Below are 57671 nucleotides of genomic sequence, written 5' to 3'. Positions count from 1 at the left end.
CCGGATTTCTGTTCACGCGTTACTCCTTGATCGTCACGTTCGATGACTCCGATGCGAGATTTGCACCGCAACAAACACTTTCAGATATCTAACGTGGGGAACTCACTTGAGGGTCGCCGCTACCGACACTGCCTGAGACGTTCAGCGTCTCCGCACGATACTTCTCGACATAATCGATGTACCACTGCAGAATCTCCGTGTCCAAGACGGTTGCAGGGTTGACTGCGCTGGCGACAGGAGCACCCTGAAACAGCCTCTTGATCGGCACTTCCAAGCGTTTTCCGGTCCGTGTCAGTGGAATTCCAGGCGCGCTGACGATCACGTCGGGAACATGGCGTGGCGACACCCCCTGGCGGATGGATTGTTTGATCGAATCAACCAGAGCCTCGGTGAGTTCGACATCCTCGATCAGACTAACGAAGAGCGGCATGAAGTAGCCGCCGTCAGGTAGCTCTGCGCCGATGACAAGAGATGCTGCGACTTCTGGCAAAGCCTCGATCGCGTCGTAGATGTCTGAGGACCCCATGCGAACCCCGCCCCGATTGATCGTGGAGTCGGAACGTCCGTGTATCTCACTCGCCCCAGATTCGTGGATGGTGATCCAGTCACCCTGGCGCCACACGCCCGGGTACATGTCGAAGTAGGAATCTCGATAGCGCCCTCCATCTGCGTCGTTCCAAAGCGACACCGGCATCGATGGCATTGGCTGTGTGATCACCATTTCTCCCACAGCCCCGACGACGGGCTGTCCCTCCGAATCCCAGGCCTGCACGTCGCACCCCAGGCATGCACCCTGCAACTCGCCGACACGGACTGGATCAAACGGGTTGGCCCCAACAAAAGCAGTCGCAACATCGGTCCCGCCGCTGTCAGATCCCAGGTGCACGTCGGCCGACACTGCTGAGTAAATCCAGCGATAAGTGGACTGCGGGAGAGGCGAACCGGTGCTCAGAATCGATCGCAAACCGACGAGATCATAATCTTGGCCCGGGGTTGCACCGGCTCGTTCGCACAACGTCAAGTACGCGGCGCCCGTCCCGAATCTGGTGACCTCGTGCTCGGAGATGAGCCTGAACATGGTATCTGGTCCGGCGGCGGTGGGACTCCCGTCGTACACCACGATCGACGCACCGCTGAACATGGAGTCGACTAACATATTCCACACCACCCACGCGGTATTCGCCGCGATCAACACATTATCGGACTCATCGAGATCGTAGTGAAGTGCGTTGGCCTTAAGTGACTCCAACAGAATTCCGCCGTGCGAATGGACTATCCCTTTGGGTTTGCCCGTTGTCCCGCTGCTGTAGAGAATCCATAGCGGATGATCGAAAGGCACCTGCTCGTAGTGCGGGGAGGCCTCGCCCTCTACCAGATGCGCGAACTCCGTGACGCCATCGAAGGTCGATGTCTCGTCGTTGAGATTGCGAACCAGAATTACCTTCTCCGCTGTGAGCGCGGTCGCCACCTCTGCGAAAACGTCGAGACGGCCAACCTTCTTACCGTTGTATATGTAACCGTCAACACCGATCAGCACTTTGGGTCGGGTCTGCTCCAGCCGATCGATGATCCCTTTTGAACCGAAATCCGGTGCACAGCACGTCCAGATGGCTCCGACGGAGGCTGTTGCGAGAAGCGCCACAACGGTCTGTGCAATATTCGGCAACACAGCGGCCACCCGGTCCCCGGGCCCGACACCCTCTGTGCGGAGCCAGTCGGCAAGGTTGGCAGTTTGTTGTTCGAGTTTCGACCACGTTGTCGCCACAGTGAGACCATCTTCCGAGACCGCTTTGATCGCAACATCATCGGGACGCGTAGCTGCCGCTCGCAACAGATTCTCGGCCCAGTTCAGGCGCGCACCCTCGAACCAGCGCGCACCAGGCATCGCCGATACGGCCACCACGTCGGTGGGCGCGACCGATGCCTTGACGTCGAAGAACTCCCAGATCGCCGACCAAAAGTCGCCGACGTCGCTCACCGACCACTTCCACAGGGATTGGTAGTCCGTGGTTTTCACACCTTTGGTGTCGTCGACCCACCGCTGGAATACTGCCATCCTGGACGCCGCACGACGCTTGGCAGTTGGCGCCCACAACACGTCGGTGGATACACTGGTCTCGCTCATACGTTGCTCGTGGTCCTATCGGGGTGGACATCGATTACAGGTTGACCGGAACACCGGTCAGGACATGGCCCAGCCACCGTCAACGGGCAACATCACGCCGGTGATGTACTTGGCCTCATCGGACACGAGCCAGACAACTGCATCGGCGACACGCTGGGGTGATGCCCATCCGTCTCCGTCAGGCATGGGGATGACATTTCGGGCGTGGCCGATGTACTCGGGCCGGAACTCGAGCGCTCGTTCCAGGGTGCCACCCTCGAACACCATCGGGGTGTGGATGGCGGCGGGGTTGACGGCGTTCACGCGAATGTTGTACTCGCCCAGCTCTACAGCCAGAGTCTTCATCAAACCCATGAGACCGTGTTTGGCGGCGGTGTAGGAGACTGCGGACGGCTGGGGTTGCACGGCGTTGGTCGAGCCGGTGACCACAACTGCGCCGCCCTTGCCGCCGGCGATGATCTTCGGTATGAACGCAGTCGTCGTCTTCCACGCTCCAGTCAGCAGCACACTGATGGACTCGTCCCAATCGTCTTCGGGCAGTTCCCACGAATTGGGCGAGACACTCCAGATGCCGTGATTGACCACAAGGATGTCGATTCCGCCGAGCTCGACCACGGCGCGATCGGCAAGTTCCTTGAGTGCCGGCAGATCCCGCGCATCAACCTTTGCAGTCAGGCACTTGCGTCCCTGCTTCTCCACAAGGAGGGCGGTCTCGGCCAGGTCTTCCTCAGTCGCACCGGGGTGCAAAGGGTGTCGCAGCGGGGCGCAGATGTCGAATGCAACGATGTCCGCGCCTTCTCTGGCCAGGGTCTCGGCGTGGGCTCGGCCCTGCCCGCGAGCTGCTCCAGAGATGACGGCGACTTTACCTTCGAGGCGTCCCACGGTGCTACTCCCGATTCTCTCGATCGACCCTCAGGACGACCGGGCTTTGACAGATTGTGACGGCCTTCAGTCTTCGCTCAACAAGTGATGTGGCCAACTGACGTATCCGCCAGTCGCGCACACCATCTGCATCCGGGGCATCTGGCTCGGTTGAAATCTCGAAGACACACTTCCAGCCCCCCATTCGTGACAGTCGTCACTCTCCTGTCGTATCTGTCAGTTGTGGCACATCACCGCTGGTCCCTACGTTCAACGCGACAACGTTTGTCACCACCGCCCGAGTGGCGGATTGAACCAGAGGAGTTCTCAATGCGCTGGAAGACATCAACGATGGGGGTGATGGCCCTGGCAACTGCAACGGCAGTTTTAGTAGGCGCCTGCTCCTCCGATGACGGCGGCAGCGGTGGAGGCGGCGGCGGGACCACCTCGCCCGAAACCATTGCGACCGCCAAAGAAAACGTCACGAAGTTCTCCGCTTTGGACCAAAAGTTCCCCATGCCGACCGAGCCTGTGACTCCGGGGACCGGAACGGTTGCGATTCTCGGCGGCGGTTTCACCGCTCCGATCCACGCCGAACAAGCCAAGAACGCGCAGGTCGCCGCAGGCGTCATGGGCTGGAACGTCCTGGGTCCTTTCGACGGCAAGTTCTCGCCGGCCGTCCAGGGCGGATACGTCGACCAGGCGGTGCAAGCGAAGGCGACCGGCGTCGTCATGATCGCGGTCGACGTCAGTGCCATCAAGGGTTCGATCGACCGTGCCCTTACCGCCGGAGTTAAAGTCGCCTGCGTCATGTGCGATTCCGGTCAGGAATACCGAGACAAGGGCGTCATTGATGTCGCGGTGAACTTCCAGACGCAGGGCGAATACATGGGTTGGTACCTGATCGCCAGTTCGGAAGGCAAGAGCAAGATCCTCAGCACGGTCGAACCGGCCGCACCGCAGACCGTGAAGCGCGCCGAAGGCCTCAAATCGGTGATCGACACGAACTGCCCAGGATGCTCTGTCGAGAGCCTCACGATCCCGTCGGCCGATTCGGTTCTGCCGGGGCCTCCCCAGTGGTCGTCGTTTTTGACCGCCAATGCGGGAAGCGTCACTGACGCCGTCGCGTACTACGACGGACTTGCCAAGCCGATGTTCGACACTCTGACCCAGACTGGTGTCGAAGGGATCACCGTCAACGGCTATGACGCCGACACGAGCACCGTCGAGATCTTGCGCAGCGGTAAAGGTGGCTTTGGCGCCACCGTCGGTGAGCCGTACGAGTTCGCGACCTGGGGCGCACTCGACCAGATCGCCCGGTCGAAAGCCGGATTGCCGCTATGGGAGTCGTCTGATCTGCCAAGCGTTTTGATCACCGCCGACAACGCAGAGCAGTACACCCCGTATCTCGCTCCCGCTGGTGACTGGCAAGCACAGTTCACCACTCTGTGGGGCAAGGGCTGAGGCAAGGATGACGACCATCGAGGAGATTGACGTGGATGCGGACAAGACTGCACCCAGTCTGAAGATCTCGAATGTGTGCAAGTCGTTCGGGTCTGCGAAAGTACTCGCCGATCTGAACCTGGAAGTCCGGAGCGGCGAGTTCGTCGGACTGATGGGCCCCAACGGCGCGGGCAAGTCAACACTGGTCAAGATCCTCGATGGCGTGTATTCGGCGACGAGTGGAACGATTGAACTCGGGGGCAAGCCGGTCGCGAACATTGGTGGGCAGGCGGAGGTGGGATTCATCCATCAAGATCTCGGACTGGTCGACGACCTGTCGGTGTCGGAGAATCTTCGGTTGGGCGAGCCCCCGATCCGCCTGCTCGGCCCTATCCTCGATCACCACGGTGAGAACAAGTCCGCTGCCAAGTCGCTGGCCGCCATCGGACTGACCGTTCCGGTCTCGACGAAGGTCGGCGAACTGTCACCCGGCGAGAAGACACTGGTCGCCATCGCGCGGCTTTTTTCCAAGGGAGCAAGACTGCTGTTCGTCGACGAGGCGACCTCAACCTTGGCACCACGCGATGCGGCCAAGGTGATCGAGACTCTGAAATCTATTGTCGCCCAGGGTGCAACGGTGGTCATGGTCAGTCACAAGCTGGGAGAGATCCTAGAAGCAACCGATCGGGTTGTACTGTTGCTCGACGGCCGGATCGCGGCCGACAAACCGACCAATGGCCTCGGGCGTGCCGGGCTGGTCAGACTGCTGGCACAGCACGAGCACGACGTCGTCGAGTCCGCCGACTCCACCGACCACCGCGACGACAACGGTCCCGGTGAGGTCGTACTCACCCTCCGTGACGCGGTGTGGCAGCACGTCGGTCCGGTGAATCTCGAACTTCGGGCCGGACACGTTCTGGGCATCACCGGCCTGCCCGGATCAGGCCTGCACGATGTCGCGTACCTTGCGCACGGTTCGCTGCGCCCGGACTCGGGGACCCGGATGGTCCGCGACCACGCTCGCTCTGCGCTAGTCCCTCCTCACCGGGAGACCCAGGGCGGTTTTGCGGCGATGTCATTGCGAGAGAACTCGACCATTTCGTCACTGCGGCGCTGGGTTCGGGCTCTGGGCATCTTGGATACCAAACGCGAAAAGACCGACAGCCAGGACATGATCGCCTCGCTCGAGGTGGTCCCCGGTCGCGCGGACGCCGAGTTCGGAGTGCTGTCCGGGGGCAACAAGCAGAAGGTGATCTTTGCTAGAGCCTTGTTCACCCAAGCGGACATTTACGTTCTCTGCGAGCCAACACGGGGCGTCGACATCGCGGCCCGGGCGGATATCTACCGGCTCGTCCATCAACTTCGGTCGGAGGGCGCCGCTGTTCTAGTGGTCACCTCCGATGCCGAAGATCTTTTCGCCCTCTGTGATCACGTCAGCGTGATCACAGACGGCGCTATTTCAGAACCGCGGCGCCTGAACGGTCAGTCCGCCGATCTCATGGAGGAAATCCTATGACCGTCTCACCCCCGGAGACCCCAACAACCGACAAGAAGGCTACCGCGAAGACAGCAACAGAGACCGCGGGAACACACGCACTGCCATCTGCGTTTCGCCGGCTCGTCAACATACCGGTGGTTCAGGCGTCGTTCACGTTCGTGGCGTTCCTGGTGATCTTTGCCATCTTCGGATTGTGGCTGGGCAGCAAGTTTCTCGACGTCAACGCCCGCATTCTCAACATCCACCAAAGCGTTCCACTGCTGCTCCTCGGCCTGGCCGCGATGACCACGCTCGTATGTGGCATGTTCGACCTCTCCGTCGCGTCGATGGCTTCGTTGTGCGCCTTCCTCGCTGTGGGTTTGCGAGCCGATCAGGGGCTTCCGTTCCTACTGGTGATCGCAATCTGCCTGGGCGTCGGAGCACTCGGGGGACTCATCAACGGTTTGCTGGTCGAGAAACTAAAGGTCAACGCCTTCATAGCCACGCTCGGCACCGGCGGCGTGCTGCTTGGCTTGTCGAGCGTGTATTCCGATGGCGCAGCGATCATTCCGACTGCGGACTCCACTCCCATCCCGGAGTGGTTCACCACGCTGGGGGCCTTCACCTCCAAGCTCCCCTTCTGGGTGCCCACCGTCGTCTTCGCACTTCTGATGGTATTGGTGTTCAACAAGCTGCGGCTCGCCCGTCCCCAATCACTGTCCGCCACATCGTGGACGGCAGCGAGCGCAGTAGCCGTGGTCGCGGTCGCCGCGATTCTCTTCGCGTTGGGTCTGAGTTCGGTGCTCGACGGGATCACATGGCTTGTCGGGTTGCTTCTGGTCGTCGGCGTTCTGCTGTGGACCCTGGTCGACTATACGGTCTACGGTCGCAACCTCAAGGCAAGCGGTTCCAATGCCATCGCGGCACGACTGGCCGGTATCCGCACGTCGGGCGTCGTCATCCGCGCGTTCGTACTCGGTGGCGTGCTGGCCGCCGGGGCGGGTGTCGTGCTGAGTGCCACCCAGGGTTCTGCGTCGCCTGATATCGCCGGCGCATACCTGCTTCCGGCGTTTGCCGCCGCTTTCTTGTCCACCGTCGTGTTCTCGACGGGTCGCTTCACCGTATGGGGAACGCTCGCGGGCGGAATCTTCGTGGTGTGGGTCAGCCAAGCTCTGATCGCCGGCGGCCTCCCGCCAACCTGGACCAACATCGTCAATGGTGGCGTGCTGCTGATCGCCGTCGCACTCTCGACGGCGATGCGCAGGTCCAACCGCTAGCAGTCGAACGCCTCGAGCCGCCCCGGAAACCCCGGGGCGGCTCGACGCACTGAGCCGCCCAGATACAGAGGCCGGCCCCCCTACTCGAATAGGTCCTTACTGCCACGATATTTGCCAACAGTTGCCCGGACGCAGCGACTGCGTCTGCGGTGCTCAGACTTCCTGTGCTGCCGGTCAAACTTCGACAGCGAGCCCGCGCTCCAGGTTTCCGGGACACAATCTGGGCCGCTGCTACAGCCAAGCTCTTGCGGACCGCTCAATGATCGGTCATCGTCGCAATCTCAGATTGACCGAGGACCTCGTGTGACCGGGGCCTTCGGCATAGAGCGAACCGGCAAACAAACGCGGCGCCCATCCCGAGTCACAGGATGGGCGCCGAAACACGCTGAGAGAAAGTCTCAAACACAGACACTGTTGCGAGTGTCCTCCGCCAGCCACCTTGCGCGCAGGGCCGACACGATGGTGAAAGAATCACGCGTCAGATCAACCACACCGCTCGCACGCAGACTCGGCAGCACCGAATCGGCAACAACAGCAAGGACCGGATCGAGCGGCGGGACCAATAGGGTCACACCATCGCAGATACCGAGAGTGTGCATGTCGGTGATGAGGCCGACTAGCCCCGCCGACGTTCCGACGTAGCCGATCGAAGGCCGTGATGCAGCCGTCAGGCCGACGACGGCATTGTCGCGAACACACCTGCGGGCAGTGCCGGCATCGTCGGCGACGACAACGTGGAGATCAACAAGAACGGCGGGTTTGTGGGCTATCGCGCCCCGGCTTCCCAGCTTCTGTGCGTCGCCGAGAGTCGCTGCGGCCGCGCGCGTGACATCACCAAACCGGTCGATAGACCGCGCTGCTGTCCGCGACAACAGCTGCCACGTATCGTGCGACCACGTCCCCGACGAGTCGGGGACCTCTAGACCGATTAGATATGGTTGGCGATTCTCATGTATTGAGCTCATTGCCATCTCCCAGTTGTGGCGTGGATTCTGAACCGGATTGGCGCCGGTACTGTTCGACACGAAATTTCGCACGTGCCGCCATGGCCTCGTCGACCATGTGCCCGTCGAAGACGATGGCGCCCGATCCCGCCGCCGCGGCCGAGCGGACTGTTTCGATGAGCCGGAGATCGTTCTCGTATTCTTCGGGCGTTGTGCTGAAGACCCGGTTGATGATCGGAACATGAGTAGGGTGGATTGCCTGCATCGCCTCGTAGCCCAGCGACCGATTCTGTTGGGCGAAGGCCTCGAGACCATCCAGGTCCGTGGTATCAGACCAGAGACCTGACATCGGATTGGGGACCTTGGCCGCGCGCAGGTCGACGAGAATGCGGCTTCGAATGTGCAATGTCTCTTCTCCTGTGGCCGACCACCGGTACCCGATCGATCGCTCTACGTCGCCACCTTTGACCCCAAGCCCACCCATGTAAGCGGTGCGGTCACTGGCGATCGCGATCTCGAACGCCGAACGCATTCCGGCGGCAGTTTCAAGAATCGGAACAATCTTGACGGTCCCCTGTCTGACGCCCTCAGACTCCTCGAGCCACGTGAGCATTTGATCGACTATGACGACGTCTTTGGACGACTCGACCTTCGGTATCAGAACTCCAGCAAGACCGGGGATGGCCACGGCAGCGAGATCCTGCATCGCCGCCAGCGTGTGAACTTCGTTGATACGAACGAAGATCAATGGATCGCTCGCGCTGACAGAGCCGATCAGCTCGCGCACCTCTGCCCGCGCACTTGCGCGCTCCGCGGCGGGAACCGCGTCCTCCAAATCGAACACCACGCCGTCCGCGCCACATTTGACGGCCTTGCCGAACAGCTTGGTCCTGTTGGCAGGAATGAACAGCATCGACCGCAGTGGCGCGGCGCTCATCGCCATTGTCTGGCCTCGGCGACGGTGTCGTCGGCCAAGTCATCCAACGAGTCTTTAGCTGCACCGAACAGAAATCCTTCGAAGTCATTGCGCGCGATACGCTCACAGATCTCTCGGAAAGTTCCCACACCGCCGGTGTACGGCAACACGACCAGCGGCTTGCCCGGAATGTTTGCTCCGCGGTACCACGAGGTGGTCGAGGTGGAGATGAGACTCTCCGAAGCTTTTTCCGCGACGTGTCTGACCCAACTGTCCTCAGCGGCATCGGCAGCCTCAATGATGTCGTGGCCTTTGCGATTGGCAAACTCGATGCAGTCGGTGATGAAGTCGACGTGTTGTTCGATCGAGGTGACGACATTGCCAAGGACCGATGGGCTGCCGGGCCCTGTCACGGTGAACAGGTTCGGGAAGCCGGAAACCGCGACTCCGAGGTAGCTACGGGGACCATGCTTCCAGCGATCGGTCAGTTTCTCACCGTCGCGTCCCTTGATGTCGATCTCCATGAGCGCGCCGGTGACGGCGTCGAAACCTAGAGCGAGGACCACTGCGTCGAAATCGTACTCGGCTCCGGTAGTGCGCAGACCGGTGGGAGAGAACTCCACGATCGGGTCGGCCATGACGTCAACGAGGGTGACGTTCGGCCGGTTGTAGGTGTCGAAGTAGTTCGTGTCCACACAGATGCGCTTGGTGCCGAGCGGATACGTTTTCGGGCTCAGTCGATCAGCGGTGTCCGGGTCTTTCACTATCTCGGCGATCTTGCTCCTGATGAAGTCCGCCGCGGAAGCATTGGCCTCGGGGCTGGTCCCGATGTCGCTGAATGCTCGCAGCAGCCGGGGCCCGCCACCCGCAGCCCAAGCCGCCTCATAGATTTCCTGCCGCTGCTCGGGGGTGTGGTCAACCGCCCTCCCGGGGCTCGGTACCTCAGGAAATCCAGCCAGTGACATCCGAGCCGACTGACGCCGCTCGGCGTAGGTCGCCCGAACTTGATCAAGCTCGCCCGCGGCCAGTGGCCGGTTCCTGGCCGGCACGCTGAAGTTGGGCGTCCGTTGGAACACGGTGAGCTGCGCAGCCTGCTTGGCGATGAGAGGAATTGCCTGCACGCCAGTCGAGCCGGTTCCGATGACGGCAACTCGCCGGCCTGAGAAGTCGACGCCACCATCAGGCCACCGCGACGTCTGGTAGACATCGCCACTGAAGTCGGCCAGGCCGGGGAAGTCTGGCTCCTTGATCGACGACAGGACCCCGGAGGCCATCACGCAGTAGGTGGCCGAGACCGTCCTGCCGTCGGACGTCGTCACGCTCCACATCGCTCCTGCCTCGTCGAAATGGGCCGACAGAACGCGGGTGTTCAAAACGATGTCGCCGCGGAGGTCGAAGCGATCGGCGACGTGGTTCAGATACGCCAAAATTTCGGATTGCTTGGCGTATTTTTCTGTCCAATTCCAATCAATCTGCAGATCTTCGGAAAAGGAATAAGAATAGTCGACACTTTCAATGTCGCAACGAGCGCCAGGATACCGGTTCCAAAACCACGTGCCACCGACGCCGGATCCGGCCTCGAAGACGCGAACCGACATGCCCGCATCCCGTATGCGCTTTAGCGCGTATAGTCCGCCGAATCCTGCGCCGACAACGACCACGTCGACGATCTCAGTCGGTCGACGCTTCGCGTCGGCCGTTGAAGGTGAATGAGTCATAACACGAAAATAGGTCCCTACGTATTCCGGCATAACTGTCCAAAGCACTAGTGTCGAGAGCGAAAGTCTCACCGCTGGCAACGTCGGTATCAAGTGCTGTTCCGACATGAGCGTCGCAAGAAACGACCGAGGTTTTATAGTAACAACTTTTAGCCGTGAGCGAATCGCTCACGGCTAAAAGTTTGTGGCACAGCGTCTCGGTCCTACCGGTGACCGCTGCTTACAGAGGTTTGCGGGCTATCGATTTAGAAGATCATCCCGGTGCCGCGCTCGGCGGCACCCAGATCGAAGTAGTCCCGCCATTCGCTAATCGCCCCCGAGTCGTTGAACGTCATGACGCCGGCGACTGGCAGGTCAAACGGAGGACGTCCAGCGACCGTCAAGATGTCGATCCGCTCACTGAGAACTGTGGAACCAACTGTGGCGAGCAGCGGCGTCACGATCTCCAGGTGAACCGCGGAGAAGTACCCTTCGAGGAACGTCTGTATCTCCCCGGTTCCTTTCAGTGGCTCCAGCGGCACATTGTGATAAACGGCGTCCGGCGCGAAGTAGGCGAGCAGCTCCTCCACATCAGATCTGGACCATGCGTCGAAGAACTCAAGAGAGAGCTTTTCGAGATCATTCTGGGGAACTGCATTCTGGCGCACGACTGACATTAGAACCTCCTGTTGGCTGATCCTCTTAGACCTTGATATCTCGAACAGCTTTGTGCGCCTCGTACTCGGCGGCGGCATTTGCTTGGGCCTCGGCGAGACGGGAAGCGTTCTCACCGAACGCTTCTTTACGCGCAACAGCCTGGAGTCTGAGATCTTTCTGCCCGTTGAAGTGCGGCATCACGTGGCGGGCAAACAATTCGAAGGACTTCTTGACCTTCTCCGGCTCCGCCGCTTCGAGATTGCCGATGATGACGGTGCCGACACCGCCGGATTGGCGCTGAAGAGTTTCCAAACGCTCGATCGCCATTTCAGGCGTCCCGATCACCATCAAGTTGTTCAGCTCATCGACCAATCCGTCGTGGTCGGACGGCACATCGCCGCGGATGAGGGGTGTAGTGCTCTGCAGGGATTCAAAGACACCTCGCAGGTTCCACTTGACGTCTTCCCGCGCCTGTTCTTCGGTCTCGGCGATGTAGATGTGGTGCAGCAAACTCCACCGGTCACGGCTCGCGACCTGACCGTACTCTTGGGCGGTCTCCTCCCACACGTTCCAAGTGTTCGACAACACGCCTTCGCCCATCGCTGCGAACTGGAAGAGTCCGTGCCCGTGCCTACCAGCAAGCCTGGGGCCGCTGGGTGAGATCATTCCTGCGACTCGGATGTCAAGATCACGGCTGTACGGACGCAGTTGCAGTGCCGCCTCGTTCATGACGAACCAGTCGGTCTTGCGTGTCACCGGATCGCCGTATTCGAGCAAGCGGGCGATGGCCTCGACGCCTTCCTCGGACATCCGTCGCAGTTCCCGGGTGTCGAGACCGAGCATGGAGGCATCCTGGGCGACCGAACCGGTCCCCATCCCCCAGATGACCCGTCCTCGAGTGATGTGGTCGAGCTGGATGATCCTGTCGGCCAGCATGAAGGGGTGGTGATACGGGATCGAGGTAACTCCGAGGCCGATCTTGATGTGTTTGGTGCGTTCGGCGACGGCCACGGCCATCAGTTCTGGAGAGGCGATGGTCTCCCAGCCTGTGGAGTGATGCTCACCGAACCACATCTCATCGAAGCCGAGGCGGTCGAGGTGGACAGCGAGATCGATGTCCTCTTCGAACTGGAGCGTTGGGTTGTGCAGCGGTGAGTGGTACGGAAAAATCTCAACGCCGAATCGAAGTGGACGCATTTGGGGAGCAACCTTTCATGTCTGTTCTGGCTCGCCGTGGCGACAGGTGTTTGCCGTCGGGCCCGCCGAATTACTTCGTTCTATGACACTACGAACTTGTGATCGCCACCACTGACATATGAGTTAGTGCGCTGCGGCGCATGGCTGACGGGACGGGTGACAGGATCAGTTCATCGTCAACACCACTTTTCCTACCCCAGTGCCGGCTTCGAGATGCTGGTGCGCGTCGGCGGCATCGGCGAGGTCGAACTCGGTGTCGATCACAGGCGGTGGAAGAGTGCCGCCGTCGATAAGACGCAGCAGGCCGGCCAAGTCTGCGGGGCTGCCCATCGTCGTACCGCGGATGTCGAACTGACCGAAGAAGAAGTGCCTGATATCGAGTGTCGCCGTAGACGCCACGTTGGCGCCCAAGACGACCACACGTCCCCCCGGGCGAAGAGTCTGCACTGACCTGTCCCAGAGACCGACTGCATCGAGGACCAGATCGAAGCCTCTCCCGCTAGGTGAGAGAGCTTTGGCGTCGCCGTCCCACTGGGGACCGGAATGGATGACACCTCCCTCCGCACCGGAGGCCACTGCCCGGTCCAGCTTCTGCTGATTCGATGCCGTAACCCACACGTTCGCCCCCAGCGCGCGGGCCATCGCGAGTGCGGACGTAGCAATGCCTCCACCGGCGCCGATGACCAACACACTCTCACCTGGACGGAGTTGTCCGCGTGTCGACAAGGCTCGATAGGTCGTAACACCAACGAGAGGCAGTGCCGCGGCCTGTGCCCAGCTGTAGCCGGAGGGTTTGGGCGCAAGGCACTCGGCGGGTACTGACACGAGTTCTGCGTAGGTTCCCCGGGTCCGGTCCCCCAGTATTTCGAAGTCCGGCCCCGGGGCCGCGGGATCAGTACCCCAAAACAGCGAGGGCAAGATGACAACGGGCTCGCCGGTGTCGACCCGGACTCCGGCTCCGTCCGCACCGGGTACGTGTGGTAGCGGCGACCCATATCGCCCCTGCCGCACAAGCACGTCGTGCCAGTTCAGCGCGCTGGCGCGCAGCTCGACGGTGACCCATCCGGATCGCTCCGCCGGGTCCGGCACCTCGGCGGCGCCGAGGCGATCTGCCGAACCGTATGCGTCGAACACTACTGCTTTCATGGATAGCACCTCAGGCTCTCGCTGCCCTACCGCCGTGCGCGGAAGGTTCGGCAGTCGACCCTCGCACGACTCGAAAGTCACTGTCCAGCTGTCAGTTCCGCCAGTTGTTCGCCCGGCTCGCCCGTGCGTAGTGTCCATCACAGGATGCCCGGCGCAGGTCGGCAGTACACGCTCCCTCCACATGGACGTGAGCAGGTCACGAGCAAGGAGAAAACAGTGGGACGCCTAGAAAACAAAGTCGCATTCGTATCCGGAGCGGCACGCGGTCAGGGCCGCAGCCATGCGATCCGACTGGCCGAAGAAGGAGCCGACATTATCGCCGTCGACATCTGCGACCAACTCGAGACCGTCGGTTATCCCATGGGCACCGAAGCGGACCTCGAAGAAACAGCGTCCCTGGTCGAGGCCCTGGATCGTCGCATCATCGCGGTCAAGGCCGACGTCCGCGACGACGAGCATCTCAAACAGGTGGTCGCTGATGGAGTCGCGGAACTCGGCCACCTCGACATCGTCGTCGCCAACGCAGGGATCTCCGGGTACGGCCCTGTGCAGAGCCTTTCGCGCGAGAATTGGCAGCAGATGCTCGACGTCAACCTGACCGGCGTGTGGAACACCTGCAAAGTAGCGGTCCCCCACCTCCAGAAGCAGGGGGGTGGTTCGATCACGATCACCAGTTCCGCGGCGGGTCTGCACGCCATCGGAGGTCTCGCACACTACGTCTCGGCGAAACATGGTCTGGTTGGGCTGATGCGAGCGATGGCCTTGGAGTTGGGACCGGATATGATCCGCGTCAACAGCATTCACCCGACCCAGGTCAACACCCCTATGTTGATGAACGACTACGTGTACAAATTGTTCGCCCCCGATGTGGAGAACCCGACCGTCGACGACATCAAGGGTCCGTCGATGGCCATGCACACGATGCCGGTCGCGTGGGTCGAACCGGTGGACATCTCCAACGCGATCGTCTTCCTTGCCTCCGACGAAGGACGCTACATCACAGGGGTTCCCCTGCCCGTCGACCTTGGGGCAGACATCAAGGGGTAGTACCACCATCAGTGGAGCCGGACTAGCTTTCGGCGACCGCTGGCGGACGCCCGATACGATCGGGCTTGTGGCCTGCGCGCGCAGCATGTGCGTGCGCGCCCGATCGAGGGCAGTCCCCGCGCCCTCGATCGGGCTGACCTGACCGTCTCGGGCACAGAAGTTCAACAGTAGGATCACGCTCGCCTGGAAGCCGCTGGAGATCAAATCTCTGCACGGAGTACGTGCCCTGGCGAGAGCCACTTCGTGCAACCCCGCGACCAACCCTCCGAGGTCGTCCCGTCTGAACATTCACGGTGGCGAGTTGACGCAGCGGCGGCGCCTCCGGTGCACCGCCGCCGCACTAATTTCATACGAATTCAATTGCCCGCGGTGACGCCGTACCTTCCACGATGGAAGGTCAGAGCTGAACCACCCTGAGCCGCCTCCATTTCCACAACTTTTCCGACCACCATCGTGTGGTCACCGCCGTCATACTCCGCCCACAGTTCGCAGACAATCCACGCGAGCGACCCGGCAAGCATCGGCGCCCCGGTTGTCGCCGGTCGCCACTGCACGCCGGCGAACTTGTCAGTGCCCGATTTCGCGAACTGGTTGCTCAGCGCTTCTTGTTCTGCGGCGAGGACGTTGACGCAGAAACTCCGCAATCCCCGGATCTGCGGCCAGGTTGAGGAGGTCCGCGCAGGGCTGAAAGAGACCAGCGCGGGCTCGAGGGACAACGACGAGAAGGACTGGCAGGTGAATCCGACAGGCCCCTGCGAACTCATCGCACTGACGACCACGATGCCCGAGACAAAGTTGCCCATCACCGCGCGTAGTTCTTCAGATGAGAACTCCGCGTGTTCCTTGGTAATGTGGTTGACAGTCGGTTCGGAATTGGTGTGCATCTCCACTACCTCGCTGAGCTCGTAACGTGTCACAGGTCCCGACACAAGGTCGGTGACCGCCATTGCTTACGACGATAGTTCCGCCGCAACGTCACTGACCAGCTGACACTATCGCCAGCCTTTGTTACTACGACGAGGAAACCGCCACCCTCGACAGCACGCTGACTACCATCAAGCAGATGGACTATTACTCGAAACCAGGCCGATGATTGTCGGTGAGGGTTGCCATGGCGACCGTTGGTGAGAACATGCCGGCCGACGACGAGTTCGCCGCTCGAGGCATGGTGGAACGACTTGTGCCCTTGCCCGAGTTCCGCCGCGCGACTGCAGTTCTCGCGGAAGTCGGTTTGAACGCCAGCACGTACGATCACGTGGTGCAGGGCATCTCAGACGCCTTGCTCCCGATTGTCGGTGCGCAGAGCGTTGGGATAGCGATTTGGTCCGACGCGAAACGCTACTTGCAGCTCGTACCGGGATCGTTCGGCGCGTCAGCGGACATGGTTGCTTCCTCGCAGGTGGATGCGACGGACCGTCGCAGCGGAGCGGCCCGGGTGATCAGTACCGGCCAGGCGTACTACACGAACGACGCGGTCGGTGAGATTCCCGGTTTCGAAGGGTGGATGCGGGGCTTCGGTATCGACCAACTTCTCACCGCGCCGTTGGTGACCGGGGGAGTCAGCAACGGAGTCCTTCACGTAGCGAACAGGCATTCTGGATTCATCCCCGCCAATCTTGCCCAGGTGGAGACGCTGGCCCCGTTCGTAGCAGCGGCGGTCGAGCATGTGCGACGACGAACGGCGCTACGTAAGAGCGAAGCGCTGTCCAAGATCGTTGCTGAAACCGCAAGTTCCATCGCCGGGGGCAGGACACTCGAACATGTGGCGGCCGGGCCACTTCGCCGCTACCAGGAGGCTGCCGGGTGCGTTGCCCTGGCCATCTCGTTCGCCTCCGACCAGAGTCCTCGCATTTTTTCGTGCAAGTCGGATGTGCCGGATCAAGCGATTGAGGACTTCGTTCGCGAAGCGCCTCAAAATCGGCCCCGCATTTGGCTGCAACTGCTCCGGCCGGTCGGCGTCGGCGACGCCGGCGCTTCTGCCGTACACGTCCCGGTCGTTGTCGGTGGAAAACGGCAGGCCACACTGTCGCTTCTTCGCATCCCCGGCGTGCCCTTCTCCAGAGCTGAACAATGGTCCATTCAGCGACTCACGAACGTCATCGCACTCGCGTGGGCCACCGAGTCATACGAACTTGGAAAAGCGCACGTGGCCAGGGTCCAGGAACGTCAACGAATTGCAGACGACCTGCATGACCACGTGGCGCAGATCCTATTCAGCGCAAAGTTGACATTGCAGTCGCTATCAGAAGATCTTGATGCCACGGACGCGGCAGCCGCGCCGGTGAACCGCGCCCGCGAACTGCTCGTACGCAGCGAGCTGGCTCTGCGCGACTCCATCGACCATCTAACTGTCACTGAGTCGGAGTTTCTGGTCGACCGACTCAGATCCGTGGTAGCGCAGGTCGAAGAAGAGTTTCAGATCCCAATCCGGCTGGAGATCAACGACGCCGACTTCCCCACGTTGGAGAACATCGCCCCACAAGTGGCCGACGCGGCTCTACGCGCGGCCAGGGAAGGGATGGTCAACGCGGCCAAACACGCGGGTCCGTGCCGGGTGACGGTGGTTTTGAAACCCGCCGGCGATCACCGGTTCCTGGTTGCCGTCATCGACGACGGCCTCGGAACCTCCGCCAACCGGTCCGATGGCCACGGGCTATCGGCGATCCGACGGTTGATCCGTCAGTTCGGCGGATCAGTGCGGCTTTCGCGAAACGAGCCGCCACTCATGCGATTCGAGGTCATTCTGCCGCTCTCGGAGTAACTTCAGTGCACGACGGTCCGTCCGATCAGTCTCCGATCACCCCTGCCTGGTGCAGGCGGGCCATTTCGGTGTCGTCGAGGTCGAGCCATTCACCGAAGACCAAGTCGTTGTCTTCGCCAAGAGCTGCTCCCGTTCGCCAAACTGCCCCTGGATTGACAGCGAAGTGGGGAATGACCCCCTGCATACGAACATCTCCGAGATCAGCGTCTGTGACGGTGACTATGTCGTCACGCTCACGGTACGTCTGGTCGGCGAAGATGTCCTCGATGTCGTAGATCTTCGAGGCCACGACCTTCGCCCTCTGCAATGCCTCCACCGCGCAAGATGTGCTGCGTTCGGATATCCACACTGCAAGTTGCTGATCGAGAAACCCACGCCCGGCATGCTGAGCCTCTCTGGTCGAGTATTCCGCTTCGTCCAGGCCAAGCAGCCGCACGATGTTCAGTACCGAACGCAGTGTTCCTGAGGTGACGGTTATCCACTCGTCGTCAGCGCTTCGATAGGTATTGATCACCGCCGCCGGCGCGACGGCCAGAGAGTTGCCGGACCGCTGCGGTACAGCACCCAGCTGATCATGGATGATGACCTGCCATTCGACCAGGCGAAAGAGCGTCTCGAACAGTGCCAGGTCGATCCACTCCCCTTTCCGCTCGGGATAGGCATTTCGACGGACCAGCGCCGCGGACACAGCGAAGGCACCCATCAATCCGGTGGTTGCATCCCCATGCGAGAATCCGGTGTGGATCGGTGCTCCGTCCTCAAACCCGGTCAGGTGAACAAGACCGCTCCGTGCCTCCCCCATCTTGCCGAATCCCGGCTCGTCCCGGTTACTGGTGTTCGCACCATAACCCGAGATCTGCAGAAGGATCGCTGACGGGTTCGTCGTCGACACCGTCGCCCAGTCCAGCCCGAACCGTTTGACGGTGCTACTGCGGAACGTCACGATCACCACATCAGCCCACTGCACGAGTTTGTCGGTGAGACTTCGAGCATCCGGGTTGCCTAAGTCCAAGGTGACCGATCTTTTGTTGCGCCCCAGCACTTTCCACCACAGATGGTGCCCGTCTTTTGCAGGTCCCATGTGCCGGGCGTTGTCTCCGACCAGCGGCGCCTCGACATGGACCACCTCTGCCCCGAGGTCCGCCATCAGGGTGCCGGCCAGCGGTCCGGCGATGACCTGGGCGAATTCGACCACCTTGACGCCCCGCAAGGGACCCTTGCCTGCGGCGCTCGCCTGTTCGTCGGCCGGGGACACCGTTTGCGGATCAGTCATCGAGATCTCCTACTGGGAAATAGAATTGGGCGGTGCGGTCTAGTGTGCGCTCGTGGACGCGGTGGCGGACTGCTGTGGCTCCGAGGAACGTATGCCTGGCACGATCACGGGCTTGATCTCGCGCATGGACACCATTGCGTCCATCGCCTCGGCCAGATCGTCGAGACCGTACGAGGCGCCGAACATCCGATCCCAATCAAAGCGTTCCGAGAACCTGTCGAGGAACTCCAAAGCGGTTCTGTAGTTGCCGATCTCACCGCTCATCGAGCCGGTGATGCGGATGCCACGGTGGGCGATTTTGGCAACATCCACCGATTGCGGCGCGCCGCCGAGCGTCCCCATCACAATATATCGACCGTTCCTCCGCACCAGCTCGATGCCTTCGGCGACGGCGCCGGGGGCACCTGCATACTCGAACGCAAGATCGGCGCCGCCACCGGTGATCTCTTGAACTCGTTCTATCCGATCCGTCGCGGTCGGATAGTCGGCGATCGACACCGTGTGGGTGGCGCCCCATTCGCGGGCTAGTGCCAGACGATCCTCAGGGCCTCCGACAACAACCAACTGGCGCGGGTTGTGGGTGGACAGCAGAGCAGTTGCGAACAGCCCCAGCGGGCCTGCGCCCTGGATCACTATCGAATCGGTGAAGTCGATAGGGCCGGCCACCTCAGCACCCTTGATCACAGTGCGGAGCGCACAACTGCCGGCGGCCGCCCACCTACTCTGGACCCCGTCCGGGACGCGCAATCGGCCGGCGCGCGGAACGACATAGTTGTATTCGGCAAATGAGCCGGTGAAGTAAGGCGGCTTAGAGCAATCGTTCAGGTAGGCGATGTACCGCTTGCTGCACAGTTGGGGCTGGCGTTCGATGGTGCATTCGCGGCATTGGCCGCACGGGGTGTGGGCCCACACGATCCGGTCGCCAACCTCGATCCGTTCACCTAGGCTGTCGAACTCAGCGCCGTCGCCGAGGGTTTCGACGATACCGACCATCTCGTGACCGAGGATGAGCGGCGGTGTGATCGGTGTCGTGTCCTTGAGGTGCCCCAGCCAGACGTGCACATCGGATCCGCAGACAGTTGCGACGTCGATCTTGACGACAATGCCGCCGGGCTCTGGTGTCGGAACCGGGAACTCGCGTGTCACGAAAGGTTCGTTGTAGTCGGCCAAGACGGCGGCCCGCCCGTTGATGGTTGTCATTCGATGTCCTTGCTGAATAGTCGGTCAAATGCTGTGAACGCTGGGGGCGAGTCAGCCCATCTTGAACGGATCGCGGGTCTCTCCACTGAGCTCGACCCACACCGCCTTGGTTTCGGTGTAGGCGTCAACGGCCTCGTCACCGTTCTCGCGGCCCATGCCGCTGGCGCCCATGCCACCGAACGGAACCGCTGGATCGGTGACGCGGTAGCTGTTGAGCCAGACGGTCCCAGCACGCACTGCGCGCGCCATCCGATGGCCACGGGCCAGGTCGTTGGTCCACACCCCGCCCGCCAGACCGTATTCAGTGTCGTTGGCCATTGCGATGGCCTGTTCTTCGGTATCAAACGGGTAGACGCCGAGGACCGGCCCGAAGATCTCTTCCCTGGCGATCTGCATATCCTGGCTGACGTCGGTGAATACGGTGGGTTCAATGAAATATCCGTCGTCGACGCCAGCTCCTTGAGATCGACGCCCGCCGCAGCGCAAGGTGGCGCCGTCGGCCCTGGCGTTGTCGAGCATGCCCAGTACCCGCTCAAGTTGTTCCGCAGTGGCCAGTGGACCCATCTCACTGGCCGGATCAAACGGGTCACCCTGCTTGATAGATCCTGCACGCTCAACAACTTTGTCCACCAACGCATCCAAGATGGGACGTTCCACCAGCAGACGGCTTCCCGCGATGCACATCTGGCCCGCGGCAGCAAAAACGCTCGCAACGACGCCATTGGCGGCGGCATCCAGATCAGAGTCGGCGAACACGATGTTCGCCGATTTGCCGCCGAGTTCCAGCGTGACCGGCGCGATGTTCTCGGCAGCGTCCTTCATCACCTGGACACCGGCGCGGGTCGAGCCGGTGAATGACACTTTGTCAACACCGCGGTGTCCGACGAGTGCGCGGCCTGTGGTCTGTCCGGTACCGGTGATGATGTTCAGGACGCCGGCAGGTAGGCCAGCCTCGGCTGCGAGTTTCGCGAACTCCAACGCCGATGCACTGGTCTGCTCAGATGTCTTGACCACCAAAGTGCACCCGGCCGCCAGGGCTGGCGCAACCTTCATGGTGAACAGCATCAGGGGCGCATTCCACGGCACCACCGCCGCGACCACGCCGATCGGCTCACGGAGTGTGTAGACGAGATAGTTGGGATTGGCTACCGGCACGCTTGACCCGAACATCCGCTCGGCAGATCCTGCATAGTAGTTGAACCATCGCGGAAGATTCTGGGCGACGGCCAGCGTCTCACGGACGAGCTTGCCGTTATCGTTGCTCTCGACGCGGGCGAGATGCTCGGCGTTCTCAGAGAGCAGGACCGCCAGTCGGCGCATGATTGTCGCGCGGGTATGCCCCGTCGATTGGCCCCATCCGCCGTCGAATGCGGCACGGGCCGCTACGACCGCTCTATCGACATCGGTCGCGGTGGCATTGGACACTCGGGCCCAGACTTTGCCGCTATAGGGGTTGACGGTGTCGATGACGTCGTCGCCATCGGATTCGACCATCTCACCACCGATGAATTGCGGCAGCGTCTGCAATTCCGCGGTCGCCTCGACAGCGTCAAGATCAATCAGTGTGCTCAAGTTCCATCCTCCTGTTGCCTCACAACCCATTAGATGCGAGGTGGATCACGCCGCCCACTGGCATTTCAGCCAGTACGAACGCATGCGTCGACAATCCGTTTGCCGCACCTGTCACTACAGCCAGTCGGCAGCGACGTTCTTCGGTATCGCTTCACTCATCCGTGTTGAGAGGCCAAACTCGTGGAGGGAAACTAGTGCGAACCAAGGAGTGACAGTGTGACGAGCACCAGACCGGCACGGTGGCCGGTAGACCCGCAGATCCGACGCCTGCTGGAACAGTCCGCGGGAGCACCTGGCCTACACCAGATCCCGCTTGCTGACGCTAGGGCGCGGGTCTCGGCGATCCGCGGCCTGCTTCCACCGGCTCCACCGGTTCACTCGGTGCGCGATCGAGTGCTTCCCCGGGCGGGCGGTGTAGTCCCGTTCCGGACATACCTGCCAACTCCATCGTCACGACGTGGCACGATTCTCTACTTCCACGGTGGGGGCTGGACGCTTGGCGGGATCGAAGACTCGGATGGATACTGCCGCCACCTCGCCGTCGCCAGCGGACATCGAGTCATCAGCGTTGGATACCGGCTTGCACCTGAGCATCCCTATCCGGCGGCGCTCGACGATGCTCGCGCCGCTCTCGAATGGGTTGCCCGCGAGTGTCCAGGTGACTCTATCGTCCTGGGCGGTGACAGCGCGGGCGGGAACTTGGCCACCGTCACTACGCTCTATGCGGGCGATCAGGGCCTACCTGTCACAGGGCAGGTGCTGATCTATCCCGTCGTAGACACCGACGACAGCCGCGACTCCTTCGCCGAGTTCGGTGGCCCCGGACTTTTGATGACCGAAGCCGATATGGCGTGGTTCTGGGACAACTACGCCCCCGACCCTGCGGTGCGGTCGAGAGCGGAGATCTCACCACTTCACGCCCCCGATCTGCGAAGGTCGCCCTCAACGCTGCTTGTGGTTGCCGAGCATGACATCCTCCGCGACGGAGCCCTCGAGTACGCCGCGATGCTGGCGACGCACGGGGTGGAGGTTCGTATCAAACGCTATCCAAACATGATTCACGGATTTGCGCCCTTGATCGGCCTCGTCGACGACGCCGACGATGCACTGACCGAGGTAGCGGACTATTGCCGAGACGCCCTGGCACGGCGTTGACTGGTGCGACGAGTCACCACTCCGAGCACCGAAGAAGGAGTTCATGATGCGGGTCTTCATTGTCGACGACCACGAAATCGTACGTGAGGGGCTCAGGACGGTTCTGCAGAAGGATGCCGATATCGAGGTCGTGGGTGAAGCCGGGACCGGCGCGGAGGCGCTCGATCGCATCAAGCAGACTCAACCCAATGCCGCTGTGGTGGACTATCGCTTGCCGGATACGACGGGTGATCAACTATGTCGCCAAATCCTGGAAACCTCCCCCGCGACAGCGGTGATCATCTTGACGACCTATCTCAACGAGGAGGTCGTGCGTCAATCACTTGCCGCAGGCGCAGTCGCATTCGTCACCAAAGCAAGCGGTTTGGACGAACTACGGAAAGCTCTGCGCGAGATAGCAACAACGGAACCGGGCACCCGACCCGCCAGTACCGCCTCCATCGTTCATCGCCTATTCGCGGCAGAGTCCTCCCAGCAGGCCGGTGGCGGCGGAGGAAAGTCCCTCACGCCCCGCCAAATCCGAGTCCTCGAGTTGGTCGCCGAAGGCCTGACCTACTCGGAAATCGCCCAGAAACTGTCGATTTCACAGTCGACGGTCCGCTTCCACGTGCAAGCGCTCAAAGAACGGGTCGGTGCCCGGACCAAGACCGAACTCGTCGCCACGGCTATCCGAGCGGCGCTAATATCTCCTAACAGTGAAACATAACCCGTCCACACACCCGCGATGGTCCGACACTGCCCACCAGCGGCCGGCGGCGCTCACTCAGTACAGGCCAATTCTGTGCTGAACCGAGAATAGGCACCCCTCGGGCATCAATGTAACCCGTTGTGCTGCAGTGCCACTAGATCACCATATTCGAAACCTGTTGTGACACGTCTTTACAGCTAGCACTGTTGTTCCGGCGACTTCGTTGCTGGACCAGGTATACCGATGAGTATCGAAACCAAGGCTCGACGAGCTGGGCGTGCCTTCCCTGACGAGAGCTCACTCTGGGCGCGCGAGTCTCGTCGGGGAATCCAGTCGCCCCTGGTTTACCCTGCCAGGCCAAATCAGATGTCGTGAGTGTTCGGAATGGTGGTCAACAGACGGCGAGATCCAACTGACGACGAGGGACTATTCATCAACAGAGTTGTGCACGGTTTTGGTCCTGGCGCCCTGAGAAATCTCTGGCGTTATTGGCGAGGACGTCGGTGCGCACATTCGCGGCATCGAACACCTGAAGGAGAGCGAACTGCCGATCCCTTCACAGATGCGGGAGACAGCACGGGCACCTCCCACATCTGACCGCCGACAACAGCTCCCGCGCCGACTTGAAGGACGACGCGAAGCCGGCGCGTCAGTTGGCAACGACGCTGCGTTCGGCATCGAACCGCTGCCGAGCTTCGGCCTGACCCGCTTCAGTAGCAGCCGCTCCCGCACGGTTGCTGTTGACCGTCTGGTCGTATCCGCGCCGGCGGGACGCGGCCGTGCCGTTGAAGACTGGTGCCACCTTCTCGGCGATGAGTTCGAAGCTCTTGAGCCCCGCCGCCGGGCGGGCCCACTCACCGTGGAGCACGAGGAACTTGCCGAAACCACCCGAAGCGTCTTGCAGCCGTTCGATCTGCGCGATGGCCATTTCCGGTGTTCCGATCACAGCCAGACCACTGCTGGTGATCCCGTCGATCAGGGAGTCCACATCGGGGAACTTCGGGAATCCGGGGGTCACCTCGGAGAGGTAGTTCAGCAGATAGAGCAGCCCGTGCCGGACGTCCTCTCGTGCCTGCTCTTCAGTTTCGGCAACGTGCATGATCCCGGTCAGGCGCCAGTTCCGTCGATCGACCACCTGGCCGTTCTCCGCCGCCAGCTGCTCCGCGATCTGCCAATGGTCGGCGAGCAGGCCAATCGCATCCGGGTTGGTCGCAGCCAGGGAGAGGATCCCTGCACCGTACTTTCCGGCAAGCTTCGGACCGGTCGGCGACACGGTGGCGGTGACGGCCTTGTCTATCGTCGAGTATGGCGTGACGTGCAGGTAAGCGTCGTTGCACGTGAACCAATCGGTCTGTTTGGTGACGGTCTCACCGTTGAGCAACCGGTGAATGACGTCGAACGCGTCTTCCATCTTTTTACGGCTCTGGACCGGGTCGATACCGAGAATGTTGGCGTCATCGACCAGCTGCCCCGGTCCCGCACCGAAAACCACACGCCCGCGCGACAAGTGGTCCAGGAGCACGAGACGCTCGGCCACCATGAACGGGTGGTGATAAGGCAGTGACACCACGCCGAGACCAAGCTTGATCCGCGAGGTCCGCTGCGAAGCGGCGGCGAGGAAGACCTCCGGTGAAGAGACGATCTCGACTCCCCCCGAATGGTGCTCGCCGATCCAGAACTCCGCGAAACCGAGTCGGTCCATGTGCTCGACCAGTTCGAGGTCGGAATGGATGGCGTAGTTCGCGTCGGTCTCGGCTTTGTGCCAAGGCGCCAAGAACGCCCCGAACTCGACATTTCCGTAGTTGCTTGCCATGGTGCGATCTCCTGATGCTAGGTGTGCGGTGAGTATTGACGGCCCGATGAGTTCAGGGAGCGCCGAGCGCGAAATCGACAGCCGTCTCGAACGCCCTCAGATCGAAATAGTCCCGCCAGGCGGCGATCTTGCCGTCGCGCAGTTGCAAGACCCCGAGGACGGGCAATTCGAACGACTTACCGGTCGGCAGGGCGGTCAGGAGATCGACCCGCTCGGTGAAGACCATGTCCCCGCGGGAGGCAATGTGCAAGGTGTCAATTTTATCGATTCGAAGCACTGAGAACAGCCCGGCCAACGTCGCATGCACGGCGTCACGCCCGTACGCCGGCGGCAAAGGCATGTTCTGATACATGCCATCCTCGATGAAGTACGAGATCAGTGCGTCGGCGTCATTGGATTCGAGAGCACTCATGAACTCGAGGACGAGGGCCTCGTCGGCGCCCTCCGAGGTTTGCGCCGGTGATCCGGTGTTGGCCCACTCCGGACGCTGAATCGACTGTGTCACAGTGTTTCTCCTATCACGCTGGGTGATGCATGGGTTTCGGTCGGAAGCGATTGACATCACCGTATGTGTGGCCGCCCACACGTGATGACGCAAAACGACACACAAGACGCACCGTCGCTGCCGACCTGCACCAACCAGGCCCGCGGCCCGACTATTGACATCGAGGTCAGTAGTCGTACGATGGCTTCGTGGCCCACATCACAATCGGTGCAGGACGGATCAGCCATCGCGCGATCAGGCCCGCACGCCAGCTTCAAAGGAGAATCCGGTGGCACTAGACGAACGCACTCGCACCCTCCTCCAGGTTCGTGAAAGATTTCTGTCGGGAGACGCGGAGGTCCACAACGGGGTTGTTCGGGGCGAGATCATGCAATCGTGGCGCCGGTCGATGATGTACGGCCTCGAGCCCGAGCGGTCCCGGCCGGTACACGAGAAGAACGCGGCACCGAACGAGCATCTCTTGACCGTCGCCGGTCCGATCATCGAGGCCCGCCGCGCCACACTGGTCGACTCTTTCAGCAGTCTGACAATCACTGATTCCGAGGGTCAGGTCTTGCAGCGATGTGTGGAGGACTCTCGACTGACTCGCCGACTCGACCAGCACGATGTACTCCCGGGCTTTTCGTTCGCGGAAACGTCCGTGGGAACCAACAGCGGCGGGATGGTCTTGGAGACCGGTCGTGCGTCGATGGTCGCCGGGCCCGAGCACTTCTTCGAGCAGTCTTTGCAGTTGACGTGCGCCGGCGCGCCGATCACGCATCCGGTGAGCAAGCGCATCATCGGCACCCTCAATCTCACCTGCCGGTACGAGGACACCAGTCCGATCATGCTGTCCTGGGTCCGCGAGGTCGCCGCGGCCATCGAGCGCGAACTCGCAGTCGTGGCGACGCGCCGCGAACACCTTCTGTTCAACGCCTTTTTGTCTGACAACCGGGACAGTCGCCATCCCGTGATCTGTCTCGACCAGCACACCGTCATCAGCAACGCCGCCGCGTCCAGGATCGTCTCCACCGCTGATCAGCCCATCCTGTGGGAGCACGCGGCGCGAGCGATGGCGGTCAACACCACCACCGAGGTGCGATCACTGACCCTTTCCGACGGCTCATTCGTAGACGTGCACGTCACGCCGGTCTCTGACGGTCCCGAATTGGTCGGCGCCCTCATGCGAGTCAAGCCGGTCTCCGACTCTGCGGCGCCCCTTCCCACCTTTCGGAAGTCGGTGCTACCCGGCTTGGTCGGCAACAGTTCGGCCTGGCAACGTCTGTGCGACAAGGCAACCGCGGTGACGGAGCTGTCCACGCTTGCCGTCGGCGAGGCCGGCACCGGAAAGTTCGCGGTGCTGACGAGCATGCTCGGAACCAGCGCGTCGGTCATTGATGCCCGCGCCTATCGATCTGATCAGTCGCAGGAGTGGTTGTCGGCCGTCCATAGTGCGTCCTGCGACGGCGAATCACCGGTGATACTGCGCCACCTCGAGCTCATCGACGACGACGTCCAACGCACGGTCGCCAGTTCTCTGGCGGTGGCGCGCGACCGGGGCGTACCGGTCGCGGCAACGATGACGACCGATGAGGCAGGCAACGCGGCCATTCCACTGGTCGAGTGGTTCGACTGTGTGCTGGAAGTGCCGCCCCTGGCCGAGCGATTCGATGATCTCCCACTGCTACTCGACACCTTCAGCGCGCGGTACTCGGACAGTGACCGCAAGGTGCACTGGATGTCTGATGCCGTGCAGACGCTGAGCCGGCTCGACTGGGACCGGAACGTCGCCTCGATCGAAACCCTAGTCCGCACCCTGCTGAGGACTGGACATCGTGACTACATCGGCGCACAGGACCTCCCCTCGGACTACCGCGTCCGCGCCTCGCGTCGCCGGCTGGCCGGTCTCGAGCAGGTCGAGGCACGGGCGATCATCAACGCGTTACGTGAGACACGCGGCAACAAACGACTTGCCGCGGACAAGCTAGGAATTGCCCGGTCCACTCTGTACCGGAAGGTCCGGGCTCTCGGAATCGATCTGAGTTCTACCAACTTCTGAGGCCCGGAGGGGATGTGGCTCGAAAAGAGACATCTCGCACCGCCGACCGCATGCCATCGTTATCAGAGCATGTTGGCTGCAGTGAACCACCCCAGCCGACCGTCCCGATCCCCCAGGAGGTCTCGCGTCACATGGTGTCTACCGCTACAGAGTCACACACCGATCAGGCCGCCTCGTTGCCTTTGCTGCCCACTGACGAAGAAGTCATGCTGCGGTCCACGGTGTCGAAGATCGTCGGAAAGTACGGCCATTCGTACTATCGCGAACGCTCGATCACAGGCGAGCCCATGCAGGAACTCTGGGACGAACTGGGCGCAGGCGGATACCTCGGTCTCAACATCCCTGAGGAGTACGGCGGCAGTGGGGCCGGCCTGACCCAGCAGGCCATCGTTCTCGAAGAGATGTCTGCCGGGGGGTGCCCCGAGCTCGCGATGGTGCTGTCCCAGGGGATCGCCGGCAGCGTGTTCTCTCTTCACGGAACCGAAGCGCAGAAGCAGGCGTTCCTCCCCGGGATCGCCAGCGGTGCGCTCAAGTTCGTCTTCGCGCTGACCGAACCCGATGCCGGCTCCAACTCGCACAACGTGTCGACCACCGCCACCCTGGAAGGCGACGAATGGGTCATCCGGGGGTCCAAGTACTACATCTCCGGCGTGGATCACTGCGACAAGTTTCTGCTCGTGGCCCGGACCGGCAAAGACGAGTCCACCGGCCGGGGAAAGCTTTCGCTGTTCATCGTCGATCCGAAGGTCGAGGGCCTCTCGATGGAGATGATCCCGACCGCATTGTCCGCGCCGGAGCGGCAATTCACGCTGTTCTTCGACAACGTGCGCGTCCCGGCCGCCGACATCGTCGGCGAGGTCGATCGTGGGCTTGTACCACTCTTCGACGGTCTCAATCCCGAGCGTGTGCTCAGCGCTGTGATCTGCACCGGTATCGCGCAGTACGCGATCGATCGGGCGTGCGAGTACACCAAGACCCGCGCGGTCTGGAACAACACCCCGATTGCCAACTACCAGGCAGTGCAGCATCCGCTGGCGGCGGCGAAGATCCAGCTCGAAGCCGCCCGCGGGATGACGTGGCGCGCGGCCGCCCTGTTCGATGCCGGCCTTCCGTCCGGCGAACAAGCGAACATGGCAAAGTACCTCGCGTCCAAGGCCGGCCACACCGCCCTCGACACCGCGATCCAGGTGCACGGCGGAAACGGGCTGGCCCACGAGTACGGGCTCGCCGATCTCTGGAGCATCATCCGGTTGCAGCAGATCGCGCCGGTGTCGACCGAGATGGTTCTCAACCACATCGCGCAGCACACACTCGGCCTCCCACGGTCCTACTGACGGAGCAGATCATCCACGAAGGGAGTCACCCCAGGTGACCACATCTCTGGCCGAACTGAGTCCGGACCTCGCCGGACGCGAATTACCCGGCGACCACACGACCGTCACAGAATACGAGAGCCGGATCGCAGACCACGCGCTACTCCGTCCGAGCGATGACCGAACGCAGGCACATTCCCTCTGGTTCCTGGTGATCGCATTGCGCGGCATGGGAATCAGTGTCGAGGAGCTCTGCACGCTGGCTCACAAACGACCCCAGGACACATTGCTGTTCGGCACCTGCGAGATCGAACAACGACATCCGCTCGAAGTGGGTTCAACCTACCGGACCACCGCTACGATCACCGACACAGGTCGCCGCACCACCCGGGACGGGTCAGTCCTCGACAGCGTCACGGTGGTGGTCACCGTGTTCGACGACACGGAACGTGACATGGGCTCTGTCGAAAGTGTGTACCTGTTCAAGAGAGGACGAGAATGACGATCGGGACCACTATCGCAATCGGCACCGAGATCCCGCGTTTCCAGGTCAAGGCGGTCAGTGGCGAGCACATTCGCCAGATGGCCTTGATCCTGCGAGATCCCAACCCGATTCACTTCGACCTGGACGCGGTGGCCGCTGCCGGACTCGGGGATCGCGAGATCAACCAGGGCGGCGTGACGATGGCCTACATCGTCGACATGCTCACCGCTTGGGTCGGATCGGGTGCCGCGCTCTCGGGGATCAAGTGCCGCTTCCGCGGAAACGTCCGAGCGGGCGACGAGGTGATAGCGGGTGGAGTGGTCACTGATATCTCGGGAGGCGCTGCGGTGTGCGATGTTTGGGCCGACCTCGCCGATGGAACGCGGGTCCTCGATGGCGCCGCAACCGTAGCTCTGCCATAGGCTCCGTGAACAAGAACGCCCCGGGGAACTTCCCGGGGCGTTTCTCAATCCAGCTGCACGACCGCTACATCGACACCCCACCGTCGACAGGCAGGACCACCCCGGTGATGTACGCCGCCTCGTCCGACGCCAGAAAAGCCACCGCCGCAGCCATTTCCGAAGGATCGGCGAACCGGCCCATCGGGACGGTCGCCGTCATCTCTGCCAACTTCTCCGGTGGCACGGCAGCTACCATCGCCGTGGCGGCGTTCGGCGAAATGGCGTTGCACGTGATCCCAAACCGGGCAGTCTCCTTCGCCACCGACTTGGTGAACCCGATGATCCCGCCCTTTGCCGCGGCGTAATTGGATTGCCCGATGTTGCCGTGCATACCGGTGTAGGAAGTCACGTTGATGATTCGACCGAAGCCGGCCGTGCGCATATGTGGAACTGCGGCGCGGGTGAGGTTGAACGTGCCGGTGACGTGGACCGCGAGCACGGTGTCCCACTGCTCATCGGTCATCTTCCACACCACCGCGTCACGGGCGACGCCCGCGTTGTTCACCACCACATCGATCGACCCCCACGTGCGGACCACTTGCTCGATCCCGACGCGCACGGACTCGGCGTCGGCGACGTCGAGTTCTAGGCGCAGGACCGATTCGCCCTCGTCGGGCCATTGCTGCTTCAACAGTTCGGCATCGCGGTCGGCGACAACCACGCGGGCCGCCGCGCCGACGAAGTGATCGGCAAGCGCCTTCCCGATGCCCTGGGCGGCGCCCGTCACCAACACGGTGCGACCGGAGAAATCAAAACTAAGTGTCACGTCGAGCCTTTCAGATCAGAATGCAGGGTCAAAAGATCGTGTAGCCACCGTCGACGATCACTTCGTTACCGGTGTGAAACGTCAAACTCGGATCGGCCAGAAAGGATGCAACCGAATGGAACTCGTCGGGAGTCGCCCACCGGCGTACTGGGGTCCGCCGAGTGGTGCTGTCGACAAACCGTTCATCGGCCTGCAGATGCGTGTTCATATCGGTCGCCACCCACCCGGGGATCAGCACGTTGCAGCGGATTCGGTAGCGCGCCATTTCCACCGCCAGGGTCCGGCCGAGCGCAGCGCATCCACTCTTGCTCGCGGCATACGCCGCCTGGCCGGCCGCGCCGTACTTGGTGATCGTCGAGGACAAGACGATCATCGACCCACCTTCGCCGCGGTCGATCATGTGGCGGGCCACCTCGCGGGTCGTCAGAAATGTGCCGTCGAGGTTGGTGCGAAGAACACGATGCCATTCATCGAGTGAGGTGTCGACATACCTGTCGGCACTGGCGATTCCGGCGTTGGCCACAAGGCAGTCGATCTTGCCGAACGCCTCGACTGTTTCTGCCGTCGCGCGCACCACGGCGGCTTCGTCGCCGACATCGCACGCGACCGCTTCCACCCTCACGCCGTGTTTCCGCAAAGTCTCGACCGCAGCCTGACTCTTCTCCACGTTCCGCGCCCAGATCGCGATGTCGGCGCCCGCTGCGGCCAACCCCGTCGCCAGGCCGAGACCGAGCCCGCCGTTGCCGCCCGTCACCACGGCCGTCTTTCCAGTCAAGTCACTCATGGTGTCGAGTCGCCTTCCCAGCCAGCATCGCTGGTGATTCCGACGAGCGTCCCTAGATGCTCGCGCCGGCCATCGACCCCACCGAACATCAATGTCGATGACTTGGCCCTCTTGAGGAACAGGTGGGCCGGATGTTCCCAGGTGAAGCCGATCCCGCCGTGCAGTTGAATGCACTCCTGGGCCGCTTTCAGTGCCACCTCAGCACAGACGATGCCCGCCAATGCACTTGCGATCGGCAAGTCCGGATTGTCGTCTGCGGCGCACCCGGCAGCATGCCGCGCCGCCGCGCGAGCGTGGGTGATGTCGACCCATAGATCCGCGAGGCGGTGCTTGAGCGCTTGATAGGAGCCGAGGACACGTCCGAACTGCCGCCGCTCTTTGAGGTACTCGACGGCCATCGTCAGACAGGCCTCGGCCACGCCGAGCTGCTCGGACGCGAGCATCGCGACCGACAGGGTCAGCGCACGTTCGGCTGCCAATGTGACGTCCGGGCCGGAGGCGATCAGCATGCCTTCTGCATCGTCGAAATGCAGGTCCGCCAATTGCCGGGTCATATCCAGAGACGTCACAGGGGTGACTGAGACAGACCGTGCCGGTACGGCATACAGCTCATCACTGACCACTACGAGAAACAGGTCTGCGATCAACGCGTCAGTGACCGACGGAACCCGCCCGACCAGGGCCCCGGTATCCGAACGAACCACAGCGTGCGGCCGATGCCACGGTGGGGTGTCGGCAGCCACCGCCAACACCGCGACCATCTCGCCGGCCGCGACCTGGCGGAGCACGTCGCCGCCGCCGACCGCGTCGAGCAACGCAGTCGCGGTGATCGCGGACCCAAGGAACGGCACCGCCTCGACCCGCCGCCCGAGTTCCTCCATGACCACCGCCGACTCCCGCCACGAGGCACCGGCGCCGCCTTCGGGCTCGCCGATCGGCAGCCCGGCCAGTCCCATGTCGGCCGCGAGTGTCCGCCACAAGGTCGAGTCGACCGTTGCTTCTGATTCCGAACGGGCCAGCCTGACCGGCCAATCATTCGAACGATCGAGCGCATCCACCAAGGCTTCTCGCAACGACTCCTCGGTCTCGGAGTAGAGCAGGTCAGGGATGGCCGGGTTGATCACTGTCGTCATCGCTTGAGTTCCTTCCAGGGGATGTCCACATCGACTCGTGGCTCGGCCGGCAGCCCGAGTACCCGCTCGGCGATGATGGTGCGCATGATCTCGGAGGTGCCGCCCTCGATGGAGTTACCTTTGGTCCGCAGAAACCTGTAGCCAGCCGGTCGGCGGCCTTCCTCGTCGAGATCGGGCCGCCGCGAGGAGTAGTCGTCGAAACGCATGCCGAGATGACCCTGCAGGTCGACCTCTGCGTTCGAGACATCCTGGGCCAGAAGCGCGTAACTCAGCTTGGCACCCGAACCCTCTGGTCCGGGCAGGCCCGCGGCCATCTGCTGTCTCAGTCGTGCCGTGGTGAGCCGGGCCGCCTCCGCGCGCGCCCAGAGGGACAGCGTCCGATCGTGCAGTGCCCCGGAGCGCGCGCCGGTCTGATCACGCCAGGCTTGGGTGAGAAACCCGATGGGGCCGCCTTCACGGGGTGCGATCCCAGCCCCGATCGCGACCCTTTCGTTCATCAGGGTCGTCTGGGTGACCTTCCACCCCTCCCCCAGTTCGCCTAGACGATTCGCGTCGGGAACCCGCACATCGCCCAGGAAGACTTCGTTGAACTCGGCTTCGCCGGTGAGTTGCCGCAGTGCGCGCACCTCTATGCCTGGCGACGACATATCGCAGACAAAGTACGACAGTCCTCGATGTTTGGGGACGTCGGGGTCGGTACGCGCGATCAGCAGCGCCCACGACGCCTCGTGGGCGAGCGAGGTCCATACCTTCTGCCCGTTGACCACCCAGTCATCGCCCTCGCGAACAGCCCGGGTCCCTGCTGTGGCCAGGTCCGAACCGGCCCCGGGTTCACTGAACAGCTGGCACCAGATCTCCTCGCCGGTCCACAACGGTCGGAGCCAGCGACGCTGATCCGCCTCGGTCGCGTATTTCAGCAACGTCGGTGCCGCCATCCCCAGGCCGATCACGTTGCGGTGCGGGGCGTTGTCCGGTGCGCCCGCGGCCGCGAACTCCGCGTCGACGGCCGGCTGCAGAGCAGCATCGAGACCCCGCCCGCCCAAGCCCTCCGGATAGTGCACCCATGCCAGTCCGGCGTCGAAACGGGCCCGTAAGAACTCGGTCCGAGGGGTGTCGGCCGGGTCATGAGTCTGCAAGAACTCACCGATTTCTTTGCGCAACAGTGAGATGTCGTCGTCTGCCATCGCTCCGCGTGGCCTCCTGTCGAGAGTTGGGTCGCGCATCTAACGCACGCGCATCATCCTCACGACTGTGACATCTCAGATCGGATCCACGTTGTCGCACTCTGAGTCATCACCGTTCCGGACTCAGAGACACACCATGACCCGAATCACATTGTCCGTTTTTCTCACGAGACAGGGTCGACAAGCATTTCGGCGGCGGTCACGGTGATCCACGCGAGCTCGAACGCCGCAGATGGCCTCGGGTTCCTGCAGAATCTCCGCACGGTATGCACCTCGGAAGCGACCGTGCCCTGATCCGCCGACTGGAGAGCCTTGATGACCGGTTGACCGCCGCCGTCTCGAAAATCGTGGTCTGCCCTGGGATACGCATCACTGCAACGATGACCACCGGCGCCTCGCCGCGTCGCCTGGTCCTTGCCAGTTGGTTCGACGTCGAGGTGCAGCGGGAGCGGACCCCGTCGGACGACAGATTTGCGGGACTTCAATCAAGAACTGCGCGGCAGGCCGAGAACTCGTTCGGCTATGAAGTTGAGGATCGACTCGTTGTTCAGCGGCGCGATCTGCAGGATCCTGATCATCGGCCACAGGGTGACCACATCGGTCTCGTAGACGAACGCCGAGCCACCGTGCGTCTGTATCGCGGCTTCGACGGCCGCCAGAGCGGCCTTGCTACCGAGCAGCTTCGCCATATTCGCCTGTCCACCGGCGTCGAGCCCGGAGTCGTAACCGGCTGCAGCGGCGTACATAACATGCCTGGCCGCTTCCATCTGAGCCTTCGCCAGGGCCAGGGGATGCTGCACCGCTTGATTCGCACCGATCGGTTTCCCGAATGGTGCGCGTTCCTTCGCGTAGACGACTGCCTTCTCCAGTGCCACGTTCCCGAGGCCCAGTGCCCAGGCCGCGATCGTCACCCGTTCCTGGTTCAACGAATCCAGGAGGTAATCGAAACCCAGGCCGTCCTCCCCGATCAGCGCGGACTCTCCCACCGCAACGTCGTCGAAGAAGATCTCGTACTGGTTCTCGGGTGCGTACCACTCGATGTCGAGGCGATTCAGCGTGATTCCGGGGGTAGACAGATCAATGATGAAGAGGCCGAAACCAGTACGCCGGGTGAGTTTTTCACCAGGCGCGGCGGTACGCGCCAACAGCAGGATGTGGTCCGCCTGATCGGCCCCCGAGATGAATACCTTCTGTCCCGAGATACGGTAGCCGTCGTCTGTCTTCTTGGCCGTCGTACGCAGCGCAAAGGAGTTGGTACCGGCCTCGGGCTCGGTGACGCCGAAACAGATCTTTCGTTCGCCCGACAGGGTGCTCAGCACGTGATCGTTGATCTGCTGTTCACTGCCATAGCGGATGATCGCTTCACGCGAGAAGGACGTCAGCGAGTAGAGCAACGGTGGGATACCGGCCCTGGCAAGGGCTTCCATGACCGCAGTGTTGCCGGTCAGCCCACCACCCGCACCACCCAGCGACTCCGGCACACCGATCGCCAGGAGTCCAGCATCCACGAGTGCCTGCCACAGCTCGGCCGCATCTCCCTTTTCACGGGCTCGCTTGAGAAAGGTTGCCCGCGGGTAGGCCGCGGCCACACCGTCCACCGCCTCGTAGATGGACTCGACGAGTTCGCGACTGTCTGCGTGCACGGTCGGGGGGAGGTCATGGGTCATCGGGAATCTCCTGTGCTCTTCACTTGCCCTCATATCGAGGTTGACGTTTTTCGATGAATGCTCTCGGTCCTTCGCGAGCGTCGCGCGTGGCCAGCACCCGCTCGTTCAGCGCGGTCTCCAGATTGAAACGCGGTTCGTTGCCCAGAGCCTTGACGGCGATCTCCTTCGCGGTCTGAACGGCGACGGGTGCGTGGGCGGCGATCTTCTGAGCGAGCTCCCGCGCCCGGGGCATCACCTCATCGGGCGCGACCACCTCGTTGATCAGGCCGATCCGCAACGCTTCTGCCGCATCGATCGACTCTGCCGCGAGCAAAAGGTGCATCGCTTGTGGCCAGGCGAGTTGCTGAGGTAGCCGGACGTGGGAACCACCCCCCGGGATGACACCCCAGTGCACCTCGGGCAGACCGAACGTCGCGTGATCAGCCGCGATACGCAGATCAGTACCCAACAATATCTCCAGCCCGCCCGCCAGGCAGAATCCGTTGACAGCGGCGATGATCGGCTTGTAGACGTCAGAGAAGAAGCGTTTTGACGCGTCCGGGATGAGAACCTCGAGCTCCCCGGCCGTGAGCCGAGGGATCAGCTCACCCAGGTCTCCCCCGGCACTGAAGGCCTTGTCGCCGGCGCCGGTGACGATCACAGCCCGGACTTCGTCATCGCCGCGAACGCTATCGATGGCGGCCGCCAACGTCCGGATCATGTCCACGGTCAACGCATTGTGCGCCGACGGACGATCGATGGTGATCGTCGCGACGTGATCGGAAAGGTCGAGCCTGACATCGCCGTCCGCGGTGTCATCGGCCGGATTGTCCACCATGTGTCTGAGCCTCCTGCTCCTCGAACCGGGTTGTTCACTTCGACCGTATGCATTCGCCCGGCCGCAAATCTGTTGCTTTCCGGGACACCTCGAGCGAGTCCCGCGTCGCATAGTGCGACAACTTTTGGTCGGTCGATCGGATTACGCTCGGGAAACATCGAGGTCAGCGCCTTGTGAACGCCGGGCGATGTCGCGATCACTCGCGACGGAAGGAAGAAACGTTGAACTTCTACACCAACCTCCGCCGGACTGCCGACCGGACTCCGAACGCAGTGGCGATCCGCCACGACACGCACGAAGTGACCTACGTCGACCTCTTCGACAGGGCTGCGCGGGTGGCACGGTTTCTGGTCGACCGAGGCGTTCTGCCCGGGCAACGCGTCGGCATCCTGATGCACAACCAACCCGAGTGGATCGTCACGTTGCTGGGGATCTGGCAGGCGGGCGCCGTGGTTGTTCCCTACAACTACCTGTTCCATCCGTCCGCCTTGCGCCACACCACGATCGACGCCGATGTGCAATGGGTCTTCACCACCGCGGTCGACGTCCCCCGCACCGTGGACGCCCTCGAGGGGCTCGACATTCTGGGTCGCATCGTCTCGTCGGACGACACCGAGGGCGTCTTCACCACGCTTCCGGCGATCATCTCGACCACCGAACCGATCACCGACGTCGTGCCACGCCTCGACAGCGACGACGCCGTACTCATGTACACGAGTGGATCCACCGGGCAGCCCAAAGGTGTCCGACAGACCCATCGCAACTGTGGCGCCGTCAGCGAGGCCGCCATCGACGTCTGGTCGATCACGCGCGATGACCGCGCCCTGGTCTGTACACCGCTGTTCCACGTGGGTGGCCTCCAGTTGGTCCTGTTGCCGATGCTGCTGGCCGGCGGGACCACGACGCTGCGCAGGTGGGCGGTGCGGGAGTGGCTCAAGGATGCAGCGCGCTTGCAGATCACCGTGACAGCTCTCGTACCCGCGATGATGATCGACATCGTCAACGAACTCGGCGACACCCGATTGCCACTCGATTCGATCCGGGTGTGTGCGATCGGCGGGTCGGCGCTGCCCCAGAGCCGCCTGACGGCGTTGACCGCCGCCACGAACATCGTGCCGGTCAACATCTACGGGCAGACCGAGCAGAGCGGTGTCTCGATCACCGAACCTCCGCATGAGGACCGCCGCGAGGGTTCGATGGGCAAACCACTGGAACAGATCGTCGAGATCCGCATCGTCACGCCTCTCGGGGAAGACGTCGGTACCGGTGACATCGGTGAACTCTGGGTGCGCGGTGACGCGGTGACACCAGGCTATTGGCAACTCCCGGAGGCGAACTCGAATAAGTTCACTCCCGAAGGATGGTTCCGGACAAGCGATCTCGTTCGCCGAGCCGAAGACGGATACCTCTACTACGTGGACCGCACGGACGACATGATCATCAGCGGCGGTGAGAACGTCTTTCCACAGATGGTCGAGGGTTTTCTCAGCGCATCACCGCTCGTCGCCGAGGTTGCCGTCATCGGTACCCCGCACGAGCGGCTCTCGAATCAAGTGACTGCCATCGTCGTACCGACCGAACCCGGTGTCAGTGCCGCGGATATCGCAGCGTACTGCGAGTCCGATCCCAACCTGCGTGGGCTCCAGAGACCCCGCCGGATCGAAATCGTCGACTCGATACCCCGCACGGCAACCAACAAGATCGACAGGCCTCTCTTGAAAAAGCGCTTCGTGTAGAGAACTGCAGCGCTCCCGCACGCCTCCCGGCAGCCTTGCCGGCCAACCGACTAGGAGTCCTTAGTATGCAAACGCCGCCGAATTCGGCTCACGGCTCACCGCCACCCGCAGGGCTGGTGCACCGTGGTTGACCCGCTCCGCCGGCATCGCCCCTTCGACCCCGTCCACGTCGCCGGGATCGCGACGACCTCGTGGCGCGAGGAGCACAACGCGGTGGTCGACGAACTCGTCTATCAGGCCACAGCGGATGCGCTACGCGCCGCGAACGTCAATCGGAACGAGATCGGTCTGACGATCACCGCATCGATGGACATTTTGGACGGCCGCAGCATCTCCAGCGGGCTCACCAATTCCGCATCGGGCGGATACCTGAAAGACTCCTACCGGCTGGAATCCGATGTCGGTACCGCCATCATTGCTGCCGCACAGGCGATCTCATCGGGCGATGTCGACATTGCGGTCGCCGTCGGCGCCTACAACCCCGAGACGTCGACTCGCGGAGCCCTGCGGCAGGAGTTTCTCGATCAGTTGTCGAACCTGGCCTTCGACGCGCACTTCGCGCGGCCCGTGGGCATGACCACCCGAACGTCGTACGGTCTGCACGCCGCCTGGGCCATCGAACAGCAGCACACCACGCTCGAGGAGCTGGCCGAACTGACCTCCCGTGCCATCGCGGCCGGCGCCGGATCAGCGCGGTCCATGCGGCCCGAATTGGCCAGCGCGCAGAAGATCCTGGGATCACCCCCGTCGGCCTGGCCGTTGACCGAACTCATGCTTCCCGCGTACAGCACAGGCGCAGCGGCGGTGGTACTCGCCTCACCGGCGCGAGCTGCCCGATTGACAGCGCGTGGCGCCCTCATCACCGGAGTCGGGCACGCGACGGGAAGCTATCTCGAGAACACCGACTGGCTCAAGGATCCCGGTGCGTCGACTGCACGGGCCGCGGCGAGCGCGTACCGGTCGTCCGGGATCGGCGACGCCGCGGACACCGTCGATCTGGTCGAGTTCACCGCCCCGTCAGCAGCACTCCATCAGCCGCTTCTCGCAGCACTTGGGCTCGACAAATCCTTGACGCCCGAACACATCAACCCATCCGGCGGCGCAGCGACAAACTACCCCGGGCTGGCCAACGGGGCCCTGCGTCTGCTCGAGGTCATTGAACGGCTGGAGTCCGACCACAACCTGCACACCGCGGTGGCACATTCCGTCGACACCATCACGGGGACCGTCGTCCTCGACAGCACCGTACTCATCGTGGAAGGCGTGTAGATGGCATATCAGGCTGTGGTCGCCGGAGTGGGCATCACCGAGGCAGCCTCTCCGCGCAAACAGACCAAATCGTTCACCGAACTCTGCAGAGAAGCCGCACACGCCGCACTCGAACATGCCGGGGCGAGTCCGTCATCATTGGACGCCATCGTCGTCGGCAACATCGACGGTTTCGAGGGAACCGTGCTCGGCGGCAAGTTCCAGACGAGACAACTCGGCATCGGATCCGACGTTCCCGTCGTGGTCCTCAACACCGGTGGCACCACGGGCGGCAACCTCATGCAGGTTGCGGCGCGAATGGTCCGCTCCGGAACACACCAGCGCGTGCTGTGTCTGGGCGGCCCGACGTTCTACGGTGCGCAGGATCTGCAGGCGGCAATCAACACGAACTCCCCCATGATCGTGGAGCAGCCACTGGGGATGGGCGGTTTCCACATGGGCGCCTTCGCTGCCAGCGCCTACCAGGCACGGCACGGGACCACCGCCGAGGACTACGCGGCGATCGCGGTCGCCGACCACGAAAAGGCCTCGCTCAACCCGTATGCGCATCTGCGATACACCCTGACCGTAGAGGACGTATTGGCATCTCCGCCGTTGTCGTCCCCGCTGACCCAGGCCATGGTCTGCCCGGTCTCGACATCTGCGAACGCGATGTTGGTGACGACCAGGGAATCAGCTGCAGACCTGCGAACCACCCCGGCGCTCATCAAGGCGATCGGAACCTCCGGCGACCCGTATCTCGGTGGCGGCAAAGGCGATTTCGCCGTCATGGAGAATCTGGCAATCCTGGCCCGACGCGTTTACTCATTGGCCGATATCCGCAATCCCCGAGAAGACTTCGATCTCGTCGAGGTCTTCGCCCCCTACGCGCACATGCAGCCAATGCAGCTCGAGGCCCTGCAATTGTGCGGGCCCGGCGAGGGTATCGACCTCATCAGGTCTGCAGAGAGTCGCTACGGCGGCTCGCTCCCGGTCAATCTGTCGGGTGGGCCCAAGTGCACCAATGCGGGGGTGGCCGGAGAGCTGGCGCCGTACATCTACGCTGCGTGGCAGATCTTGGGGGACGCACCGGACGTCATGCAGGTCGATGGCGCGCGCCGCGCACTCGCCCACGGCACCGGCGGAACATTCTTCCAGTTCGAGAATCTCGCAGTCTTCGAAAGCACCAGAGAAAGCAGGTAGACCATGACTTCACCGACCACCCAGCAGGTCCACTGGGATCTGCACTACGACATCCACCTCGGCGAGACCTGGGGCAAGTTCATGACCGGGCTCAAAGACAAAAAGATCTACGCCAACACCGGCGGTTCCAACAAGGTCTATGTTCCCCCGATGGCGTATTGCGAGGAAAGCTTTCGCCCGAACGACACGTGGGTTGAGCTCTCCGGCGAAGGCGATCTCGAGGTCTTCACCGTGGCCTGGCAGGGCTTTCGCGGCGGCCCGAAGACCCCGTACGCCATCGGCGGCATCAGGCTCGACGGCGCAGACACTCTGCTCATGCACTACGTCGTCGGACTCGACTTCTCCGACCCCGCGAACATCCGGTCCCAGTTGCCCAAGGGCTCTCGTGTCCGCGCGGTCTGGGCCGAAGAACGGTCCGGTCAGATACTCGACATCGCACACTTCGAGCCCGCTGTCTGATCTCTTCTGTCCACACTTACTAGACGAACCGGGAGGCGCCCATCGGGCACCTCCCGGCTCTTCTGTTCCGACCGCCCCGGGTCAGACCTTGTTGATGATGCCGGCATCGACCGGCAGTGCCACACCGGTGATGAACCGGGCCTCGTCGGACGCGAGGAAGAGCACCGCATTCGACACATCGTCCGGCTGAACCCAGGGGGTCGGCAACGCGTTCATGCCGGTCGAGACCTCGATGATGTCCTCCCTCGTCGGATCCTGCAGGTCCGGGCGGAACATCTGGAAAATCTCGTCATTCATGATCATCGGAGTCTCGACCTGCGTCGGGTGCACACTGTTGACCCGAATACCGCTGGCAGCCAGTTCGTTCGCGAAGCTCCGCATCAACCCGGTGATGCCGTGCTTTGCCGCCACATAGTGCGCCAGGTTGGGTGGCCCGATCAACCCGGCAGCCGAACTGATCAGGACGACAGACGATCCACTTCCACGAGCAAGAAGATGCGGCACCGCGGCCTTGAGCGTATGCCAGGTGCCGGTGAGGTTGATGCCCACCATGTCGTTCCACGCCTCTTCGGTGATCTCGTGTCCCGGTGCGTAACTGGCGATCCCAGCGTTGGCGACCACCACATCGAGGCCGCCGAGTTCAGAGACCGCCGCCGCGAGTACCTTCTCGAGTTTGATGTAGTCCCGGATGTCGACGACATCAGTGACCGCCCTGCCCCCGTGCTTCTCCACGAGATTCTTCGTCTCCTCGAGATCTGCTTCGGACGCCATCTCGTACGACACCGACGCGACGGGCCGACAAATGTCGATGGCGATGACATCAGCGCCTTCTTCAGCGAGCCGAACCGCGTGGCTCCTGCCCTGCCCTCGCCCCGCTCCGGTGACGAGCGCGACCTTTCCGGCGAATCGCTTGTTGCGATCACTACTCACTGTCGACCCTGCCTCTCCTGATAGTTGGCTACGCTTTGGTACCGATCAATCCGAATCATTCGAGGACCAACGTGTCGGCCAATAGTGGTGTGTGCGCAGTGACGCCGCTGTCGGCCCGGATGACCTCGCCCGTGATCGCCCGCGAGACGTCCGATGCCAGAAAGGCGACGATGTTCGCGATGTCTTCGGGGTCTGCGACGTGCGGCAGTGCGCTGTGTTTGACGTACACGTCGACAGCGGCCTGGCCCAGGTCCAGTGCCGGCGGCGTCAGGACCAGACCGGGAGCCACTGCGTTGCAACGGATGTTGTACTTGCCGTACTGGGCCGCAACCGACCGAACCAACTGATTGACCGCAGCCTTCGCCGAACCATAGGTCGTGAGTCCGGCCTCGCCGGTCAGTCCCGAGATCGACGTTGTGCAGATGATGCTGCCGCCCCCGTCGTTCTTCTTCATGAACGGGATGACGTGCTTACACGTGAGGAATGACCCGAGCGCGATCGTCTCGAACTGCCGACGCCAGATCTCCACGGTGCTGTTGACCAGATCCGGATCACCGGGGTCCCCGAGCCCGCGAAGGTCCGCGGCCTGGCTGTGCAGGATGTCGATCCGACCGAACGCCTCGCTCGCCTGTTGATAAAGATTGACCACGTCGTCTTCGCTGCGCACATCAGCGTGAACCGAGATCGCCCGACCGCCGGCTTCTTCGATCTCTTTGGCGCGCAGTTCGGTTTCATCGGACTTGATGTCGGACAGGACCACGCTGGCGCCCAGCTCCGCCAATCGGCGGGCCGTGGCGGCACCCTGCCCGCGGCTGTCGGCGACGCCCGTTATCACGGCTACACGCCCGTGCAGATCGATCATGTGTCTCAACCCTTCCCAGTTCGGCTCGATGCAGCCCGCCGCGCTCAGCGCGTGCCGAGCGTGACCCCGACCGCTCCCTGATGTGAGCTGCACCACCATCATCCCGCCTGGTAGCGCCGCAGAAGTGTTGCAATCCGCGACGACACCCATGCAGGTTTACTGAGCATCTGGGCGATCACTTCGACCAAACCGGCCACGCCCACACCCTGATCGCAGCGGGCAGTGACTCTATGAGGCCGCTCGATCGGCACGACCGAGCGCCAGGAGCGCACCGGTCAGCATTTCTTGGACCTGTTGCTTCGAAAGGTTGCCGGTGGCCAGCCACTCCTCGGTGGCAGCTCCGACCATTGCCTGGAACGCCCGCATCCGGGCGCGCGCGGACGAGTCGTCCTCCGGTAGGCCGAGGACCGCGAGCAGCCGGTCCTCCCAGGCTGCCAGGCTGCCCTGGATGATCCCGCTCACCACATCGTCGGCCGGTGCACGTTGGGCGTGCATCAACACCATGAAGGTCTCGCGGTTGCGCTCCACAAGATCGAGCCACCGCTCGAACAACCGGTCGACGCCCGCTTCCACCGGGCCGTCAAGGGCGACTCGGGGAAGCTTCGACGGCAGGGTTGCGAACTGAGTCAGAGCCTCAAGATACAGATTGCGCTTGTTGCCGAAGTGATAATTCAGATTCGTCCGGGTCGTACCTGCTGCGCGCGCCAATTCCTCGGTGGACACGCTTTCATACGGTTTACCGGCGAAAACCGTCATCGCGGCGTTGATCATCTGCGCGCGCCGGTCATCGGCTTCGAGCCGGACACGACGAGTCGTGTCCGGTGCGCTCGAGTCGGTGGTCATGGGGACCACCGTAACCACCTGTGCCCTGGTCCGTCGCCGAAGGACACAGGTGGTGTCGACCGGTAGATCAGAGCCGTTCGATGATCGTCGCGTTCGCCATGCCGCCGCCCTCGCACATCGTTTGCAGTCCATAGCGGCCGCCGGTCGCCTCCAGGCTGCCGAGCATCGTCGTCAGCAGTCGGGTGCCCGACGCGCCGAGAGCATGTCCGAGCGCGATCGCACCGCCGCGGGGGTTGACCCTGTCGAGGTCGGCACCCACCTCGTGCGCCCATGCAAGCGGCACCGGCGCGAAGGCTTCGTTGACCTCGAACGTGTCGATGTCGCCGACCGAGAGTCCGGAGCGAGCGAATACTTTCTCGGTGGCCGGGATGACGCCGGTCAGCATGTACAACGGATCGCTACCGGTCACCGCAAACGAGTGGAATCGCGCCCGCGGGGTGAGTCCGAGTTCGCGCGCTTTTGTCTCGGACATGATCAGCACCGCCGATGCGCCGTCGGTGAGCGGCGACGAGTTCCCAGGCGTGATGCTCCAGTTGATCTGGGGGAAGCGCTCCGCGAATTGCACCGATTCGAACGACGGGCGAAGGTTCCCGAGGCCGTCCACCGTCGTCGACGCCCTAACGGTTTCATCGGCGGTGTGTCGCGCGCCGTCGGGCAGCTGTAGCGAGATCAGTTCCTTGTCGAACCCACCGTCGGCGACCGTCTTGGCGGCCAGCTGGTGGGAGCGGGCGGAGTACTGGTCGAGGGTCGTGCGGTCGAGCTTCCACTTCGCAGCGATCAGTTCCGCCGAGATGCCCTGGCCGACCAGACCTTCCGGGTATCTGGAAGCGAGAGGAGCGCCATTGGGATCCTGCCCCTGCGAACTGGCACCCATCGGAATCCTGCTCATCGACTCGACACCGCACGCGATGACCACGTCGTAGGCGCCGGCGATGACGCCCTGAGCGGCAAAGTGCGCGGCCTGTTGACTCGACCCGCACTGGCGGTCCACGGTGGTGCCCGGTACCGACTCCGGTAGTCCGGCCGCCAACGCCGCCGTCCGTGCGATGTTAAGGGCTTGCTCGCCGGTCTGCGACACGCACCCGGCGATGACGTCGTCGACGAGAACGGGATCGAAGTCGTTGCGGCGCAGGAGCTCTTCGAGGGTTTGCTGCAACATGTTGACAGGGTGCAAACCCGACAGCGCCCCGCCGGGCTTGCCTTTTCCTGATGGGCTTCGGATCGCGTCGACGATCACGGCATTGATGGTCATGGGTGAATCTCCATTCGATATTCGGAATAGGGGGAGTGCCGGTCAGTGGGCGACGTCTGCATTGGTCACGACATGTACGGCGATGATCCGCGTCTGAGGGTCGTACCACCCTTTGCCCTCGGCATAACCGAGCATGGCGTCGAAGTTTCGGTGCCAAGCAGGTTCTGACGCCGAGCCCGCGACTTGTCGCAGGACGTCGGCATAGATGTTCGCGCCGTTGTCGTCGACGCCGGCGCACAGGTGTGAGTCGGTCAGTGTTCGTTGCGACGCGGTAGCCGGAGCACGGTACTCCACGTGTAGACGTTTTAAATCGTCGGTGTCGCGAACGACCACACCTCGGTCGTCGCCCGTCACTTCGATGATCATGTCGATCGCCACCTCCTCGCAGTCCAGTCGGGTGAATCCTGCATCAGGGTCGCATCTTCAACGACAAGTCGAACGTCGCATTCCGCGACAGTGTTGCCACGCTGTAGTGATGTGAGACATAACCGCAGGCGTGGAGTTTCTAAGCTCATGCCACAGACTCATCGAACTGAAGGAGGTCACCGGTGCTACCACCCGAAATGGATCAGGTCATCAGTTTTCGAGACGCGATGGCACGGTTTCCCAGCGGTGTCACCATCGTGACCACCGTAGACGCCGACGGCAAGTCATGGGGTTTCACCGCGAGCGCATTCTGTTCGGTGTCAGTCGATCCCGCCTTGATCCTGGTGTGCCTCTCGACCGGCGCTGAATGCCATCCGGTCTTCGCCGAGGCCGAACACTGGGTCGTGCACATCATCCACGCCGATCAGGTAGATCTCGCACTGCGGTTCGCGACGCGGGGCGCCGACAAGTTCGCCGGCGGCTCCTTCGAGCCCGATCACCGCGGCCTGCCGCGACTGAGCGGCTCATCGATCACCCTCGATTGCAGCACCTACGCTCGCCATCCGGGGGGCGATCACACAATCCTGGTCGGCGCCGTATCGGCGTGCTTCCAGGGCAACCCACCACCGACGGTCTATCGCGATCGTGCATTTCACGCACTCACCCAGCTCTGACAGATCGGGGATCACAATGAACACTGCCCGACCAGACATCGATGCCGCGCTGCGAGCGCTCCGAGCGGGCGGCATGGTGGTTGTCGTCGATGATCCGGATCGTGAGAACGAAGGCGATCTGATCATGGCGGCAGAGTTCGCGACCACCGGCCGATTGGCTTTCATGGTCCGCCATACCACCGGAATCATCTGTGTACCGATGGGAGCGAGCCGAGCCGACGACCTAGGGCTTCCCTTGATGGTCGAGGACAATACCGACGCCCACGGGACCGCGTTCACCGTCACTGTCGATGCCCTGGGCTCGGGCACGGGTGTGAGCGCGGCTGATCGCGCCCACACCATCCGGGCTCTCGCGGCATCAGCGACCCGGCAGAGTGATCTCCGAATGCCCGGACATGTCTTCCCACTTCGGGCCCGCGCCGGGGGTGTGCTGGAGCGGCCCGGGCACACCGAGGCCGCCGTCGACCTGATGCGGCTGTCCGGTCTCACCGAGGTGGGAGTGATCGGTGAGCTCATTGACGACGACGGTGGAATGTTGCGCGGCGCTGCACTGAGTGAGTTCGCAGACCGGCACCAGCTACCGATGATCTCTGTCGCTCAGCTCGTCGAGGTGATGCGACCCGCAGGCCCAGCATTGCAACGTCGTGGCAGCGCCGATCTGCCCACGGAGTACGGGAACTTTCGCGCACACGCATTCTTCGACAACACCACCGGAGTCGAGCACCTGGCGCTGACGATGGGTGACGTCGCGGAACGCTCCGACGTGGCGCCGCTGGTGAGGCTGCACAGCGAATGTCTCACCGGAGACCTCGCTGGATCGCTGCGCTGCGACTGCGGACATCAACTACGTGAGTCGTTGACCTTGATCGCCGCCGAAGGCAAGGGCGTCCTCGTCTACCTCTGCGGCCACGAAGGCCGCGGGATCGGACTGGGCCGGAAGCTCGAGGCCTATTCGCTGCAAGAACGCGGGCGTGACACCGTTGATGCGAACGCCGAGCTGGGACTACCCATCGACAGCCGCGACTACTCGGTCGGCGCACACATTCTCGCCGAGCTCGGTACTCGGCACGTTCGGTTGATCACGAACAACCCCGACAAGTGCTCGGCTCTGGCCGGCAACGGAATCGTGGTGCAGGAGCGGATCGGAGTTCCCGGCCGTGTGACTGACGAGAACATTGCGTACCTGCGTACCAAGCGCGACCGGATGGGCCACCTGATCGATCTCGGCGAAAAGCCCAGCAACACCGCGTGACGAGTGCCGCCTCCCGCACACGCAGGAGGCGGCAGTGCACTCACGAGAAGGCAGGCCCGGCACTCACGAGAAGACAGGCCCGGGGTTGAAGGCCGGCAGCACCAGGTGACCACCGTCGACCGGCAACGCCACGCCGGTGACCCGGGCAGCGCCGTCAGATGCCAACCACACAACGGCACCGCTGATCTCACCGGGCTGGATCAGCCCACCGATAGCGTGCCAGTGGTGGGCGTTCTTTTCGTGCTCGGCCCGTGTCGAGCCGGGCTTGCCACCGGTCATGTCGTAGCAGCCTTGCCAGTTGGTCATCGCAGTGTCGACGAATCCCGGGCACACTGCGTTGACGCGAACACCGTGAGGCGCGAACTCGAGCGCAGCGGCTTTCATCAAACCGAGAACGCCGTGTTTGGCCGCCGTATAGTGCGCCGACCCCGGCTGACCCTCGACCCCGTTGACCGACGCCGTCAGGATCACCGATCCCGAACGTTGTGCAATGAGTTGCGCCGCAGTCGCCTTCAATACCCGCCACACGCTGGTCAACGAGACATCCATCATGTCTTGCCAGTCGGTCTCACTCAATTCCCACAGCGCACCCCTGCTCCAGATCCCATGATTGACGACGACGATGTCGATCGAACCGAACGATTCGACCACCTCGGCTACAACGGCGTCGAGTTGTTCAGCTGATCGGGCATCGACTTTGCGTGCCAGCACTCGGCCACCGATCGCAGCGACTGTCTTCTCGGCCAGAGTCAGATCTTCGTCCGTCGCAAGACCGTAAGGCACAGATCCGATGTCCTCGCAGATGTCGACGAGCACAACAGCCGCACCCTGCTCGGCGAGTGCGGTCGCGTGTGACAAACCCTGTCCCCGTGCAGCTCCGGTGATCAGCGCGACCTTGCCTTCGAGTGTTCCCATGGTTGATCTTCCAATCCGTTGTCCGACTGAATCCTGTCCCGCCCGACGATAGGGGTGTCGCCGGTCACAAACTGTGCCAATATGCGACGCCGCGGACTCGTTGTTCGGACGTAGCTTTTTGGGACATACGCGGCGGGTGATTGAGCGGACAGTGGACAGCGACAGCGTCGTGCGGACAAGGAGGTTCGAATGAATCGGTTACAGAACAAGGTGGCTCTGATCACCGGTGCCGCGCGGGGGCAGGGCCGCGCCCACGCCATCAGGTTGGCAGAAGAAGGCGCCGACATCATCGCCGTCGACATCCCTCGCGAAGTCATCGACATCGGATACCCCATGGGGACCGAAGCAGAACTCGCGGACACCGCAGCGGCAGTCGAGGCGCTCGATCGGCGCATCATCACGGCCGCAGTCGACGTCCGTGACATTGACGCTTTGACCGCGGCCGTCACGTCATCCGTCGCCGAACTCGGTCGGCTCGACATCATCTCAGCGAATGCCGGCATAGCCGCGTCGCCACATGCCGGTCATGAGATCCCCGAGGACGCCTGGCAACAGATGCTGGACATCAATCTGACCGGCGTCTGGCACACCGTCAAGGCAGGTGTCCCCCACATGCTGGCCGCGGGAAACGGTGGCTCGATCATCCTCACCAGCTCGGCCGCCGGGCTCAAAGGCTACGCGTCGATCGCCCACTACGTGGCGGCGAAGCATGGGGTCGTCGGTCTCATGCGTTCGCTGACACAAGAACTGGGGCCGCAGGGTATCCGCGTCAACTCGATCCATCCCACCCAGGTCGATACCCCAATGATCCAGAACGAGTCGACGTACCGAATTTTCCGGCCTGATCTGGAGAAGCCGACTCGCGAAGACTTCGAACCGGCTTCAGCCACCACCAACATCCTGCCCATCCCCTGGGTCGAACCGGTGGACGTCAGCAACGCCGTGCTGTTCCTGGCCTCCGACGAAGCGCGCTACATCACCGGTGCCACCCTTCCCGTCGATGCCGGCTGTGTAGTGAAGTAGGACGAAACGGCAGGTCTGTCAGATCGTCAGCTCGAGCGCCTCGCGGACGCCGCGAACAAACTCCGCGGGGCGCTCCCAGGCCGCAAAATGCCCACCAGAATCGTGGGTGGCCCAAGCCTTGACATCGTAAATCCGTTCCACGAGAGGGCGATCGGCGGGAACTAGACCATGTCTGAACATCGAGATCGCGGCGGGCGCCGTGATGGGTCCGAAGTCGAGCGCCGGTGCGGAGTAAGGATCGAACGAGGTGCCGATGCAGTTGGTGAACCAGTACAAACTCACCCAGGTCAGCATGTCGTCCAACGGGAACACCGACTCGACGTCACCGTTGCAGTCCGACCACCCGTGTAGCTTCTCGATGATCCACGCGGCCACACCGGCCGGCGAATCGGATAGGCCGGCCGCCAACGTGTGCGGCTTTGTCGCCTGTTCGGCCCGATATGCTCCTTCCGCGCTACGCCACCGTCGCGCGTCGCGGTAGTACTCCTGTTCCACGTCGGACAACTGGCTCCGCAGATCGGCCGGCAGCCGGATCGCAGGTATATCGGTCAGGTGAAGCGCGGTAACCGCGTCGGGATAGCGGCTCGCCATGATGTGCGCGACGATCGCGCCAACGTCCCCACCCGAGACCACATAGTCGGCGTATCCGAGCGCCCGCATCATCGCGGCGATGTCGCCGGCCATGACCGTCGGGGTCGCCACCCGGTCCGGGAGGTGGAGCGCACCGGGGTACCCGGGTAGACAGGGAACAACGACGTGGACATCGGACAGCAACGGCAGCACCCGTTCGAATCTCAGCATCGAATCCGGCCAACCGTGCAGCAGCACCAAGGCTTTGGCGCCGTGATTCGCCGATCGCTGGTGAATCGCGGTGGCCACGGTACCCTCCAAAGTTCCACGCACCCAGGGGTATGAGGCGATCCGGTCCTCCTGCGCCCGCCAGTCGAATAATTCCAGCCAGTACTTCACGACCTTGTCGAGGTACTCCGCGGGGATCCCCCGATCCCAGTCGGTCGTAGGTGAGGTTGCCGCCGGCCGAAAGCTCCGCAATCGGCGGTGCAGATCTTCGATTGCGTTGTTCGACACCCTCTCCCACGAATAAGCGGGCATCTCGACGTTCTTGTCGCCACCCACGCGCATCATCTCCCATTCGAATTACCCGCAGCCTGTTCCCTTGTATCGAACCACGTCGATCATGCGCCGACGCGGAGCGAACTGCGACACGGGACCCGCGGTCATCTCTGCCAGAATTCAGCCGTACACGTCACACGAAGAGAGGTTCACCATGGACATCAACGGGTCGGCCGCACTCATCACCGGAGGAGCATCCGGGCTCGGACTCGCGACCGCGAAACGGCTACTGGCCGCAGGTGCGCAGGTCGTCATCCTCGACCTCCCGTCGTCAGCGGGCAAGTCTGTGGCCGACGAGCTCGGACCGCACGCCTTCTTCGCCGCTGCCGACGTGCGCGACGAGGAGCAGGTGGCCGCTGCGATTGCTGTGGCCACCGACCAAGCACCCTTACGCGTTGCCGTCAATTGCGCCGGTATCGGTGATCCGGCCAGGACGATCGGACGAACTGCACCTCTCGATCTCGACCGGTTCCGCAGGGTGGTGGAGATCAACCTGATCGGAACCTTCAACGTCATCCGACTTGCTGCACAATCTATCTCAGCTACCGAACCCATCGACGGTGAGCGCGGCGTGATCGTCAACACCGCTTCTGTTGCGGCCTACGACGGCCAGGTCGGCCAAGCGTCCTATTCGGCGTCGAAAGGGGGCATCGTCGGTATGACCTTGCCGATTGCCCGAGACCTTGCCCGGTCCCTGATCAGGGTCGTGGCCATCGCGCCTGGGATGTTCGCGACCCCGATCCTGGAAGGCCTGACCGACGAGGCCCGAGCCTCCCTGGAGGCCCAGGTGCCGCACCCGTCCCGCCTGGGACAACCAAGCGAGTACGCCGACCTTGTCGCACACATAGTCTCGAACCCGATGCTCAATGGGGAGAACATCCGGCTCGATGGCGCGATCCGGATGGCACCCCGCTAGCCGGACGCGCCGACTACAGCCGGACCGGACGCCCCGAATACGTTGCAGCGAGCGACTACTCGGCGCGCTCCGATCCGGTCTTCGTCAAGCACGCCACAGGTGGCGACCGGGCCGCGTCAGCACGAGTTGAGGCACCACCGTGCGTCGGCTGAGCCGGGTCAACGAGACCACCGCCTCGGCCACGTCATCCACCGGCAGCATATCCTCCCAGGCGACCTCACCGGGCAAATGCTCGGTCATGGCGGTCTGCACATATCCCGGACAGACCGCGGTCGCGATCACGCCCGCCGCGGACTCCTCGGTGGTCACCGCCTCGCACCAGGAGATCAGCGCCGCTTTGGTGGCGCCGTAAGCACTGTTGAGTGGCTCGCCGACAACACCGGTCGTCGACGCGATCGCAAGAACCTTCCCACCGTGGTGCGTGGACCGACCAGCTTCTCGCAACTGCGGCAACAGATCCTGTGTGAGCACGTACGCCGAACGGACGTTGATGGCGAACAACTTCTCGAGTCGCCGAACCGGAAAGTCGGCAAACGCACCGATGGCACCCATACCGGCATTGAGAACGATCACGTCGGTTCGCCCATGTGCTGTCGCGTGGGCCTCGGCCAGTGCATGTACGTCGTCGGTGGACGACATGTCCGTCGGTGCGACCACCACCTTGACGCCGTGTTCCGACTCGAGCTCGGCAGCCAATGCATCCAAGGGTTCTCGTCCACGCGCACTGACCGTGAGATCATGACCCTCGACGGCAAGCCGTCGGGCGATCTCCCGTCCGATACCGCGCGATGCACCGGTGACAAGTGCGGCCGGATTCGCGCTCATGCGGCAGCCAGCACGTAGATTACGTCGACGACGCAGGCCGGCTTGCTGATGCCGTCGATCTCGACTACGAACTTGACGTGCGCCTCTGTGCCGGTCCCACGGTCGGAGATCGCTGTCAGCGTCGCGGTTTCGCGGATCCGAGAACCCACCGCCACCGGATGAGGAAATCGCAATTTGTCTGCACCGTAATTCACCCCCATGGCCAATCCGTCAATGGTGTAGATCGATTCGGCGAGGGTCGGCACGAGCGATAGCGTGAGATACCCGTGAGCGATCGTGCCCCCGAAAGGTCCGGCCGCTGCCCGTTGTTGATCCACGTGAATCCATTGGCGATCACCGGTCGCGTCCGCGAACATGTTCACCTGCTCCTGGGTAACCGTCAACCATTCGCTTGTTCCGAGCTCGGTACCCACGGCGGCTTTAAAAGCGTCCAGGTTCTCGAATCTGCGCACGCCCGCGTGCTGTTGTTCAGATGTGGTCATGCGCTCGATTGTCACCCATGGCGCCTCCGCGGTGGTGTAGCTCATCGCTACATCGGCAAGGCGACAACTCAGGCAACCGCCTCTCCGACGCTTCAATCAGAATGCTGCAGTGGACAAGTCGATGCCGAGGGTGCGGATTTTGCGATAGAGTGTCGAGCGCGCAATTCCAAGGCTTTCCGCAGCTCGGTGCTTATTACCGCGCGCCTCACGCAGGGCTGCCGTGATGGCTTGGGCTTCGACGTGCTCGAGCCCGACGAGCCTGCGCCGCGAGGCATTGGCCACGACATCGCTGGGCAGGTCCGCCGCGTTGACATATCGGTTGCTCGTCCCTTGGAGCACTCGAAGTACAACCGTCTCCAACTCCGCCACATTGCCGTTCCAATCCAGTCTCGACAAGGCTTGAACCGCGTCAGGCATCCACCGGACGGGCGTCGGGTCCCTGCCCAGTCGATCGCCGACAACGCGAGTCAGAGCATCCAGGAGCGCCGGAAGATCTTCCAGCCGATCACGCAATGCGGGGACCGCGAGAACAACTGGGAACTCTGCGTGCAGGCGACTCAAGTGCCCTTGATGTGCCGATTGGGTCGTTGTCGCGAACACCCGACACGGTCCACGACGATGCAATCGGATCAGCTCCGCAACACCCGCAGCCGCCTGCTCGGTGAGCTGGTCGATGCGGCGAATGACCACCGATGACTCCGTATCCGACTCCAACGATTGTCCGAGGCGACCGATCCACGCATCGAAAGTCCGATCGGCACAGGCGGATGTGTCGAGTACTGTCGCACGATCGCCTGCCATCGCCCGCGCCACATCAGTTTTCCCCGTGCCCTGTTCTCCGACGATCAAGATGTGTTTCTCCTGCCCGGCCGCGGCAGCGCGTCGACAGAGATCCCTCCAGCGGGATCCGTCTCCAACCAGTCCAGGCAAGCCAGGTGCACGCACTGCCACGTTCCGGCGAGGTGCCTCGTCCACGACCGGACGGATACGAACCACCGCGCCGGCGGACTCCACGCTGTCCGAGACCTCCCGGCATTGCACCGACACCACGGTCCCGTCTGTCAGGACCACTTGGCGCGGGTCTCGGATATCCCCCCGGATGGCCCGCGACGCCTGTTCCCAGAGCATCGCTTGGTCCACCGATGTGATCAACCGAGCGGCTGTGGCATTGGTGATGATCGTTTGATCGTTGAGCGCCATCAGCGGATGACGTGAATCGCGGTTCTCAGTGAGATACGCGTTGAGAAGCGCGCGTTCACGACGTGTGGCGGCCTGAAGGAACGCATTCTGGATGTCACGCACGAGGTCCATGACCCACGCCAGCAGAACCGGACTGGTGTCGCTATACCGACTGGTGAGGTTCAGTGAGCCGACGATCCGACGGGTCACCGGGTGCACCACCGGAACACCAGCCGAGGTGACGCCACTGTAGTCGTCATAAAAGTGTTCAAGTCCCCGAATCATGGTCGGGTGCTCGTTAAGAAGGCATATGCCACTGGTGGTTCCGACCGCAGACTCATCCACGGACACCGACGGCACGATGTCATGCTGGTCGAACCACCGACCCAGCGCCGGATCACCCACCCACTGCCGGAGCACCAGACCATCTGCATCGGTCAGGGACAGACCGCTCATCGATTGCTCTAGTACGGCTTCACGCGTGGACACTACCGAATCGGCCAGTCGCACCAGTGGACTGCTGACATCGACCTCACCGACATTCACTGCGCGGTTCGAGTGGGAGTTGAGCCCATAGCGAAGGCACCGCCGCCAGGAATCGAGTAATGCGGGAGCGATTCCGGCTCTCGCGACGTCTCCGTCATCAGCTTTGCCCGTCGAGAGAAAAGCCTCGCGGACTTTACGGAATGCAGCGGAGTCCACATCGGCGAGCCCCCGCCGGAGCGCTTCACCACCGCCAGACGATGACGCGCCATTCTCCCGCTGGGTCGAAAGACCTGTGTTCAACCGCTCAAACCTCCGAGTTAGCGTCCAGAGCTACCGACCCCGCCCGACCCGGCCGTCGCATTTTGAGTGTGACCCACTACTGACACCCTGTCAAGAACTCATCTGCGCTGGTAGGCAGCGCCAGCAGACTTCGAGTCAGCAGTCGGTGCACGTCCGTTCTGGACAGCGCGCCCAAGCGCAGCCATTCGTCGGTTGCGGTACTCAGCATCGCTTGGAACGCCCGGACCTGCGCTCGATTCACCTCCGTCCGCGGCGCCCCCAGAACGGACAGAAGACGTTCTTCCCAGATCCTCATCCCGGTCTGCAGAACTGCTTCCACCTCGGGATCACGCCTGATCGAGGTGGCCCCGATCATGCTCAGGTACGTCTCCCTGTTTCTTTCGACCACGTCGAGCCATCGATCGAAGGTCTGGGCGACCTTGCCGGGAACGTCCTCGGCTGGCGATTCGAGCGTTGGAGGGGTGGGTAGCCTGGCGAATCGCCGAACCACTTCGAGGTATAGCGCCCGCTTAGTTCCGAAATGATGGTGCAGATTCGTTCTGGTTGTGCAGGCCGCCTCGGCAATCTCTGACGTCGACACCTCTTCGTACGCGCGCGCAGCAAACAATTGCTGAGCAACCAGCAATATCTGCTCTCGGCGGTCTCCGGAACTCATCCGGATTCTGCGGGCCGACTCTGATTGGGTCATGTGCTGACGGTATCTCGGCAACCGCCCCCCAACGTTTGTTGCGGGATGCGACAAATAGCTCGCGTCTCGGAGTCCTACGTTGTTGATGTCCACGTCCAATGGCAGTGGACATCAACAATTTTTCCGAAAGGTACACCACAGCATGACCATGAACCTCGATCTGAGCGGCAAGGTCGCTCTGATCACCGGCGGTGGCTCGGGCATCGGCGCAGCCTGCGCCCACGAGTTGGCACAGTTGGGGGCACGGATAGCTCTCGCCGACCTCCGCCCGCCTGCCGATCATGTCGGCGTCGTCAATCAACTTCTGGTCGCCGTAGACGTCACAGAGAGCGAGCAGGTCGCCGACATGGTCGACAAGGTGACCAACCACTTTGGCGCGCTCGACATCGCCATCAACTGCGCCGGCGTCGGAATGCCTGTCAAAAGTCCGGTCGCGGAGACGGCCATCTCTGAGTGGCGCCGTCTGCTGTCGGTGAACCTCGACGGCGTCTTCTTGTGTATGCGATCGGAACTCGCGGCGATGTCTACTGGCGCGAGCATCGTCAACGTCGCCTCTGTGATGGGCCTTGTCGGTACAGCAGGAGCAAGCCCGTATGTCTCGTCCAAACACGGCCTGATCGGGCTTACCAAGACTGCAGCCCTTGACTACGCCGCCGCCGGCGTGCGCGTCAACGCCGTCGCCCCGGGCTTCATCGACACCCCACTCTTGCGCGATCCCGATGATGTTGCGCGCCGCACGCTGTCTGCGGCTCACCCACTCGGTCGTCTCGGAACGGCAGCAGAAGTCGCCGCGGCGGTCTGTTTCTTGGCGTCACCGGCCGCGTCGTTCATCACCGGTTCCGTGCTCTCGGTCGACGGCGGGTACCTCGCCCGCTGAATCGTTCGGGCTCACACAAGCAAGAGTCGGAGGCACATATGAAAGCGTTTCAGTACAGGAAATTCGAGGATCGGGCGCAGGTCGTCGAGGTTCCGGTCCCCTCCCCTGGCCCGGGCCAGGTACTCCTTCGCATCACCGCCGCCGGAGTTTGCCATTCCGATCTCCACATCCTGTCGTCATCGCAGGACGACTACCGCTACGGGCCGCTACCACTGACCCTCGGACACGAGGCCGCCGGTGTCGTGACCGCCCACGGTGCAGGCGCCGGTTTCTATCCGCTGGGCACCGCGGTTCTCGTCTACGGCCCGTGGGGCTGCGGGATGTGTCGCAATTGCTCGGCGGGCGAGGAAAACTACTGCACCGATCCCGGGGGTGTGAAGCCGCCTGGCATCGCTGTTGACGGAGCGATCGCCGAGTACCTTGTGGTCGACAACGAACGTCATCTCATCCCTCTCGGTGACCTCGATCCAGTCCAGGCGGTCGCTTTGACCGACGCCGGCCTCACCTCGTATCACGCCATCAAACGCGCGGTCAGCAGACTCGGCGCAGGAACTTTTGCTGTTGTCATCGGCGCCGGGGGACTCGGACATCTCGCGATCCAGATCATCCGCGCCCTGGGCGCATCGACCGTCATTGCAGTTGACGTCGCGGAGGACAAGTTACAGCTCGCGCGCCACGTGGGAGCCGACCACGCGATCCTCGGCGACGGCCAGTCGGCAGGGCTGATCAATCGACTGACCAACGGTGCGGGTGCCGACGCGATTTTCGATTTCGTCGGGTCCGAGCAGACCGTGACGCTGGCAGGAGACATTGCCGCCACATACGCCCAGATCACGATTGTGGGTGTGGGGCAAGGCGCATTGCCGGTCGGCTATCGCCGCCTCCCGTTCGAGACCAACGTTCGAAGCGTGTTCTGGGGCACCAGATCAGACCTGTGGGAAGTGATCGACCTGGCCAGATCCGGACGCTTGACCGTTTCGGTCGAGATCCATTCGCTCGAAGACGCGTCGCAGGCTTATGAGCGCCTCGCGAGGGGTGAAGTGCTGGGACGGGCGGTGATCGTCCCAGGTCACAACACTGACGGCCCGTAACGCCCCGCCCTCCCCGGTCCAACCGCTGCGCCAGGCAGGAGCCAGCCATCGATGGTCGCCCTAGTGACGCCAGGTTCAGCACGGCGTTGCTCACGTCGACCAGCTCGAGCCAGGGGTCCAGTTCAGACCGTCAAGGTGGAGATGGTTTGCGCAGCTTGTTTTTTGGTCCTGCCCATCTTCCCCGGGACGAAGAGGTTGTGAATGGTTTCGTTGTTGAACATCAGCGTGTCGAGCGTCATCGGGTGACCGAACCCCCTGGCCCCGTTCAATCATCGAGGGAAAGGTCAGCTTGGGCCGTTCCACGCCCCGGTCAAGTTGATGTCGAGTTCTTCTTGCGACTGAAACCCTTCGAGGTCACGAGTATCGCCTTGGCGGGACAAGATCAGACAGTCGAGTTGTTCGACCGGCTTCACCGTTTCCTCGAGATCGCTGGATTCCCCGTTACCTTCTTCATAGTCCTCGGAATCGGGGGCTGCGGTCGCCAGACCTGGTATGACTTCTTGCCCCTGTCATCCATGATCCGGGGGGTGGT

General features: G+C 62.7%; 53 protein-coding genes. 22 read left to right on the top strand and 31 right to left on the bottom strand.

The genetic code is table 11. The features are described from left to right. Positions 1-88: 88 nt before the first annotated feature. Together DFR67_RS26605 and DFR67_RS26600 are read right to left on the bottom strand one after the other, a co-directional pair. Positions 89-2125 (bottom strand): acetoacetate--CoA ligase, encoded by a 2037-nt coding sequence (locus DFR67_RS26605; RefSeq protein ID WP_110472487.1) that lies wholly within the window; start codon positions 2123-2125, stop codon positions 89-91. A 57-nt stretch (positions 2126-2182) separates the two neighbouring features. Further along, a complete protein-coding gene (locus DFR67_RS26600) occupies positions 2183-3007 on the bottom strand; it encodes a mycofactocin-coupled SDR family oxidoreductase (RefSeq protein WP_110472486.1) in 825 nt (274 codons plus the stop codon). Positions 3008-3316: 309 nt separating this feature from the next. Here DFR67_RS26600 and DFR67_RS26595 point away from each other — a divergent pair, with 309 nt between their 5' ends. From DFR67_RS26595 to DFR67_RS26585, 3 genes are read left to right on the top strand one after another with little or no spacing between them, the layout of a single operon-like run. After that, positions 3317-4450 (top strand): sugar ABC transporter substrate-binding protein, encoded by a 1134-nt coding sequence (locus DFR67_RS26595; RefSeq protein WP_158540049.1) that lies wholly within the window; start codon positions 3317-3319, stop codon positions 4448-4450. Positions 4451-4481: 31 nt separating this feature from the next. Continuing rightward, positions 4482-5945, top strand: coding sequence for a sugar ABC transporter ATP-binding protein (locus DFR67_RS26590; protein ID WP_158540048.1), 1464 nt, complete (start codon positions 4482-4484; stop codon positions 5943-5945). Then, a complete protein-coding gene (locus DFR67_RS26585; protein WP_110472483.1) occupies positions 5942-7183 on the top strand; it encodes an ABC transporter permease in 1242 nt (413 codons plus the stop codon). Before DFR67_RS26590 ends, DFR67_RS26585 begins: the two co-directional genes overlap by 4 nt. 398 nt (positions 7184-7581) lie before the next feature. On the opposite strand, the gene DFR67_RS26580 is transcribed toward DFR67_RS26585, so the two are convergent. The 6 genes from DFR67_RS26580 to DFR67_RS26555 all read right to left on the bottom strand — a co-directional run bounded on the left by DFR67_RS26580 (position 7582) and on the right by DFR67_RS26555 (position 13740). Then, entirely contained in the window at positions 7582-8148 is a 567-nt protein-coding gene (locus tag DFR67_RS26580; protein ID WP_146240547.1) for a hypothetical protein, read from the bottom strand. Beyond that, positions 8132-9064 carry an HpcH/HpaI aldolase/citrate lyase family protein gene (locus DFR67_RS26575; protein ID WP_211325168.1) on the bottom strand — a complete coding sequence of 311 codons (933 nt, stop codon included), beginning with the start codon at positions 9062-9064 and terminating at the stop codon, positions 8132-8134. The genes DFR67_RS26580 and DFR67_RS26575 overlap by 17 nt, the downstream gene beginning before the upstream one ends. Next, a complete protein-coding gene (locus DFR67_RS26570; RefSeq protein WP_110472480.1) occupies positions 9061-10761 on the bottom strand; it encodes a flavin-containing monooxygenase in 1701 nt (566 codons plus the stop codon). The genes DFR67_RS26575 and DFR67_RS26570 overlap by 4 nt, the downstream gene beginning before the upstream one ends. Before the next feature lie 245 nt (positions 10762-11006). Continuing rightward, positions 11007-11495 (bottom strand): limonene-1,2-epoxide hydrolase family protein, encoded by a 489-nt coding sequence (locus tag DFR67_RS26565; RefSeq protein WP_110472479.1) that lies wholly within the window; start codon positions 11493-11495, stop codon positions 11007-11009. Continuing rightward, a complete protein-coding gene (locus DFR67_RS26560) occupies positions 11443-12594 on the bottom strand; it encodes an LLM class flavin-dependent oxidoreductase (protein WP_110472478.1) in 1152 nt (383 codons plus the stop codon). Before DFR67_RS26560 ends, DFR67_RS26565 begins: the two co-directional genes overlap by 53 nt. A 165-nt stretch (positions 12595-12759) precedes the next feature. Further along, positions 12760-13740 (bottom strand): quinone oxidoreductase family protein, encoded by a 981-nt coding sequence (locus DFR67_RS26555; RefSeq protein ID WP_110472477.1) that lies wholly within the window; start codon positions 13738-13740, stop codon positions 12760-12762. Between the two features lie 216 nt (positions 13741-13956). On the opposite strand from DFR67_RS26555, the gene DFR67_RS26550 reads away from it, so the two are divergent. Then, positions 13957-14787 (top strand): mycofactocin-coupled SDR family oxidoreductase, encoded by an 831-nt coding sequence (locus tag DFR67_RS26550; RefSeq protein ID WP_146240546.1) that lies wholly within the window; start codon positions 13957-13959, stop codon positions 14785-14787. Positions 14788-15143: 356 nt separating this feature from the next. Here DFR67_RS26550 and DFR67_RS26545 read toward each other — a convergent pair whose 3' ends face one another. Then, positions 15144-15671 carry a flavin reductase family protein gene (locus DFR67_RS26545; RefSeq protein ID WP_110472507.1) on the bottom strand — a complete coding sequence of 176 codons (528 nt, stop codon included), beginning with the start codon at positions 15669-15671 and terminating at the stop codon, positions 15144-15146. A gap of 227 nt (positions 15672-15898) precedes the next feature. Between DFR67_RS26545 and DFR67_RS26540 the strand changes: the two genes are divergently transcribed. Continuing rightward, on the top strand, positions 15899-17548 hold the full coding sequence (locus tag DFR67_RS26540; RefSeq protein ID WP_110472475.1) for a GAF domain-containing sensor histidine kinase: 1650 nt from the start codon (positions 15899-15901) through the stop codon (positions 17546-17548). 25 nt (positions 17549-17573) lie between these two features. On the opposite strand, the gene DFR67_RS26535 is transcribed toward DFR67_RS26540, so the two are convergent. From DFR67_RS26535 to DFR67_RS26525, 3 genes are read right to left on the bottom strand one after another with little or no spacing between them, the layout of a single operon-like run. Beyond that, entirely contained in the window at positions 17574-18821 is a 1248-nt protein-coding gene (locus DFR67_RS26535; RefSeq protein ID WP_110472474.1) for a CaiB/BaiF CoA transferase family protein, read from the bottom strand. A 39-nt stretch (positions 18822-18860) separates the two neighbouring features. Continuing rightward, on the bottom strand, positions 18861-20021 hold the full coding sequence (locus DFR67_RS26530) for a zinc-binding dehydrogenase (RefSeq protein ID WP_110472473.1): 1161 nt from the start codon (positions 20019-20021) through the stop codon (positions 18861-18863). A gap of 51 nt (positions 20022-20072) precedes the next feature. Next, on the bottom strand, positions 20073-21515 hold the full coding sequence (locus tag DFR67_RS26525) for an aldehyde dehydrogenase (RefSeq protein ID WP_425451350.1): 1443 nt from the start codon (positions 21513-21515) through the stop codon (positions 20073-20075). Positions 21516-21809: 294 nt separating this feature from the next. On the opposite strand from DFR67_RS26525, the gene DFR67_RS26520 reads away from it, so the two are divergent. Continuing rightward, positions 21810-22748, top strand: a complete 939-nt coding sequence (locus DFR67_RS26520) for an alpha/beta hydrolase (protein WP_110472471.1) — start codon at positions 21810-21812, stop codon at positions 22746-22748. A 46-nt stretch (positions 22749-22794) separates the two neighbouring features. Continuing rightward, entirely contained in the window at positions 22795-23454 is a 660-nt protein-coding gene (locus DFR67_RS26515; protein WP_158540047.1) for a response regulator transcription factor, read from the top strand. 631 nt (positions 23455-24085) lie between these two features. Here DFR67_RS26515 and DFR67_RS26510 read toward each other — a convergent pair. After that, positions 24086-25249, bottom strand: coding sequence for an LLM class flavin-dependent oxidoreductase (locus DFR67_RS26510; RefSeq protein WP_110472469.1), 1164 nt, complete (start codon positions 25247-25249; stop codon positions 24086-24088). A gap of 52 nt (positions 25250-25301) precedes the next feature. Then, positions 25302-25754: a limonene-1,2-epoxide hydrolase family protein gene (locus tag DFR67_RS26505; protein ID WP_110472468.1), complete on the bottom strand. Its 453-nt coding sequence runs from the start codon at positions 25752-25754 to the stop codon at positions 25302-25304. A gap of 268 nt (positions 25755-26022) precedes the next feature. Here DFR67_RS26505 and DFR67_RS26500 point away from each other — a divergent pair, with 268 nt between their 5' ends. The 4 genes from DFR67_RS26500 (at position 26023) to DFR67_RS26485 (ending at position 30011) form a co-directional block, all read left to right on the top strand. Continuing rightward, positions 26023-27792 (top strand): sigma-54-dependent Fis family transcriptional regulator, encoded by a 1770-nt coding sequence (locus DFR67_RS26500; RefSeq protein ID WP_110472467.1) that lies wholly within the window; start codon positions 26023-26025, stop codon positions 27790-27792. A gap of 176 nt (positions 27793-27968) precedes the next feature. After that, positions 27969-29126, top strand: coding sequence for an acyl-CoA dehydrogenase family protein (locus DFR67_RS26495; RefSeq protein ID WP_170135289.1), 1158 nt, complete (start codon positions 27969-27971; stop codon positions 29124-29126). A 34-nt stretch (positions 29127-29160) separates the two neighbouring features. Next, positions 29161-29607, top strand: coding sequence for a hypothetical protein (locus tag DFR67_RS26490; protein WP_110472465.1), 447 nt, complete (start codon positions 29161-29163; stop codon positions 29605-29607). Next, on the top strand, positions 29604-30011 hold the full coding sequence (locus DFR67_RS26485) for a MaoC family dehydratase (RefSeq protein ID WP_110472464.1): 408 nt from the start codon (positions 29604-29606) through the stop codon (positions 30009-30011). Before DFR67_RS26490 ends, DFR67_RS26485 begins: the two co-directional genes overlap by 4 nt. 64 nt (positions 30012-30075) lie before the next feature. Here the strand turns inward: DFR67_RS26485 and DFR67_RS26480 are convergent, their stop codons facing one another. The 6 genes from DFR67_RS26480 to DFR67_RS26450 form a co-directional block, all read right to left on the bottom strand. Beyond that, a complete protein-coding gene (locus DFR67_RS26480) occupies positions 30076-30816 on the bottom strand; it encodes an SDR family oxidoreductase (protein ID WP_110472463.1) in 741 nt (246 codons plus the stop codon). 28 nt (positions 30817-30844) lie between these two features. Then, positions 30845-31600 (bottom strand): SDR family NAD(P)-dependent oxidoreductase, encoded by a 756-nt coding sequence (locus DFR67_RS26475; RefSeq protein WP_110472462.1) that lies wholly within the window; start codon positions 31598-31600, stop codon positions 30845-30847. Then, on the bottom strand, positions 31597-32733 hold the full coding sequence (locus tag DFR67_RS26470) for an acyl-CoA dehydrogenase family protein (RefSeq protein ID WP_110472461.1): 1137 nt from the start codon (positions 32731-32733) through the stop codon (positions 31597-31599). The genes DFR67_RS26475 and DFR67_RS26470 overlap by 4 nt, the downstream gene beginning before the upstream one ends. Next, positions 32730-33917 carry an acyl-CoA dehydrogenase family protein gene (locus DFR67_RS26465; RefSeq protein ID WP_110472460.1) on the bottom strand — a complete coding sequence of 396 codons (1188 nt, stop codon included), beginning with the start codon at positions 33915-33917 and terminating at the stop codon, positions 32730-32732. The genes DFR67_RS26470 and DFR67_RS26465 overlap by 4 nt, the downstream gene beginning before the upstream one ends. A gap of 485 nt (positions 33918-34402) precedes the next feature. Next, the gene (locus tag DFR67_RS26455) at positions 34403-35584 is read right to left on the bottom strand and encodes an acyl-CoA dehydrogenase family protein (protein ID WP_110472458.1); all 1182 of its coding nucleotides are present in this window, start codon (positions 35582-35584) and stop codon (positions 34403-34405) included. A 19-nt stretch (positions 35585-35603) separates the two neighbouring features. Beyond that, on the bottom strand, positions 35604-36401 hold the full coding sequence (locus DFR67_RS26450) for an enoyl-CoA hydratase/isomerase family protein (RefSeq protein WP_110472457.1): 798 nt from the start codon (positions 36399-36401) through the stop codon (positions 35604-35606). Between the two features lie 221 nt (positions 36402-36622). On the opposite strand from DFR67_RS26450, the gene DFR67_RS26445 reads away from it, so the two are divergent. The 4 genes from DFR67_RS26445 (at position 36623) to DFR67_RS26430 (ending at position 41047) form a co-directional block, all read left to right on the top strand. Beyond that, positions 36623-38137, top strand: a complete 1515-nt coding sequence (locus DFR67_RS26445; protein WP_110472506.1) for a class I adenylate-forming enzyme family protein — start codon at positions 36623-36625, stop codon at positions 38135-38137. 123 nt (positions 38138-38260) lie between these two features. Then, on the top strand, positions 38261-39406 hold the full coding sequence (locus DFR67_RS26440; protein ID WP_110472456.1) for a beta-ketoacyl-[acyl-carrier-protein] synthase family protein: 1146 nt from the start codon (positions 38261-38263) through the stop codon (positions 39404-39406). Continuing rightward, positions 39407-40588, top strand: coding sequence for a thiolase family protein (locus tag DFR67_RS26435; protein WP_110472455.1), 1182 nt, complete (start codon positions 39407-39409; stop codon positions 40586-40588). Between the two features lie 3 nt (positions 40589-40591). After that, positions 40592-41047 carry a Zn-ribbon domain-containing OB-fold protein gene (locus tag DFR67_RS26430; RefSeq protein ID WP_110472454.1) on the top strand — a complete coding sequence of 152 codons (456 nt, stop codon included), beginning with the start codon at positions 40592-40594 and terminating at the stop codon, positions 41045-41047. An 81-nt stretch (positions 41048-41128) separates the two neighbouring features. Here the strand turns inward: DFR67_RS26430 and DFR67_RS26425 are convergent, their stop codons facing one another. The 5 genes from DFR67_RS26425 to DFR67_RS26405 form a co-directional block, all read right to left on the bottom strand. Further along, a complete protein-coding gene (locus DFR67_RS26425; RefSeq protein ID WP_110472453.1) occupies positions 41129-41977 on the bottom strand; it encodes a mycofactocin-coupled SDR family oxidoreductase in 849 nt (282 codons plus the stop codon). A 55-nt stretch (positions 41978-42032) separates the two neighbouring features. Next, complete coding sequence (locus DFR67_RS26420) at positions 42033-42839, bottom strand: SDR family NAD(P)-dependent oxidoreductase (protein ID WP_110472452.1); 807 nt, start codon at positions 42837-42839, stop codon at positions 42033-42035. Positions 42840-43067: 228 nt separating this feature from the next. Continuing rightward, positions 43068-43682: a TetR/AcrR family transcriptional regulator gene (locus tag DFR67_RS26415; protein ID WP_245938183.1), complete on the bottom strand. Its 615-nt coding sequence runs from the start codon at positions 43680-43682 to the stop codon at positions 43068-43070. A 67-nt stretch (positions 43683-43749) separates the two neighbouring features. Then, on the bottom strand, positions 43750-44934 hold the full coding sequence (locus tag DFR67_RS26410; protein ID WP_110472451.1) for a thiolase family protein: 1185 nt from the start codon (positions 44932-44934) through the stop codon (positions 43750-43752). Between the two features lie 42 nt (positions 44935-44976). Beyond that, positions 44977-45300: a hypothetical protein gene (locus DFR67_RS26405; protein WP_146240545.1), complete on the bottom strand. Its 324-nt coding sequence runs from the start codon at positions 45298-45300 to the stop codon at positions 44977-44979. Positions 45301-45482: 182 nt separating this feature from the next. On the opposite strand from DFR67_RS26405, the gene DFR67_RS26400 reads away from it, so the two are divergent. Both DFR67_RS26400 and ribB read left to right on the top strand, forming a co-directional pair. Continuing rightward, on the top strand, positions 45483-45974 hold the full coding sequence (locus DFR67_RS26400; RefSeq protein WP_245938182.1) for a flavin reductase family protein: 492 nt from the start codon (positions 45483-45485) through the stop codon (positions 45972-45974). 16 nt (positions 45975-45990) lie between these two features. Beyond that, positions 45991-47226: a 3,4-dihydroxy-2-butanone-4-phosphate synthase gene (ribB, locus tag DFR67_RS26395; protein ID WP_110472448.1), complete on the top strand. Its 1236-nt coding sequence runs from the start codon at positions 45991-45993 to the stop codon at positions 47224-47226. A 63-nt stretch (positions 47227-47289) separates the two neighbouring features. Here the strand turns inward: ribB and DFR67_RS26390 are convergent, their stop codons facing one another. Next, the gene (locus DFR67_RS26390) at positions 47290-48141 is read right to left on the bottom strand and encodes a mycofactocin-coupled SDR family oxidoreductase (protein WP_110472447.1); all 852 of its coding nucleotides are present in this window, start codon (positions 48139-48141) and stop codon (positions 47290-47292) included. Between the two features lie 189 nt (positions 48142-48330). On the opposite strand from DFR67_RS26390, the gene DFR67_RS26385 reads away from it, so the two are divergent. Further along, positions 48331-49164 (top strand): mycofactocin-coupled SDR family oxidoreductase, encoded by an 834-nt coding sequence (locus tag DFR67_RS26385; protein ID WP_110472446.1) that lies wholly within the window; start codon positions 48331-48333, stop codon positions 49162-49164. A gap of 18 nt (positions 49165-49182) precedes the next feature. On the opposite strand, the gene DFR67_RS26380 is transcribed toward DFR67_RS26385, so the two are convergent. Continuing rightward, positions 49183-50298, bottom strand: a complete 1116-nt coding sequence (locus DFR67_RS26380; protein ID WP_211325167.1) for an epoxide hydrolase family protein — start codon at positions 50296-50298, stop codon at positions 49183-49185. Between the two features lie 151 nt (positions 50299-50449). Here DFR67_RS26380 and DFR67_RS26375 point away from each other — a divergent pair, with 151 nt between their 5' ends. After that, a complete protein-coding gene (locus DFR67_RS26375) occupies positions 50450-51211 on the top strand; it encodes an SDR family NAD(P)-dependent oxidoreductase (protein WP_110472503.1) in 762 nt (253 codons plus the stop codon). An 84-nt stretch (positions 51212-51295) separates the two neighbouring features. Here the strand turns inward: DFR67_RS26375 and DFR67_RS26370 are convergent, their stop codons facing one another. The 4 genes from DFR67_RS26370 to DFR67_RS26355 all read right to left on the bottom strand — a co-directional run bounded on the left by DFR67_RS26370 (position 51296) and on the right by DFR67_RS26355 (position 55171). Continuing rightward, on the bottom strand, positions 51296-52036 hold the full coding sequence (locus tag DFR67_RS26370) for an SDR family NAD(P)-dependent oxidoreductase (RefSeq protein ID WP_110472445.1): 741 nt from the start codon (positions 52034-52036) through the stop codon (positions 51296-51298). Then, complete coding sequence (locus DFR67_RS26365; protein WP_170135288.1) at positions 52033-52488, bottom strand: MaoC family dehydratase; 456 nt, start codon at positions 52486-52488, stop codon at positions 52033-52035. The genes DFR67_RS26370 and DFR67_RS26365 overlap by 4 nt, the downstream gene beginning before the upstream one ends. Before the next feature lie 126 nt (positions 52489-52614). Then, positions 52615-54483 carry a sigma-54-dependent Fis family transcriptional regulator gene (locus tag DFR67_RS26360; protein WP_146240544.1) on the bottom strand — a complete coding sequence of 623 codons (1869 nt, stop codon included), beginning with the start codon at positions 54481-54483 and terminating at the stop codon, positions 52615-52617. A gap of 76 nt (positions 54484-54559) precedes the next feature. Beyond that, complete coding sequence (locus DFR67_RS26355) at positions 54560-55171, bottom strand: TetR/AcrR family transcriptional regulator (RefSeq protein ID WP_110472443.1); 612 nt, start codon at positions 55169-55171, stop codon at positions 54560-54562. Positions 55172-55313: 142 nt separating this feature from the next. Here DFR67_RS26355 and DFR67_RS26350 point away from each other — a divergent pair, with 142 nt between their 5' ends. The 3 genes from DFR67_RS26350 to DFR67_RS30990 form a co-directional block, all read left to right on the top strand. Further along, positions 55314-56048, top strand: coding sequence for an SDR family NAD(P)-dependent oxidoreductase (locus DFR67_RS26350; protein WP_245938181.1), 735 nt, complete (start codon positions 55314-55316; stop codon positions 56046-56048). Between the two features lie 38 nt (positions 56049-56086). After that, positions 56087-57139: an NAD(P)-dependent alcohol dehydrogenase gene (locus DFR67_RS26345; protein ID WP_110472442.1), complete on the top strand. Its 1053-nt coding sequence runs from the start codon at positions 56087-56089 to the stop codon at positions 57137-57139. A gap of 332 nt (positions 57140-57471) precedes the next feature. Further along, on the top strand, positions 57472-57671 hold a 200-nt coding region (locus DFR67_RS30990), incomplete at its 3' end, for a hypothetical protein (RefSeq protein ID WP_211325166.1).

This window comes from Williamsia limnetica (assembly GCF_003217475.1).
GTDB lineage: Bacteria > Actinomycetota > Actinomycetes > Mycobacteriales > Mycobacteriaceae > Williamsia > Williamsia limnetica.
This window is presented reverse-complemented; position numbering and strand designations above follow the sequence as displayed.

Excerpts from the sequence above, each read along its gene's own strand:
- DFR67_RS26430 (WP_110472454.1), top strand. The coding sequence starts at position 40,592 with ATGACTTCACCGACCACCCAGCAGGTCCACTGGGATCTGCACTACGAC.
- DFR67_RS26345 (WP_110472442.1), top strand. The coding sequence starts at position 56,087 with ATGAAAGCGTTTCAGTACAGGAAATTCGAGGATCGGGCGCAGGTCGTC.
- DFR67_RS26565 (WP_110472479.1), bottom strand. The coding sequence starts at position 11,495 with ATGCCGCCGCCGAGTACGAGGCGCACAAAGCTGTTCGAGATATCAAGG.
- DFR67_RS26545 (WP_110472507.1), bottom strand. The coding sequence starts at position 15,671 with ATGCACACCAATTCCGAACCGACTGTCAACCACATTACCAAGGAACAC.
- DFR67_RS26540 (WP_110472475.1), top strand. The coding sequence starts at position 15,899 with ATGGCGACCGTTGGTGAGAACATGCCGGCCGACGACGAGTTCGCCGCT.
- DFR67_RS26570 (WP_110472480.1), bottom strand. The coding sequence starts at position 10,761 with ATGACTCATTCACCTTCAACGGCCGACGCGAAGCGTCGACCGACTGAG.
- DFR67_RS26575 (WP_211325168.1), bottom strand. The coding sequence starts at position 9,064 with ATGAGCGCCGCGCCACTGCGGTCGATGCTGTTCATTCCTGCCAACAGG.
- DFR67_RS26525 (WP_425451350.1), bottom strand. The coding sequence starts at position 21,515 with ATGGTCGAATCCGATGGCGACGACGTCATCGACACCGTCAACCCCTAT.
- DFR67_RS26535 (WP_110472474.1), bottom strand. The coding sequence starts at position 18,821 with ATGACTGATCCGCAAACGGTGTCCCCGGCCGACGAACAGGCGAGCGCC.
- DFR67_RS26580 (WP_146240547.1), bottom strand. The coding sequence starts at position 8,148 with ATGAGCTCAATACATGAGAATCGCCAACCATATCTAATCGGTCTAGAG.
- DFR67_RS26385 (WP_110472446.1), top strand. The coding sequence starts at position 48,331 with ATGAATCGGTTACAGAACAAGGTGGCTCTGATCACCGGTGCCGCGCGG.
- DFR67_RS26410 (WP_110472451.1), bottom strand. The coding sequence starts at position 44,934 with ATGACCATCAATGCCGTGATCGTCGACGCGATCCGAAGCCCATCAGGA.
- DFR67_RS26415 (WP_245938183.1), bottom strand. The coding sequence starts at position 43,682 with ATGACCACCGACTCGAGCGCACCGGACACGACTCGTCGTGTCCGGCTC.
- DFR67_RS26605 (WP_110472487.1), bottom strand. The coding sequence starts at position 2,125 with ATGAGCGAGACCAGTGTATCCACCGACGTGTTGTGGGCGCCAACTGCC.
- DFR67_RS26465 (WP_110472460.1), bottom strand. The coding sequence starts at position 33,917 with ATGGCAGACGACGACATCTCACTGTTGCGCAAAGAAATCGGTGAGTTC.
- DFR67_RS26475 (WP_110472462.1), bottom strand. The coding sequence starts at position 31,600 with ATGAGTGACTTGACTGGAAAGACGGCCGTGGTGACGGGCGGCAACGGC.
- DFR67_RS26390 (WP_110472447.1), bottom strand. The coding sequence starts at position 48,141 with ATGGGAACACTCGAAGGCAAGGTCGCGCTGATCACCGGAGCTGCACGG.
- DFR67_RS26375 (WP_110472503.1), top strand. The coding sequence starts at position 50,450 with ATGGACATCAACGGGTCGGCCGCACTCATCACCGGAGGAGCATCCGGG.
- DFR67_RS26560 (WP_110472478.1), bottom strand. The coding sequence starts at position 12,594 with ATGCGTCCACTTCGATTCGGCGTTGAGATTTTTCCGTACCACTCACCG.
- DFR67_RS26530 (WP_110472473.1), bottom strand. The coding sequence starts at position 20,021 with ATGACAACCATCAACGGGCGGGCCGCCGTCTTGGCCGACTACAACGAA.
- DFR67_RS26485 (WP_110472464.1), top strand. The coding sequence starts at position 29,604 with ATGACGATCGGGACCACTATCGCAATCGGCACCGAGATCCCGCGTTTC.
- DFR67_RS26470 (WP_110472461.1), bottom strand. The coding sequence starts at position 32,733 with ATGACGACAGTGATCAACCCGGCCATCCCTGACCTGCTCTACTCCGAG.
- DFR67_RS26515 (WP_158540047.1), top strand. The coding sequence starts at position 22,795 with ATGCGGGTCTTCATTGTCGACGACCACGAAATCGTACGTGAGGGGCTC.
- DFR67_RS26455 (WP_110472458.1), bottom strand. The coding sequence starts at position 35,584 with ATGACCCATGACCTCCCCCCGACCGTGCACGCAGACAGTCGCGAACTC.
- DFR67_RS26510 (WP_110472469.1), bottom strand. The coding sequence starts at position 25,249 with ATGGCAAGCAACTACGGAAATGTCGAGTTCGGGGCGTTCTTGGCGCCT.
- DFR67_RS26555 (WP_110472477.1), bottom strand. The coding sequence starts at position 13,740 with ATGAAAGCAGTAGTGTTCGACGCATACGGTTCGGCAGATCGCCTCGGC.
- DFR67_RS26595 (WP_158540049.1), top strand. The coding sequence starts at position 3,317 with ATGCGCTGGAAGACATCAACGATGGGGGTGATGGCCCTGGCAACTGCA.
- ribB (WP_110472448.1), top strand. The coding sequence starts at position 45,991 with ATGAACACTGCCCGACCAGACATCGATGCCGCGCTGCGAGCGCTCCGA.
- DFR67_RS26585 (WP_110472483.1), top strand. The coding sequence starts at position 5,942 with ATGACCGTCTCACCCCCGGAGACCCCAACAACCGACAAGAAGGCTACC.
- DFR67_RS26370 (WP_110472445.1), bottom strand. The coding sequence starts at position 52,036 with ATGAGCGCGAATCCGGCCGCACTTGTCACCGGTGCATCGCGCGGTATC.
- DFR67_RS26435 (WP_110472455.1), top strand. The coding sequence starts at position 39,407 with ATGGCATATCAGGCTGTGGTCGCCGGAGTGGGCATCACCGAGGCAGCC.
- DFR67_RS26355 (WP_110472443.1), bottom strand. The coding sequence starts at position 55,171 with ATGACCCAATCAGAGTCGGCCCGCAGAATCCGGATGAGTTCCGGAGAC.
- DFR67_RS26405 (WP_146240545.1), bottom strand. The coding sequence starts at position 45,300 with ATGATCATCGAAGTGACGGGCGACGACCGAGGTGTGGTCGTTCGCGAC.
- DFR67_RS26450 (WP_110472457.1), bottom strand. The coding sequence starts at position 36,401 with ATGGTGGACAATCCGGCCGATGACACCGCGGACGGCGATGTCAGGCTC.
- DFR67_RS26350 (WP_245938181.1), top strand. The coding sequence starts at position 55,314 with ATGACCATGAACCTCGATCTGAGCGGCAAGGTCGCTCTGATCACCGGC.
- DFR67_RS26420 (WP_110472452.1), bottom strand. The coding sequence starts at position 42,839 with ATGATCGATCTGCACGGGCGTGTAGCCGTGATAACGGGCGTCGCCGAC.